Below are 56399 nucleotides of genomic sequence, written 5' to 3' on the forward strand. Positions count from 1 at the left end.
TTACGTGCATGCGCTCATCGCTGCGTAACGATATGGCCCACCGCACGCTTGCGCGCTTCGTGCGCGCCACGGTTGTTACGCTTGCCGCCGCAGGCGCACTTGGCGGCACGCTGGTTCTGGAGGGCTGCGGCCAGCAGCCTCCCTCGTTCACGAACCTCGACATTACCGGCAACACGCAGTTCGGCAAGGACTTCGCGCTGCCCGACACGAACGGCAAGACACGCACGCTCGCCGACTTCAAGGACAAGGTGGTCGTGCTGTTCTTCGGCTACACGCACTGTCCGGACGTTTGCCCGACCACCATGGCCGAGCTCTCGCAGGCGCTCCAGCAACTGGGGCCCGATGCGGCGAAGCGCGTGCAGGTGCTGTTCGTCACCGTCGATCCCAATCGCGACACCGCGCAGATCCTGGGCCAGTACGCGGCTGCGTTCAACCCGACCTTCATCGGGCTGCGCCCGGCGAGCGAGGACCAGCTCAAGCAGGTGGCGAAGGACTTCCGCGTGTACTACGCGAAAGTGCCCGGCAACACGCCTGACAGCTACACGATGGACCATACGGCCGCGAGCTACGTGTTCGACACGACCGGCAAACTGCGCCTCTTCGCGCGCGACGGGCAGGGCGTCACGCCCTGGCTGCACGATCTGAAGATCCTCCTCGGCTCGAATCCCGACTAAGGGATACCTTGCGCGTTCGCCGCGAAAGGGCGAACGCGCGCCTCAGAGTCGCGCTGGCATACCAGTATGCGAATTCATTATTTCCAGCAACCGGCGCCATATGAGACGATTTATATCGTCCGGCAGACGGCGCATAACGCCGCGTGACCGGAGCAACAACAAAACCACGCAGGAACATCACCTCCATGCAGCGCAGAAATCTGATTAAAGCACTCCTCGCCGGCGTCGCCGCCACCACTCTCGCAGTCAGCTTCGGCGCCCACGCCGACGACCAGGTTATCCGGGTCGGCACCGTTTCGGGTCCGGACGCACAGGTCTGGGCCGTCGTCCAGAAGGTTGCCAAGCGCGAAGGTCTGAACGTCAAGGTCATCGAATTCAACGACTATGTGCAGCCAAACGCCGCGCTCGACGCCGGCGACCTCGACGCCAACAGCTTCCAGACCGGCCCGTACCTCGACAGCCAGATCAAGCAGCGCGGCTACAAGCTCGCGAACGCGGGCCTCACGTACATTTCGCCGATCGGCGTGTACTCGAAGAAGCTCAAGTCGCTGAACGATCTGCCGCAAGGCGCGAAGGTCGCCGTGCCGAATGACCCGTCGAACGAAAACCGCGCGCTGCTGCTTCTGCAGAACAAGGGCTTGATCAAGCTGCGCGCTGGCGCGGGCACGAACGGCAACAACGCCACGCCGCTCGACGTCGCAGAGAACCCGAAGAAGATCAAGCTCGTCGAACTGGACGCCGCGCAACTGCCGCGCGCGCTCGGCGACGTGGACGCCGCTGTGATCAACACGAACTATGCGCTGGCCGCCGGCCTGCAGCCGACCAAGGATGCCATCGCCATCGAGGACATCCACAGCCCGTACGCGAACCTGATCGCCGTTCGCACCCAGGACAAGGACAAGCCGTGGGTGAAGAAACTGGTTGCCGCCTACCAGTCGGAAGACGTGCGCCAGTTCATCAAGAACGAGTTCAAGGGCTCGATGGTTCCGTCGTTCTAAGGCACATTCGAGAAGCGGCTGCCTGCGTCGCACCGACGCGGGAGCCCAGCAGGACCCGAACGCCGTGGCGAAAGTCACGGCGTTTTTTATTGCGCGTGCCGTATCGGGATTGTTTGAAATTGAGGATCGCACCGCGCGGGTTTGATGTGACTCAATTGAGACGCTAGGGAATCGCTCGAGTGCGCGCTATCTTTCCTGCCGAAGTCACACGCTGGTCCTACGGCGGTACTACGGTGGGCTATGTCAGATAACGTGTTGATGCCACTTTGGTCCCATTGCGGAGCCCACGGTTGCTTTCCAGGGTAAATCCCGATGCTTGGCTATCACCGGCTGGAGCCTTATGCGTTCGTGCAACACATTGATTTAAAATGATATTTTTCGATGCATTGCGACGGCCTTGCATCTGTTGACTGGTCTTATTGTGGTTATATAATGGGCTCGCTTTCGCACCGGACCAATCGGCATTGCCACGTAACATGCCCGTCCGGCCCCCCACGATCGTCCAACCGCTGGCGCCAAGTCCATGGAAACCCGTTGGTCTGCCCTGATGCCCGATGCGCGCAATGTGACGCCGCTCTATCTGCAGCTGGCGCGCAACCTTGCTACGGCTATTCACTGCGGCGTGTGGTCTGCCGGCGAGGCTTTGCCCTCGGAGCGCACGCTGTCGGACGCCATCGGCGTGTCGCGCATCACCGCGCGCAAGGCGATCGAGCTGCTCGTGGAGCAGGGACTGATCCGGCGCGCACGCGGCGCGGGCAGCTTCATCACGCCGCGCGTGGAAGATCCGCTTTCGCGCCTCACGGGCTTCACGAAGAAAATGGAGCAGCGTGGCTTCACGCCCGACTCGGTGTGGCTCGCGCGCGAGGTACGGCCCGCGCACCGCGAGGAGATCGTGCAGCTCGGCCTTTCGCCGGGCGCCTCGGTCACGAGCCTGCGCCGACTGCGCCGCGCCGACGGCACCGTGATGGCCGTCGAGCATTCGGCGCTGCCCGTCTCGATCGTGCCGGACCCGGAAGCAATCGAGGGCTCGCTGTATTCGTACCTGGAGCAGCGCCGCGTGCCCGTGGTGCGCGCCCTGCAACACTTTCGCGCGGTCAACGCGACGGGCGAGATCGCCACGCTGATGGGCGTCGAGCCGCGCGCGGCGCTGCTCGTCATCACACGCGTGGGCTTTTCCGCCGATCAGCGCGCCATCGAGCTGACCGACACTTATTGCCGCGACGGCTATTACGACTTCGTTGCGGAGTTGCGCCAATGAGCGCCCCGCGGGAACGGAACGCCGCCGCACACTCTCTCATGCACGTCACCGAAACGTCCTACCGCGCTTTGATGCGCCTCATCGGAAAACTCTCATGCTGAGCGGAAACATACTCACCCCTGAAGGCTGGATCCACGGCACGCTGTCGTTCGAGAACGGACGCATCACCGCGATCACGGGCGAGGCCACCGATCCGGCGAAGAACGACGAGCCCTATATCCTGCCAGGCTTCATCGACCTGCACGTGCACGGCGGCGGCGGCGCCGACGTCATGGAAGCCGGCGACGCGATCGAAACCATCGCGCGCACGCACGCCCGCTACGGCACCACGAGCCTGCTCGCCACCACCATGACAGCGCCGCGCGACGAACTGATGAATGTGGTCGCGGGCCTCGGCAACGTCACGCGCAACCGCACGGCGGGCGGCGCGCGCGTGCTGGGCGTACACCTCGAAGGCCCGTACATCAACCCCGGCAAGCTCGGCGCGCAGCCCGACGCCGCCGTTTCGGCCGTGCTCGACGAAGTACTCAAGTACCTCTCGATCGCGCCGATTCGCGTCGTGACGGTGGCGCCCGAGATCGCGGGCCATATCGAGATCATCGGCGAGATGGCGGCGCGCGGCGTGCGCGTGCAGATCGGCCACTCGCTCGCGACCTACGACGACGCCGTGGCCGCGCTCAAGCACGGCGCCTGCGGCTTCACGCACCTCTTCAACGCGATGTCGCCGCTGCATCATCGCAATCCGGGCGTGGTCGGCGCGGCGCTTGCGCACGCCGAGTACGCGGAGATCATTCCCGATTTGCTGCACGTGCATCCCGGTGCGATCCGCGCCGCGCTGCGCGCCATTCCGCGCCTTTATGTGGTGACCGACAGCACCTCGGCCACCGGCATGCCCGACGGCGAATACCGCCTCGGCAGCCAGCACGTGACGAAATGCCTCGGCGGCGTGCGTCTTGCAGACGGCACGCTCGCGGGCAGCACCCTCACCATGGACCAGGCGCTGCGCAACCTCGTCTCGATCGGCCTGCCGATCGCGGACGTGTCCGCGCGCCTGTCGCGCTATGCCGCCGACTACCTCGGCATCGAAGACCGTGGCCGCCTCGTGCGCGGCGCATGGGGCGATGTCAACGTGTTCGATCGCGAGCTGGCGCTCACCGCGACCTACGTCGAAGGAGAATCGATTGTCGAATATGCTTAAAGAAGCGCTGGCCTCGGCCGGCGTCGTCGCCGCGCAGCTCGCGGACACTTCGCGCGTCGAAGCGCTCGCCCGCGCGCTCGAGGCCGAGCCGCGCCACGTTGCGCTCACCGTCGCGCGCGGCAGCTCGGACCACGCGGCGAGCTACTTCGCCGCACTCACCATGAGCCGCATCGGCGTGCCGGTGGCCACGCTGCCGATGTCGATCGCCACGCTCCAGCAGGCGCCCTTACGTGTGCGCGGCCAGTTTGCCCTCGCTTTCTCCCAATCGGGTAGGAGTCCTGACCTCGTCGCGACGATCAAGGCGCTGCGCGAAGCCGGTGCGCTGACGGCGGCAATGGTCAACGTCGCGGGCTCGCCGCTCGCCGAGGCCGCCGGCACGGAACTGCCGCTGCTCGCCGGCCCCGAACTGAGCGTGGCGGCCACCAAGAGTTATATCGCGATGCTCGCGATGTCGGCGCAGCTCGTCGGCTTCTGGCAGCGCGACGCCGCGTTCCTCGACGCCGTTCGCGCGCTCCCCGACGCGCTCGGTCGCGCGGGCACGCTCGACTGGTCGAAGGCCGTGGAAGAGTTGCGCGACGTCAAACAGATGATTGTTATCGGCCGTGGTCCGGGTCTCGCGATTGCGCAGGAAGCGGCGCTCAAGCTCAAGGAAACGTCGGGCATTCAGGCCGAGGCGTTTTCGAGCGCCGAAGTGCGGCACGGCCCGATGGAGTTGATCGACCGCGATTACCCGCTGCTCGTGTTCGCACCGCGCGGGCCGGAGCAGGCGGGCCTGATCGAGTTTGCCCGCGACATGGAAAAGCGCGGTGCGCGCGTGCTGCTCGCGGCGCCCGCCGACGTACACGGCGCAGCGTTGCCGCTCGAAACGGCTGCCGATGCGGCGCTCGATCCCATCGCGGCCATTCTGTCGTTCTACGTAATGGCGGCGGGCCTGGCGGCCGCGCGCGGGCGCAATCCCGACGAGCCGCGTTACCTGAACAAAGTCACCGAAACCCACTAGATTGGAAAGCGAATGGAACGCATCGAGGAGTCTCGCCTGATGGATCCGCATACTCGCGTCGAGGGGCACATCGTCCTGGTTTCGCCGCTCACCGGGCCGGTCGTGCCGCTCGCGTCGGTGCCCGACCCGGTGTTCTCGGAAGGCTTGTTCGGCGACGGCATTGGCGTCGACCCGCTCATCGGCCGTGTGGTCGCGCCGTGCGACGGCATCGTCGCGCATCTCGCGCGAACCGGCCACGCGGTGACGCTGCAAACGGCCGAAGGCGCACAGGTGCTCGTGCACGTCGGCATCGACACCGTCGAGCTGAACGGCAAGGGTTTCACGACAAAAGTCGCGCAGGGCGCGCAGGTGCGCCGCGGCGACACGTTGATCGAGTTCGATCTCGACGTGGTGGCGTGCAATGCCCCGAGCCTCGTCTCGGTGGTCGCGATCGCCAATTCGGATGCATTCGAAGTAGTCGAGCGCGCGGGCGCGGGCCACGTCGAAGCGGGCAAGTCCGCGCTGCTCGTGCTGCGCGTGCGTGACGGCGCAGAGATCAACACGGCCCACGAACTGGTTGCGAACGAAGTGCGCCGCAGCGTGACGCTCACGCATGCGGGCGGCCTTCATGCGCGACCGGCGGCACGGGCGCGCGAAGCGGTGCGCGGCATCGACGCGCGCGTCGAGGTCCGCTTTGGCGAACGCAAGTCCGCCATCGAAAGCGTCGTGGGCTTGCTGGGCCTCGGTGCGGGCGAGGGCGCGACCATTGAACTCGTCGGCATCGGCCGGGAGGCGCAGCGCGCCGTGGACGCCGTGGCAAACGAGCTCCTGCGCGAAGCGCCCGGTGAGGGCGGCGAAGCGCCGGCGCGGCAGCAGTCGCCCGCGCCCGTGATGCAGGAAACCGCCGCCGCGGCATCCACCGCCGAGCCGGGCGTGCTCGCGGGCGTGTGCGCGGCGCCGGGCGTCGCGGTGGGCAAGCTGGTGCGCTGGGACGAAGCCGAACTCACGCCGCCCGAACTCGCGAGCGGCTCATCGGCCGCGGAGAGCCGTCTGCTCGACCAGGCGATCGCCGCTGTGGACGCCGAACTGAACCAGAGCGTGCGCACGGCTTCGCAGCGTGGCGCGATTGGCGAGGCGGGCATTTTCACGATGCACCGCGTGCTGCTCGAAGACCCGACGCTCGTCGACGCCGCGCGCGACGCGATCAGCCTCGGCAAGAGCGCGGGCTACGCGTGGCGCGAAGCGATTCGCGCGCAAATCGTGGTGCTCGGCCAGGTGGACGATCCGCTGCTCGCGGAGCGTGCCGCCGATCTGCGCGACCTCGAAAAGCGCGTGCTGCGCGCGCTCGGTCTCTCGAACACGGCGGCGCGCGCGCTGCCCGAAGAGGCCGTGCTCGCCGCCGACGAATTCACGCCTTCCGATCTCGCAACGCTGGACCGCAAGCGCGTGATGGCGCTCGTGATGGCGCGCGGCGGCGCGACCTCGCACGCGGCGATCATCGCGCGCCAGGCCGGTATTCCTGCGATCGTCGCGCTCGGCGACGCGCTTCACTCGGTGCCCGAAGGCACCGAAGTCGTCATCGATGCGCTCGCAGGCCGCTTTGCGTACACGCCGAGTGCGCTCGACATCGAGCGTGCGCGCAGCGAGAAGCAGCGCCAGGCCGGTGTGCGTGAAGCGAACCGCCGTACGTCGCACGAGGCCGCCGCCACCCGCGACGGCCACGCGGTGGAAGTCGCCGCGAACATCGCGACGCTGGAAGATGCCAACACGGCGGTGGAAAACGGTGCGGACGCCGTAGGCCTGCTGCGCACGGAACTGCTGTTCATCCATCGCCAGGCTGCGCCGACGGTGGAGGAGCATCTTCAGAGCTACCAGGCCATCACGGACGCACTCGCGGGCCGCACGGCGATCATCCGTACGCTCGACGTGGGCGCCGACAAGGAAGTCGACTATCTGACGCTGCCGCCCGAGCCGAACCCGGCGCTGGGTCTGCGCGGCATTCGCCTTGCGCAGGTGCGGCCCGATCTGCTGGACGACCAGCTGCGCGGCCTCCTTGCCGTGAAGCCGGTTGGCAAGGTGCGCATCCTGTTGCCGATGGTGACCGACGTGGGCGAGCTTGTACGCCTGCGCGAACGTATCGATACGTTCGCACGCGAAGCGGGCCGCACCGAGCCAATCGAAGTGGGCGTGATGATCGAGGTGCCCTCGGCTGCACTGCTCGCGGATCAGCTTGCGCGCCATGCGGATTTCCTCTCGATCGGCACCAACGATCTCACGCAGTACACGCTCGCGATGGACCGCTGCCAGCCCGATCTCGCGGCGCAGGCCGACGGGCTGCATCCGGCCGTGCTGCGTCTCGTGGCAGCGGCGGTCGAGGGCGCGAACAAGCACGGCAAGTGGGTGGGCGTATGCGGTGCGCTGGCGGGCGATCCGCTCGCGGTGCCGCTGCTCATCGGCCTCGGTGTGACGGAACTCTCCGTCGATCCGGTTTCCGTGCCCTCGATCAAGGCGCGCGTGCGCAAGCTCGACTACAACGATTGTCGCGAGCGCGCTAAAAATGCGCTCGCGCTCGAATCGGCGCAAGCCGTGCGTGCGGCAAGCCGCGAAATCTGGCCACTCGATTGATGGTTTCTGTTTCACCCACCCTAAGCAATCCTTAAAAACACGCCGGCGTGCGCAGCGATCGCGCGCCGGCCTCTCTCACCCACACACGTCAAGCAAGAGATAGAGACTGGAGGCAGTTCAATGGATGGCAATCCGTTTCTCAAGATACAAAGCCTCGGCCGCGCGCTGATGCTTCCCATCGCAGTGCTGCCGGTCGCCGGCATCCTGCTTCGCTTCGGCCAGGCCGACATGCTCAACATCAAGATCATCGCCGACGCGGGCGGCGCGATCTTCGATAACCTGCCGTTGCTGTTTGCGATCGGCATCGCCGTGGGCTTCGCGAAGGACAACAACGGCGTAGCCGGCCTCGCGGGCGCGCTGGGCTATCTGGTCCAGACCGCCGTGATGAAGGACATCAACGACAAGCTCAACATGGGCGTGCTGTCGGGCGTGGTGGCCGGTGTCGTCGCGGGCATGCTGTACAACCGCTTCAAGGACATCAAGCTGCCCGAGTTCCTCGCGTTCTTCGGCGGCAAACGCTTCGTGCCGATCGTCACAGGGCTCACGTGTCTCGTGCTCGGCATCGTGTTTGGCTTCGTGTGGGGACCGGTGCAGGGCGTGATCGACACCGCCGGCCACTGGCTCACCACGGCGGGGGCGATCGGCACCTTCGTGTACGGCTTGCTCAACCGCCTGTTGCTCGTCACGGGTCTGCACCACATCCTCAACTCGCTCGTGTGGTTCGTGTTCGGCTCGTTCACGCCGGCAGCCGGCGGCGCGGCCGTCACGGGCGACCTGCACCGCTTCTTCGCGGGCGACCCCACGGCGGGCAGCTTCATGGCCGGCTTCTTCCCGGTGATGATGTTCGGCCTGCCGGCAGCGTGCCTCGCCATGCTGCACGAAGCGCCGAAGGACAAGCGCGCGATGGTGGGCGGCCTGCTGTTCTCGATGGCGCTCACCTCGTTCCTCACGGGCGTGACCGAGCCGATCGAGTTCACGTTCATGTTCCTCGCGCCCGTGCTCTACGCGATCCATGCGGTGCTCACGGGGCTGTCGCTGGCGATCTGCTCGCTGCTTGGCATCAAGCTCGGCTTCACGTTCTCGGCGGGCGCGATCGACTACGTGCTGAACTACGGGCTCTCCACGCATGGCTGGTATGCGATTCCGCTCGGTGTGGTCTATGCGGTCGTGTACTACGGGCTGTTCCGCTTCTTCATCCGCCGCTTCAACCTGCCCACGCCGGGCCGCGAAGCCTCGGCGGGCGATACGGCCATCGCCTCGACGATGTCGGGCGTTGCGGTCGCGGCTGGCGGCGCGGCAACGGCGGCGTCGCTCTCGCGTGCTGCGCGTTACATCGATGCGCTCGGCGGCGCGGCCAACCTCAAGGTGGTCGACGCGTGCACGACGCGTCTGCGTCTCTCGGTGGTCGATCCGGCCCATGTTTCGGAGCCGGCGTTGAAGGCAATCGGTGCGCGCGGCGTGCTCAAGCGCGGCGGCGAAAGCGTGCAGGTCATCATCGGGCCGGAGGCGGATATCATCGCCGATGAAATTCGCGGCGAGATCGCGCGTGGCGGTGCCGCGGCCAGCAAGCCGGCTGCTGCAGCGCAAGCGGTTCCGGCTGCTCATGTTGTTCAGGCCGAAGCGAGCGCTGCTGTCGCGCAGGGCCCGCTCGATCCGAATCCGTCGCGCTGGCTCGCGGTATTCGGCGGCGTCGCCAACATCGTTTCGCTCGACGCGGTGGCGGCCACACGCTTGCGCGTGATCGTGCGCGATCCGGCTGCCGTGGATCGCGAGAAGCTCGGCACGCTCGACGTGGCGTGGATTTCGGCGGATACGCTGCACATCGTGGTCGGCGACGCCGCGCCGCGTTATGCACGTGAACTGGCGCTTCAGCCGGCGTAATCGATTCGCGGTATGCCGATGAAAAACGCCGCAGCGTATGCTGCGGCGTTTTTGTTTTCGGTGTCTCTAAACGGCATCGACGCTTAGTACAACGTATGCTGATTGTCGCGTATGACGTCAGCGGTAATCTTGCCGCGCATGACGCGATAGACCCATGCCGTATAACCGAGCACGATCGGCAGGAAGATGATGACGGCAACGAGCATGATCTCGAGCGTCATCTTGCTCGAAGTCGCGTCCCAGACCGTGAGGCTCGAACGCGGGTCGAGCGACGAGGGCATGATGAACGGAAACATCGAGAAGCCCGCGGTGAGAATCACGCCGACGATCTGCAGCCCCGTGCTCAGGAACGCAAGCCGTTCGAAGCGTGAACCCGCGAGTGCGAACGCGAGCAAGCCGCCAAGCACGCCCAGGACAGGGGCGAGCGCCATCCACGGATAGAGCCCGTAGTTCGCGAGCCAGAGCCCCGGCCCGGAATCGACGCTCTTGAGGAGCGGATTGGCCACCGTGTCGAGAGGCGCGGGCGACGTGATCGTATAGCCGCCGATGAGCGTCGCCACGAGCGCGCCCGCCACGAGGAACAACACGATCGTGAGCCCCGCGAACAGGCGCAGCGCCTTCGAGGCGCGCATCGCAACGACACCATCGCTCTTGAGTTTCAGGAACGCCGCGCCGTGCGCGGTGAGCATGCAAAGACTCACCAGCCCGCAGACCAGTGCGAACGGATTGAGGAGGGCAAAGAAGCTGCCGTGATACGTCACGCGCAGGTCCGTGTCATAGGCGAACGGCACGCCCTGGAGCAGATTGCCGAACGCCACGCCGAACACGAGCGCGGGCACGAAGCCGCCGATAAAGAGGCCGTAGTCCCAGCCCTGACGCCATCTCACATCCACGCGCTTGCCGCGATAGTCGAAGCCCACGGGCCGGAAAAACAGCGCGAAGAGCACGAGCAGCATGGCGAAGTAGAAGCCCGAGAACGACGCCGCATAAGCGAGCGGCCAGGCGGCGAACATCGCGCCGCCCGCGGTGATGAACCAGACCTGGTTGCCTTCCCAGGTCGCGCCCACCGTGTTGATGACGATGCGGCGTTCCTCGTCGGTCTTGCCGACGAAGGGCAGTAGCACGGCCGCGCCCATATCGAAGCCGTCGGTAAGCGCGAAGCCGATCAGCAGCACACCGATCAGCACCCACCAGATCAACTTGAGCGTTGCGTAATCCATGGCGTGTTCCCTCGCGGTTTTCGTTGTCTAGCGCCGATCACGTGACCTTGCCGTCGGTCGCAAGCGTCGCCGTCTGCTCGTGGAAGTAACGACCGGTATGCAGCGACGACGGCCCGAGGCGCGCGTACTTGAACATCAACGTGATCTCGATGATGAAGAGCACCGTGTAGAAGATTACGAAGCCCGCGATGCTCAGCATCACGTCGCCGGGCGCGAGGCTCGAAGCCGAAAGGCGCGTGGGCAGCACCTCCGCGATGGTCCATGGCTGGCGCCCCGTTTCCGCGACGACCCAGCCGAACTCGGCGGCGAGCCACGGCAGCGGGATCGCCACCAGCGCCCAGCGGAGGAACCAGCGGCGGTTTTCCTTGAGCAGCGAGCGCTGCGCGCAGAACCAGAAGGCGAGCACGAAGGTTACGAGAAAAAGGATGCCAAGGCCGACCATCACGCGGAACGACCAGAACACGGGGGCAACGGGCGGGATCGCGGTTCTGGACGCGGCCCTGACCTGCTCGGAGGTCGCATCGACGACGTTCGGCGTGAACTGCTTCAGGAGCAGGCCGTAGCCGAGGTCGGCCTTGTGCGCTTCGAACACGTCGCGCGTTTCGGTGTCGGCGGTGCCTTCTTTCATCTTCTGCAGCGCGGCGTACGCGAGCATGCCGTTGCGGATGCGCACTTCGGCGCGGCCCATCAGGTCTTTCAGGCCGATCACGGGTGTGTCGATCGAGCGCGTGGCGATGATGCCCATGAGCCAGGGAATGCGGATCGCGTAGTCGGTGCGCTCTTCCTTCTGGTTGGGCAGGCCGAACAGCGTGAACGGCGCCGGGGCGGGCGCGGTCTCCCATTCGGATTCGATGGCGGCGAGCTTGACTTGCTGCACGACGCCGTCGGTGTAGCCCGATTCGTCGCCGAGGATCAGCACGCACAGCGTGGACGCAAGGCCAAAGCCCGCGGCGATCGCGTACGAGCGCAGTGCGAACTCCACATCGCGCCGGCGCAGCAGGTACCACGACGAAATGCCGAGCACGAACATCGACGCCGTCACGTAGCCGGCGGAAACCGTGTGCACGAACTTCACCTGCGCGACGGGGTTGAAAATCACATGGAACAGGCTGGTGAGTTCCATGCGCATGGTTTCGTAGTTGAACGCCGCGCCCACGGGGTTCTGCATCCAGCCGTTGGCGATCAGAATCCATAGCGCCGAAAGATTCGAGCCGAGCGCGACGAGAAACGTGGTGAACAGATGCGCGCCTTTCGACAGGCGATTCCAGCCGAAAAAGAACAACCCGACAAAGGTCGATTCGAGGAAGAACGCCGCGAGCCCTTCCACGGCGAGCGGCACGCCGAAAATGTCGCCCACGTAGTGCGAGTAGTACGACCAGTTGGTGCCGAACTGGAACTCCATCGTGAGGCCGGTGGTGACGCCCATCGCGAAGTTGATGGCGAAGAGCTTGCCCCAAAACTGCGTCATGTCCTTGTAGATCACCTTGCCGGTCATCACGTACACAGACTCCATGATGACGAGCAGCCACGAGAGGCCGAGCGTGAGCGGCACGAAGAGGAAGTGGTAGAGCGCGGTGATGGCGAACTGAAGACGCGAGAGTTCCACCGATTCAATCGCGGGCATGACGGTCTCCTCGTTGTGGCGGCATGGCCGGAGGTTGGGACACGGACGGCTGGGGCCTTGATGCCGTGGGCACGGCCAGGATGGCCTGCGCGACAGCGGCAGGCGGCATGTTCATGTCTTCTGCCTGCGGGTGACTGAAGAATGCGTATTTGAGCGCCATCAGCAGGACAAGCTTGATGACGAGAACGAGGGCAATATCGCGCGCAAAGGTGGGGCCGCGCATCCACTGGAAGATGCGCGTGCGCAGCAACGACGGTGCGCGCTGGCGTTGACCGGATGCCGGGATCATGACGACGGGTGCCCTCGAACGCGTTACGAGGCCAGACCGCGGCGCGGCCTCTGGCTCACCACCTCGAAATCATCTTAGGGTGGAATCAGCGCGGCCGGTGCGAAGGTGCGCAGCTTTCGGAGCGCGCAAAAGAAAAACCCCGTTCGCGGGAACGGGGTTTTCGGTTTGGCTTTTAGACCTGCTGCGGCTTACGCGTAGTCGGCGAGCGCGGTGCGCATCTTCTTCATGGCGCTTGCTTCGATCTGGCGAATGCGCTCGGCCGAAACGCCGAACTCGTCGGCCAGTTCGTGCAGCGTCGAGCCGCCCGAACCGTCGTCGTCGACGTTGAGCCAGCGCGCCTCGATGATGCGGCGGCTGCGCGCGTCGAGCGCTTCCAGCGCGCTCGCAATGCCGTCGGACTGCAGGCGGTCGCGCGAACGTGCGGCCAGCACGGCGCTCGGCTCGTTATGCGAGTCGGCGAGCCAGGCGATCGGGGCGTACGACTCCTCGCCGTCCTCGGTCTGGCCTTCTAGCGCAATGTCGGCACCCGACAGGCGCGTTTCCATCTCCACGACCTCTTCGCGCTTCACGTTCAGTTCCTGCGCGAGGCCGTCGATTTCCTCCGGCGTGAACGACTGCAGGCCCTGCTTGTGGCTGCGCAGGTTGAAGAACAGCTTGCGCTGCGCCTTGGTCGTGGCGACCTTCACCATGCGCCAGTTGCGCAGGATGTATTCGTGGATCTCAGCCTTGATCCAGTGCATCGCGTACGACACGAGCCGCACGTTCTGCTCGGGGTCGAAGCGCTTCACGGCCTTCATCAGACCGATGTTGCCTTCCTGGATCAGGTCGGCGTGCGGCAGGCCGTAGCCGAGATAATTACGCGCAATCGACACGACGAGGCGCAGGTGCGACAGCACCAGGCGGCGCGCACCTTCAAGATTGTTTTGCTCGCGAAACTCGGTCGCGAACTGACGCTCTTCCTGGGGCGTCAGCATCGGGATCCGGTTCACGGCTTGAATATAGGCGTCGATGTTGCCCAGCTGGCCGGGCAACAGGGAAGCATTCGCGAGCGCCAATGAGCCCCCGGCCTTGGCCGACGACGGGCTCAGCGTACTCGGAAGGGTCATGGTCATTGCGTTGCTCACGTAGCGAACTCCTCAGGAATCTTGCAAAAGTCAGACACCGACTCCACGGTGGATGTTAGCACTCTGAATCACCGAGTGCTAATACTTGGAGTCTGTAGGGGCTTCAAGGTTCCTTGATTCCTATCGAAATGGTTGTATCGATAGATTACACTAAACGCCGGCGATCAAGCGGGGCGGGGCCTCGCGCCCGGCGCAGGCCAGCGCAAAGGGCAGGCCGAAGGAACACTCTAGAACGGGACAGCAGTCCGGCGCGGAGGCGCGGGAGATAAAGGGTTGAATCAAGGGGCTCTCGACGGAGCCGCGCAGCGCTCGGACTTTGCCACAGAATCTGATGAATAGACATCGGACGAAGCTGAAAGTGCTGCGCTGCGACATCAGGGCGCGGCTGCGGGGACGCGGCTGCCGCCATGCGCGGTTTTCACCGGACGCGTGGCTTATGCGCCATACATGGGGGCGTTGTCTTTGATCGCAAGTATCCTTGCGTGAAATCCTGGTATAAATTTCAGCCAGACATATGCGGAAAATCTTCGGCGTGGGGCTGCGCTCAGGCGCGGGCCGGCGCGCAAGGGGCTTGAGCGATGGCGGCAAAACTAATCGATGCGATTCGCGGACTTGAGCGCGAGCGCTTTCGCGCGATGGTTGATGGCGACGGCACGTCGCTGGACCAGTTGCTGTCCGATCACGCGACCTTCGTCCACACCAACGGCAAACGCGAGACCAAGCAGCAGTTCATCGATGCGATCACGGCGGGCCGCCGCCGCTACCGCCAGATCGAGATCCAGTCGCAGGACGTGCTTCAAGCCGGAAACGAGGCCTGCGTGGTCTCCGGCCGCGTGCTGATCGAGATGGAAGCGAACAACGGTGCGCTGCTCTTTCCGATTGCCTACACGGCGATCCAGACACAGGAGGGTGGTCACTGGCGTCTGCTCGCATGGCAGGCGACGCGTTGCGCGATCGAGTGACGACCGGTAAGTCCACTCGCTGGAACGCCGCTTAGGCGCTTCAGGCGCACGCCGGCGGCCCGTTTTGCCGCCGGCGCTCAACATGCCGCCGATTTCCCTGCTTGACTTCAAACTGCTTGTGTTGCCGCGCGCGGTGGGTGTCAGGCCGCCACGCGCTGGTCTACCGGCGTCCAGGCCGCACGATTCACTGCGCTGACCACTGCCGCCACGCTCGCATGAACAGCGTCGTCGCCCACGCCCACGCCGTGGCGCAGCGGCTGGCCACCCACACGCGCACCGACGAATACGGCCGTGCCACCCTGCGCCGTGCGCTCGCTCTCGAACGAGGTGATTTCGATACGCTCGCCCGCCATTGCCGCGATTGCGGCGGCCACGGCTTGCGCATGCGCCTCATCGGCGCTCGCGGCAGCCGGCATGGCCACGTCGCGGCCTTCCCAGCGCACACGGCCTGAACCCACGTTGGCGGCCGGCCCGCGCGTTTCGAAGTACTCACGCGCGAACAGCGCGCAGACGGCATCGCCCGTGATTTCCTCGCCCGACGTATCGGCGACGGTCTGCACGGCGTGGCTGAACTCGATCTGCACGCGGCGCGGCGGCGTGAAGCCCATGCCGCGCTCGAGCAGATACGTCGCGCCGCCCTTGCCCGACTGGCTGTTCACGCGGATCACCGCGTCATAGCTGCGGCCGAGATCGGCGGGATCGATCGGGAGATAGGGCACTTCCCAAACCGCGTCGGGCCGTTGCTGCGCGAAGCCCTTGCGGATCGCGTCCTGGTGCGAGCCCGAGAACGCCGTGAACACGAGATCGCCCGCATACGGATGGCGCGGGTGCACGGGCAACTGGTTGCAGCGCTCGACCACGCGGCGCACGGCGTCGATGTCGGAGAAGTCGAGGCCCGGGTCGATGCCCTGGGTGTAGAGGTTCATTGCGAGCGTGACGAGATCGACGTTGCCGGTGCGTTCGCCATTGCCGAACAGGCAGCCTTCGATGCGATCCGCGCCCGCGAGCAGCGCCATTTCGGCGGCGGCCACCGCCGTGCCGCGGTCGTTATGCGGATGTACCGAGAGGACGATGCTGTCGCGGTACGCGAGGTTGCGGTCCATCCACTCGATCTGGTCGGCATAGACGTTGGGCATCGCCGCTTCGACGGTCGCCGGGAGATTCACGATCATCTTGTGATCGCGCGTGGGGCGCCACGTCTGGGCCACCGCATCGCACACTTCGCGCGCGAAGGTCAGCTCGGTCATGCTGAACGTTTCGGGCGAATATTGGTAAATCCAGTGAGTTTGCGGGTTCTTGTCGGCATGTTCGCGGATAATGCGCGTGCCTTCGACCGCGAGCGCCTTGACTTCTTCCTTCGACTGGCCGAACACGATCTTGCGAAACGACGGGCAGATCGCGTTGTAAAGGTGGACGATCGCGCGCGGCACGCCTTCGAGCGCTTCGAACGTGCGGGCGATCAGTTCTTCGCGCGACTGCACGAGCACTTCGATCGTCACGTCCTCGGGAATGCGCTTTTCCTCGATCAGCTTGCGCACGAAATCGAAGTCGGTCTGCGACGCGGACGGAAAGCCGACTTCGATTTCCTTGAAGCCGATCGCGACGAGCATCTCGAAGAACTCGGTCTTCTGCTCGATGCTCATCGGCTCGATCAGCGACTGGTTGCCGTCGCGCAGGTCGGTACTCATCCAGATCGGCGCGCGTTCGACGGTGCGCGTCGGCCATTTACGGCCGTTCAAGCGGATGGCGGGGAAGGGGCGGTACTTCTCGGCGGGATTACGCAACATGACGAGCCTCGTTCTTCGTGTTGTCGTATGCGATGGCGGTCGGCAGCGGGCGGCTGGCGGGCTGGCGACGGAGCACGATGCGCGAAACTTCATGCGTACGGGCGGCAACCGCGGACGCGAAGAAGACGGCCACGGTGACGGCGGTAGCCGGCGCGGCGACAGCGGACGTAAACGATGCCCATGCAACGTGCATTTTGACCTCGCGACTCGTCCGGACGGTAAGCGGACGAATGCAGACGACAGGTTGTAGAGATACAGCGGATTTGGGGTACTGCGAGAACTGCTTGGGGAGGACCGCGGTGACCGGAGAGGGGGTCGTTGCGGCGCTACACCAGCTTTAGGCTAGGCGTAGCGATAGGGCCGATAGTCGGCCGAGGGTAATTCGGAGGGTGTTCGGGTAGGAACGCATTCGTCCAATGTAAAACAGGGCCGACGAGTGTGTCAACAACGAATTTGCAGATTGAGCGCGCGACGATGCGTGAAGATGGCCGACGAAGCGCGCCGATGCGCTTTTGCTCGTTGCGCGGATCGCCCGCTCCGCACGGCTTTCAGCGGATTGGGCGATGTGCTTTGGGTTCGAACGTTAGCGCTTCGCGATGCGCTTGATCGTCTCGATCTGGCGCGCGATGGCGTCGGGCACCGGTGCTTCGCCACGCAGCACCGCTTCGATCCATGCCGCCGTAGTGGGCGCGTCGCGACCTTCCGGAAGATCGATTTCGGGCGCGCCAGGCGATGAACGCTCCGGCTCGATCAGCGTCTCGCAGATGCCGTCGTGCAACCAGTCGACCTGCACCTGGCGGCGCGTGTCCGCCACGGCTTCGCCCTCGGTGCCGCGCGCGAGCAGCGCACCGCCCACGGCGGCTTCCGGATGCGCCGCAAAGAGGGCGCTCAGGCTTTCGCGGTACGGCGGGTGCGTGTAGTTCACGAGGCGCAGGCCCGGCTCGGCGAACGGTTGCAGCAGCTTCACGAGCGTATGCGTGGAATTGCGCACGCCCATGCGCCGGCGCAGCGAGAGCAGCCGCGCGAGTTTGGGCGCGAGCGTTTCGATCGATGAAAACGCCACGCGGCTCGACGCCAGTTGCGCTTCGATGTCGGCGTGATCGTGGGTCTCGGGCCGGTTCAGCGCCGCGAAGATTTCCGCGCTCGTCACGCGGCCCGGGTCGGTGGTGACGCCGTGCACGAGCGTTGGCACGCCTTCGCGCGCGAGCAGCAGGGCGAGCAGCGGCACGAGGTTCGGTTGTTTGCGCGCGCCGTTGTAGCTTGGGATCGACACGGGCCGATAGTCGCCCGCCGGCACCGCGAGCGGTGCGAACGAGGCGTGTGCGGCGCGCAGCATGGCAGACAGTTCATCGGCGGTTTCGCCCTTGAGACGGTAGGCGAGCAGCACGGCGCCTAGCTCCAACTCGGGCACGCGTCCGTCGAGCATCGCGGCGTAGAGCGCGTGCGTGTCTTCGGACGAGAGCGAGCGAGCGCCGTTCGGTCCGCGGCCGATCTCCTTGATGAAGCGGGCGCACGGGAAGATGTCGGTGGAGTCGGCGGTGGTCATGGGCAAGCGTGGTTCGTTCGACGGCGTGCGGCGCGCCGCCGTCGTATTGAAATGGGGGATGCGAGAAGTATCGCACGAGCACCCCATGCCTCGCCGGCCATGCCAGCGCCCGCTTCTGGTCAGCCCCCTCCGCGAAGGCTGCTTGAAGGCTTCGCCGCGCGTGCTCACCGTCGCGCGTTACACTCGCGATTGCTCTGGCGTGCAAGCCGCGCCTCACGCCTTACACGCCCTAAAGATCTACAGGCCCGCGTGCCTCGCGCACGCTCCATCACAAAGACGGAGAACTTCATGACGTACGTAATCGAACCGGCGGCGCTCGCCTCGGTGCCGGTGGCCGGCAGCGACTCGCGTTTCCCCGTGCGGCGCATCTACTGCGTTGGCCGCAACTACGAAGCGCATGCGCGCGAGATGGGCCACGATCCGAACCGTGAACCGCCGTTCTTCTTCTCCAAACCCGCCGACGCCGTGCTCTACGTCGCGCCCGGTTCGACCGCCGAGTTTCCGTATCCCGCGCAATCGAAGAACGTGCACTTCGAGATGGAACTGGTCGCGGCGATCGGCAAGGGCGGCAAGGATATTCCAGTCGCCAGCGCGCTCGACCATGTCTACGGCTACGCGCTCGGGCTCGACATGACGCGCCGCGACTTGCAGGCTGAAGCGAAGAAGCTCGGTCGTCCGTGGGATACGGCCAAGGGCTTCGATCATTCGGCGCCCATCGGCCCGATTCATCCGGTTTCGAAGATCGGCCAGCTCGAGAAGGGAGAAATCTGGCTCGCGGTCAACGGCGAGGAAAAGCAGCGCTCGGACATCTCGCAGATGATCTGGCCGGTTGCCGACACGATCGCGTTCCTTTCGACGCTGTTCGAGCTGAAGGCCGGTGACCTGATCTATACGGGCACGCCCGAGGGCGTGGGCGCCGTCGTGAAGGGCGACCTGATGACGGGCGGTGTGGCAGGCATCGGCGAATTCGCCGTGCGGGTCATCTGAGCGGCGCCGTCCGCATCAGGATTCAAGAGGAGCAAGAGAGGAGCATGAAGCTTTACAGCTATTTCCGCAGTTCGGCATCGTATCGAGTGCGTATTGCGCTGAATCTGAAGAACCTGTCGTACGAGTACGTGCCGGTCCATCTCGTGCGCGATGGCGGCGAGCAGCTCAAGCCCGCCTATCGCCAGGTCAATCCCGACGCGATCGTGCCGGCGTTCGTCGACGACGAAGGGCACACGCTGCAGCAGTCGCTCGCGATCATCGAGTATCTGGAGGAGACGCATCCCGAGCCGCCGCTGCTGCCGAAGTTGCCCGCCGATCGCGCGCACGTTCGCTCGCTTGCGCTGCAGGTGGCGTGCGAGATTCACCCGGTGGACAACCTGCGCGTGCTGAAGTACCTCAAGCACACCGTTGGCGCGGACGACGCGACGAAAGACGCGTGGTACCGCCACTGGATCGAGGCGGGCTTCGAGACGTTGGAACAGCGGCTCGCCAGCGATCCGCGCACCGGCAAGCTCTCGTTTGGCGACACGCCCACCGTTGCCGATCTTTGCATCGTGCCGCAGGTCTACAACGCGAACCGGTTCAAGATCGACACGACGCGCTACCCGACCATTCAGCGCATCAACGACTACGCGCTCACGCTCGACGCGTTCGCACGCGCCGCGCCGGGCGTGCAGCCGGATTCGGAGTGAGCGTCTGACCGGCGTACGTCGGCTGCGCCAATGAAAAAGGGCGTCGTTCGTGAGAACGACGCCCTTTGTGTATCTAAATCCACTTAAACGCGCGCTTTTAGCTGCCAAGCAGCGCGTCGGCGAATTCCTCGGCCACGAACGGCTGCAGGTCTTCGACCTTCTCGCCCACGCCGATGAAATACACGGGAATCGGGCGTTGCCGCGCGATCGCAGCGAGAATGCCGCCCTTGGCGGTGCCGTCGAGCTTCGTCACGATGAGGCCGGTGAGGCCGAGCGCGTCGTCGAACGCCTTGACCTGCGCGAGCGCGTTCTGGCCCGTGTTCGCGTCGATCACGAGCAGCACCTCGTGCGGCGCACCGTCGAACGCCTTGCCGATCACGCGCTTGACCTTCTTCAGCTCGTCCATCAGATGCAATTGCGTCGGCAGGCGGCCCGCGGTGTCGGCCATCACCACGTCGATGCGGCGCGCGCGCGCGGCGCTCACGGCGTCGAAGATCACCGCGGCCGGATCGCCGCTTTCCTGCTGCACGACCGTCACGTTGTTACGCTGGCCCCAGATGGCGAGCTGTTCGCGTGCGGCGGCGCGGAAGGTGTCGCCCGCGGCGAGCAGCACGCTTTGGTCGAAGCTCTGCAGATGCTTCGCCAGCTTGCCGATGCTGGTGGTCTTGCCCGCGCCATTCACGCCCGCGATCATCATCACGAGCGGCTGGGCGCGACCGAGCATGAGCGACTTTTCGAGCGGCTTGAGCAAGTCGATCAGCAGCTCGCGCAGGGCGTCCTTCACCTGTTGCGCTTCGGTCAGCCGCTCGGCGCGCACTTTCTGGCGCAGCGTTTCGAGCAGATATTCGGTGGCGTCGACGCCCGCATCCGACATCAGCAGCGCGGTTTCGAGCTCCTCGTAGAGGTCGTCGTCGATCTTCGCGTTGACGAAGATGCTCTGGATGTTCGAGCCCGTTTTCGAGAGCCCCGACTTCAGGCGCTTGAGCCAGGATTGCTTGGCGGCAGCCTCGAGCGCGGGCGGCGGGACGATCTCGATGGTTTCCGGTTCGTCATCGCTGGCGGCGCTCGCTTCCTGCGCCGGGGCAGGCTCGACCGGCGCGGCCTCGGCCGCAACTACAGATGGTGCAGGCGACGTTTCGCTCGCCGTGCCGGCGGGCGCTTCAACGGCCTCGTCCGGCGCCTCGAGCGTGGCTTCGCCTTGCGCGTTCTCGGCCGGCGCGTTCTCGGCGTCCTTCGAGCCGCGGAATCGTTTGAAGAAACTGAACATGGTCTGGGGTGGGTCAGGCGCGCTGCGGGTCGGACCGAGGGGCGGTCAGCGACGGCATGGGAAGAGGTAACGCGCGGAAAACATGGCATTTTATCAGGCACATTACCTGGAGTCGCGGCGGCGTCGCCGCAGGGTCCTTGCGGCGTGCGCGCGGCACGTGCGCGCCCCTGTGGTAACGTGCGCGCATTGGAGGGTGCGATGTGGAAGCGTCGTGCCCGAACCCAGCAGCCGAGTTCCGCCGGCAGATTGACTGCCAGCGGTCAAATGAACGCAGCCGTACGACCCAACGCATGACCCGCTCCTCATCCTCACGTGGCCAAGGCGGCCGTTCCCATCAGTCCGATCCGCGCGCGCGTGGCGGCGGCGGAACACACACGGTCCGCATCATCGGCGGCGACTGGAAGCGCACGCCGCTGCCGGTGCTCGATCTCGATGGACTACGCCCGACCCCCGACCGCGTGCGCGAAACGCTCTTCAACTGGCTCGGCCAGCGCCTCGACGGCCTGCGCTGCCTCGACCTGTTCGCGGGCAGCGGCGGCCTTGGCTTCGAGGCGGCTTCGCGCGGTGCCGCGCGAGTCGTGATGGTGGAGCGCAGCGCGCGCGCCGCGGCGCAGTTGCGCGCGAACCAGGCGCGCCTTGGCGCGCGCATGATCGAAGTCGCGGAAGCCGACGCGCTGCGCCTGGCGGCCAATCTCGCGCCAGGCTCGTTCGATGTGGTGTTCCTCGATCCGCCGTTCGGCGAGACCGCGCTGCTCGAGCGTTCGCTCGAACTGGCCGCGCCGCTTGTCGCCTCGGGCGGATGGCTCTACGTGGAGTCCGGCGAGCCGGTCGATCCGGCGGCACGGCCCGCGCTGGCGGGCTGGAGCGTGGTGCGCGAGGGCCGGGCGGGTGCGGTTCACTATCATTTGCTGCAGCGCGAAAATGAGGAATAATGCGCGTTCGATAAGAAGCGGCGGGCGGCCTGGCCGTCACGCGCGCATATGTGCAAGCGTCGCCACGGCAGTGCATTGCACCCCATTTCTGTTGAGAGGAGAAGCCTCATGGTAGTCGCCGTGTACCCCGGCACCTTCGACCCGCTTACGCGCGGCCACGAAGATCTCGTGCGGCGCGCGTCGAGCATTTTCGACACGCTGGTAGTCGGCGTTGCGGACAGCCGCAACAAGAAGCCTTTCTTCTCGCTCGACGAGCGGCTCGAGATTGCCCACGAGGTGCTCGGCCATTATCCGAATGTCCAGGTCATGAGCTTCAAGGGGCTTCTGAAGGACTTCGTGCGCACCAACAACGCACGCGTGATCGTGCGCGGGCTGCGCGCGGTGTCGGACTTCGAGTATGAATTTCAGATGGCGGGCATGAACCGTTATCTGCTGCCCGACGTCGAAACGATGTTCATGACGCCTTCTGACCAGTATCAGTTCATTTCGGGCACGATCGTGCGCGAAATCGCCCAGTTGGGTGGAGATGTCAGCAAGTTCGTGTTTCCTTCAGTGGAAAAGCGCCTGCAGGACAAGGTGGCCTCAATGGGCGGCCCGGTTACGAAGGCGTGAACGCGCGGCGAAAGCAGCGTAAACTATAGGGCTAAGCAACGTGTGAGCCGGCCTTCGTGCTGGCAGGAAGTGAGATAAGCATGGCCCTGATGATTACCGACGAGTGCATCAATTGCGACGTGTGCGAGCCCGAGTGCCCGAACGACGCGATCTCGATGGGCCCGGAAATCTATGTGATCGACCCGGGCAAGTGCACCGAGTGTGTCGGCCATTTCGATGAGCCGCAGTGCATTCAAGTGTGCCCGGTCGAGTGCATCCCCAAGAATCCGGAGCATGTCGAGTCGCCGGAGCAATTGATGCAGAAGTACCACGCGCTGATCGCGGCGAAGAACGCCGCCTGAATCTCGCAGAATCCTTCGGGAATAAAAAACGCGCCAACAGGCGCGTTTTTTATTTCATCTTGCCGTCTTCTTACGCGACGATGGCCTTCAATGCATCGACGAGCGTGTCGCATTCGGCATCGGTGCCGATCGAAATGCGCAGATGCTGGTTCACGCGCGGCGCGTTGAAATGGCGCACGAAGATCTCTTTTTCACGCAGTTTGGCCGCAATTGCAGCCGCGTCGTGCGCAGGGTGCTTCGCAAACACGAAGTTTGCCGCTGAAGGCACCACTTCGAAACCGAGCGCCGAGAGCGCGGCCGTCAGACGCTTGCGGCTTGCGATCACGCGCGCGCTTGTCGTCTTGAGCCATTCGGCGTCTTCGTACGCGGCCGTCGCGGCGGCTTGCGCCAGACGGTCGAGCGGGTACGAGTTGAAGCTGTCCTTCACGCGGTTGAGCGCGTCGATGAGATCGGGCTGGCCGAACGCGAAGCCCACGCGCATGCCCGCGAGCGAGCGCGACTTCGAAGTCGTGTGCACGACCAGCAAGTTGGGATAGCGGTCGATCAACGCAATGGCCGATTCGGCGCCGAAATCCACATAGGCTTCGTCGACGACCACCACCGACTCCAGGTTCGCCGCGACAAGACGCTCGATTTCCGCGAGCGGCAGCGCGTGACCCGTGGGCGCATTCGGATTCGGGAAAATCACGCCGCCATTGGGCTGCAGGTAATCGTCGACGTTGATCGTGAACTGCGCGGTAAGCGGCACCGTACGGTACTCGACCTCGTAGAGCCGCGCGTAGGTCGGGTAGAAGCTGTACGTGATGTCCGGAAAGAGGATCGGCTTGTCGTGCTTGAGCAGTGCCTGGAATGCGTGGGCGAGCACCTCGTCCGAGCCGTTGCCGACGAACACCTGGTCCGCGCGGATACCGTGATGCGCGGCCACAGCGGCGCGCAGGCGCTTCGCGACGGGATCGGGATAGCGGCGCAGCGACTCGCCCGTTTCGCCGAGCTCGTGGCGGATCGCCTCGAGCACGCGCGGGGAGGGCGCGTAGGGGTTCTCGTTGGTGTTCAGCTTGACCGGCTTCGCGAGCGCGGGCTGTTCGCCCGGCACGTAAGGCACGAGCCGGTTGACGATGTCACTCCAGTAACGACTCAAGACGCTCTCCTTGTTTCAACCATTGCGATGCAACTGCATCACCGCGCGTTCGGCCTCGCCCTTCACGAACGTCGGCATCACGGCGAGCGCGCGCTCGATCGAGGCGTCGATTACATCCTGCTCTTCGCGCCGCGGCGGCTTGAGCACGAAGTTCGCGACATCGGGCTTGGCGCCTGCGCGCGCGCCCTCGGGAATCAGATCGCGCGGATGGCCGATGCCGATGCGCAAACGCCAGTACTGCTGCGTCGACAGATGCGCGGAAATATCCTTCAAGCCGTTGTGTCCGCCGCTGCCGCCGCCGAGCTTGAGCTTGACGGTGCCGGGCGACAGATCGAGCTCGTCGTGCGCGACGAGGATCTCGTTGGGCAGGATCTTGAAGAAGTTCGCGAGCGCGACGACCGACTGCCCCGAGCGGTTCATATAGGTTTGCGGCTCGAGCAGATGCACTTCCTCGCCGTAGAGACGCGCCTTCGCATAGTGGCCGTGAAAGCGCCGCTCGTCGCGCAGCGTCGTGCCGGCTTCGCGCGCGAGCTGGTCCACGAGCCAGAAGCCCGCGTTGTGGCGCGTCGCCGTGTATTCGGCGCCCGGATTGCCGAGCCCGACGATCAACCTGATCATTGTGGTGTTCCGCCTGCGGAAATCAGTCAGTCGACCCGCAAGTGTACGAAAAAGTGCGAAAAAAAACCCGCCGGGGCGAACCGCGGCGGGTCACGTCGTCCGTTTCAGGGAAACGGATCGAGAGGATCGGCTCGTTGAAGCCGCTGCGCTTACTCAGCAGCCGGCGCTTCTTCGCCTTCAGCAGCCGCCTGGGCGCCAGCCGGCACGGGTGCCGACGCGACGACCGGGTTTTCGCTCTCAACGTGCGGGACCAGCGTCACGCCTGCGGGCAGGGTGATGTCCTTGGCGTGCAGCGATTGGCCGGCTTCGATCTTGGCGAGGTCGACTTCGAGGAATTCCGGCAGTTGGCCCGGCAGACACTGGATTTCGATTTCAGCCAGAACGTGCGAGATGATCGCGCCACCCAGCTTCACAGCCGGGTTCGTTTCCTGGTTCATGAAGTGCAGCGGCACCTTCGTGTGGATCTTCTTGTTCGGATCCACGCGCTGGAAGTCCACGTGCAGCACGAGCTGACGGAACGGGTGGTATTGCACGTCGCGCAGCAGAACTTGTTGCGACTTGCCGGCCACTTCGAGGTCGAGGATCGACGAGTGGAAGGCTTCCTTCTTCAGGGCGTGCCAAAGCGCGTTGTGGTCGAGTTCGACCAGTTGCGGCTCCGAACCAACACCGTACACGATGCCAGGGGTCTTGCCAGCATTGCGCAGGCGGCGGCTCGCACCCGTACCTTGCAGGTTACGCTCGAAAGCGATGACTTTCATTTGATTCTCCAATGCACTGCCCGCGACCAGGCAGTAAAACGGGGCCTTTCCAGCCATTGCCTTGTGAGGCCCCCAGCGATGCAGCGCGAACCTTCGTCCGTTCGCGCCGATTACGTGCAAAAGCGCGGCGCTCTTGCGAACACCGCGCCTTGCGCGTCAATTCTGATCAGCTTTCCGCGAAGAGCGACATCACCGAGTCGCCGCGACGGATACGCGAGAACGTTTCGGCAAGAAGTCCTGCGCTCGTGAGCGCGCGGATCTTCGCGCACGAACGCGCTTCGGCGCCCAGCGGAATCGTGTCGGTCACAACCAGTTCGTCGAGTGCGGAAGCAGCGATACGCTCGCCTGCGCCACCCGAGAGAACCGGGTGCGTGGCGTAAGCGAACACCTGCTTCGCGCCGCGTTCCTTCAGCACTTGCGCTGCCTTGCAGAGCGTGCCGGCGGTGTCGACCATGTCGTCCATGATCACGCAGGTGCGGCCTTCGACTTCACCGATGATGTTCATCACTTCGGCGACGTTCGCCTTCGGACGACGCTTGTCGATGATCGCGAGATCGCAGCCGAGTTGCTTGGCGAGCGCACGGGCGCGCACCACGCCGCCGACGTCCGGCGAAACGACCAGCAGGTTCTCGTGATTCTGCTTGCGCAGATCGCCGAGCAGCACGGGCGTTGCGTAGATATTGTCGACGGGAATATCGAAGAAGCCCTGAATCTGGTCGGCGTGCAGATCCATCGTGATGATCCGCTCGACGCCGGCGATTTCCAGCATGTTCGCCACGACCTTCGCCGAGATGGCGACGCGCGCCGAACGGGGGCGGCGGTCTTGACGGGCATAGCCGAAGTAGGGGATAGCGGCTGTGATCCGGCCTGCGGATGCGCGCTTGAGCGCATCGACCATGATCATCAGTTCCATCAGGTTGTCGTTGGTCGGTGCGCAAGTCGACTGAAGGACGAAGACGTCCTTGCCACGCACGTTTTCCTGGATTTCGACCTGGATTTCACCGTCGGAAAAACGGCTAACCATAGCCTTACCGAGGGGAATACCGAGGATCTTGACGACTTCCTGGGCAAGCGCGGGATTCGCGTTGCCAGTAAAAACCATCAGGCCGTCATGGCTGCTCATCATGCACCTGCTGCGGACTTGGGGGGCGGAGAGGAACTACTTAGGCGAACTGCCCTGGGTAACCCACAGAGCGAACTGCCTGGAATTTTTGGCAGGGGAGGAAGGACTCGAACCCTCGCATGCCGGAATCAAAATCCGGTGCCTTAACCAACTTGGCGACTCCCCTACACTCAACTTCGAGCCTGGCTGACCGGTAGGTCGATCAACCACGCAAAACTATGCCGCGAAAGCGAAGAGTGGATGTGTATTCAGACTCGAGGCTACCGCGCTTCTCCAGTCCGGTTGTTCCGCAAGCAGTTTGGCTTGTGCCGATTCTGCTTCGGACCGACTGGCGAATGCTGCAAAAACGCTGGCACCCGATCCGGTCATCCGCGCTGGTGCGATGCTATTCGAGACACTCTCAAACCATCGAAGCACCTGCGCTACTTCCGCGTATTTTCCTGCGACAACCGCTTGCATGTCGTTATGGCCGAAGCTTTCTGGCCATCCGTTTTGCGTTGCTTGCTGTGCAAGAAAGACTGCTATTGTGCAGGCCTTTGTGTCCCTTGTCAACGATTTTTCTGAAAAAATCTCGGCAGTAGGAACATGAACCCGCGGCGTCACAACCAAAAAATGACGCGGGGGCAATTGTACAGCCTCCAATGCTTCTCCAACACCCTCCGCGAATGCATTTTTCCCGAACACGAAGAAGGGTACGTCCGCGCCCAGCTTGAGTGCGAGTGCCTGCAGTTCTTCGCGCGGCAAATTGAGTTTCCAGAGGCGGTTGAGCGCGAGCAGCGTCGTGGCCGCGTCCGAGCTGCCGCCGCCAAGACCGGCGCCCATTGGCAGCCGCTTTTCGATATCGATCTCGACGCCTTCGCTCGTGCCCGTGTGTTGCTTGAGCAACGTGGCTGCGCGCACGGTGAGGTCATGCTCGGCCGGCACGCCTTCCACTTCTACGGTGCGCGTGATGCGGCCGTCCTGGCGACGCGTGAAATGCAGCGTGTCGCCCCAGTCGAGCAACTGGAACACGGTCTGCAGATCGTGATAGCCATTGGGGCGGCGACCCGTGATGTGCAGGAAGAGATTGAGTTTCGCGGGCGCTAGGCAGTCGCGCAGCGAGTCCTGGGTTTCGATCATGATGCTTTACGGATGCCTGAATCCTGGCCGGCGCATGCCGGCCAGATATTGCTGAAGAGAGACAGTAACTGACAGTAACCGGCGCGCTTACTGGTCGAGCACGAGCTTGATCTGGAGCGGCGGATCTTCGCGCGTGAGATTGACGCGCTTCACGCCCGTGCCCGGCGTGTCTGCATAGGCGACGTAATCGATGGTCCAGCCGTCCTGCTCGATCTGCGAAAGCCGCTGCGGATTCTGCGGATCGGGCGTGGTGCGCGCGTGCGACGAGGGCGCAACCGATGGCTGCAGCCAGTAGCGCAGCCCTTCCACGGGCAGTGCGAAGCCGAGCGCCTGCTGCATGAGCGTGCTCACGTTGTCGGCCGTTAGCGGCTGACGGTTGGGCAGCTCCAGCGTGGCTTGCGACGGCGCGGACGTGACGAGCGCGAGCGTTTGGCCGAGCGGATTGAGCAGTTGCAGCGTCACCGTGGAGTCGGTCTCGCGCCAGTCGAAGTTGCCGTACGCGTTGCGCTGCTGGCCGTTCTGGTCGACGTACTGCACAGCGAAACGGCCATGATAGGCGCGGCTCGTTTGTGTAGTCAGCGAGGTCGTGGCGTTCGAGGTGGACGGCTGGCGCGGCGGCTGTTGCGTGGCGCAGCCCGCGAGTACAAGGAGCGCTGCCGCTGCTGCGCCAAGCGACGCGCGCCGCACAAAGCGGGCGGCGCGCGCAGCGGATAGTGCCTTTGAGGAAACCGAAGTGAAAAAATCTGCCATCAGAGATCGTTGACCTGGAGGCGCTTGAGCGTCTTCAGGAGCGTGTCGTTGTCGGGTTCGAGCTTGCGGGCCTCGCGCCACGCTGCGCGTGCGCCGTCCTGGTCGCCGTTCTTCCAGAGCACTTCGCCGAGGTGCGCGCCAATTTCCGCGTTCGGCTGGAGACTGTAGGCCTTGCGCAAGAGCTTGATCGCGTCGGCATTGTCGCCCAGGCGGTATTTCACCCAGCCCACGCTGTCCATGATGAACGCGTCGTCCGGGGCGAGCGCCGAGGCTCTTTCAACCAGCTTGTCGGCTTCCTGCAGGCGCTGGTTGCGGTCCGCGAGTGAGTAGCCGAGCGCGTTGTAGGCCTGCGGATTGTCAGGCTGCGTCTTGATCAGTTTGCGCAGTTGCGCTTCCATGATGTCGTAATGGCCGTTCTTTTCCGCGGCCATCGCGTAGTCATAGGTGAGGTCCGGGTCGTCCGGGAAGTCGGCGGTCGCCTTCGCGAGGCGTGCCTCGGCTTCCGGGTAGCGCTTCGCGTCGAACAGGATCGCGGCGTCGGTGCGCGCGATCAGCGCCTGGTCGCGCGGATCTTCGGCTTGAATGCTCGCGAGCTGTCGGCGCGCGTCGTCGGTCTTGCCTTCCTTGTCCAGGATTTGCGCACGCGTGATCTGGGCCGGCACGTACTGCTGGCTGCTCGGCTGGATCTTGTCGAGCCACTTCTGCGCACCGGCATCGTCCTTCTGCTCGACCGAGAGTTGCGCGAGGTAGATATAGGCCTGACCGGGGTCCGCGGCCGGATTCTTCTCGGCCAGTTGTGCGTATTGCGTCAGATACTTCTGCGCAGCGTCGAACTTCTTCTGCTGCACGCTGATGAGCGCAAGCGCCATGAGCGGCATCAGGTCGTTCGCGTTCTCCTTGTGCAGGATCTCGAACTGCTTTTGTGCGTCGTCGAGTCGGTCGGCGGCGAGATACGTTTGCGCGAGTGCAAGACGGCCTTCGCGCGACTTCGGGTTCTGCTGGACGTACTTCTCGATCGACGCAATGCCTTCGGCACGCTCCTCCGGCCCCATCTGCGCGAGCATCAGCGCGGCGGGAAGGTAGTCGGGCTTGAGCGCGAGCGCCTGCTCGAACGACTTGCGCGCGCCGGGCACGTCGTCGGCGAGCAGTTGCTGGCGGCCGATCGCGAGCTGCGCCTCGGGGCGGTTCAAGTCGTCCTTGAGCAGCGTCTTGAGCACATTCAGGCCGCCCACGCGATTCGGGCCGCGCGACAGCAGAAGCTGCAACGAGAGGATGGCCTGGCCGCGGCTGTCAGCCGGGACTTTCGCCAGTTCGCGCGCGAGCAGCGGCTGGGCGTCGTCGGGCTTGCCGGCGAGCACGAGCAGCGAGGCGTCGAGTTGCGCGGCGCGCTCGGAGTCGGGCGCGTACTGCTGCCAAAGCTGGACCGCGGTCAGTGCGTCAGAAGGGCTTTGCGCCGCGAGCGCGATTTCGGTCGCGCGCTGCGCCATGCGCGGGTCGTGCGTGTCGCGCGCGAGCGCGAGATACGTTTGAAAGGCGGGCGCAGGCTGGTCGCGTTGCAATGCGATTTCCGCGGCGAGCACCTGGAAGACGATCTGGCTCGACAGCGGTACGCTCGGCAGATCCTTCTTCTCGTCGGGCGAGGCGGGACCGAAAGCGTCCGGCATGGTGACGGAAGTGTCGTCCGTGTCGGGGGACGGATCCTGCGCATACGCGCTCGACGTGGTCAACGCCCAGGCCGCGAGAACAGCGGCCCCTACGAGGCGACGCGCGAAGGCGGCAGGCATGCTGGGCGTCGTGGGACGCTTCGCGAACAGCTTAACGAAAGACAGTTCCATGGAATTCCGTCGAATGTTTCGGTCGATTGTAACGCGCTGGCTACAATACGCGCACAACGCGCACACACGTTTACGCAAGTTGCAGACCAACCCGGACCAGCATCGGAATCAGGCCGCCAGACATGCCAGAGTTGCCAGAAGTTGAGGTTACCCGAAGGGGGATCGAACCGTGGGTCGCGGGCCGCCGCGTTGAGCGTGTGGAGGTGCGCAACCCCTCATTGCGCTGGCCTGTGCCGGCCACGCTCGCCCGTACGCTGCGCGGCCGCACGATCCGTTCCGTTGGCCGGCGCGGCAAATATTTGCTGTTCGAGGTCGACGAAGGCTGGTTCATCGTGCACCTGGGCATGACCGGCACGCTGCGCGTGCTGCGCAATCTGCCCAAGCCTCCGGCCGCTGAGAAGCACGACCACGTCGACTGGTTCTTCGACGATTTCACGCTGCGCTTTCGCGACCCGCGCCGTTTCGGCGCCGTGCTCTGGCACCCGCGCGAAGCGGGCGACGTGCTCGGGCATCCGCTGCTGGCGGGGCTCGGCATCGAGCCGTTCACGCCGGCCTTCGACGGCGCGCTGCTCTTTCGCGAGACACGCGGGCGCAAGGTCGCCGTCAAGCAGGCACTGCTCGCGGGCGACATCGTGGTGGGCGTCGGGAACATTTATGCGTCGGAAAGTCTGTTCCGCGCCGGTATCCGGCCGACGACCCCGGCCGGGCGCGTTTCGCTCGCGCGCTACGAACTGCTCGCGGACGCCGTGCGCGCCGTGCTCGCCTCGGCCATCGAGAAGGGCGGCAGCACGCTGCGCGATTTCGTCGGCAGCAACGGCCAAAGCGGCTATTTCCAGCTCGAATACTTCGTTTATGACCGCGCGGGCCAACCCTGCCGCGTGTGCGGCACGCCGATCAAGCAGATCGTGCAGGGCCAGCGTTCCACTTATTTCTGTCCGCGCTGCCAGCGGTAAGCACCAAGCTTTGACATGTACCGAACTTCGTCCACCTCCGCGCCGCTGCCGGCTGGCGCCTATCCCGCTGAACTGCTCACCGGCTTTGCGCCGCGCCTGATTGCCTGGCAGCGCGAGCACGGCCGTCACGATCTGCCGTGGCAGAACACGCGCGACCCGTATCGCATCTGGCTTTCGGAAATCATGCTGCAGCAGACCCAGGTCTCGACCGTGATTCCGTACTACGCGCGTTTTCTCGAGCGCTTTCCCACGGTCGAATCGCTCGCCGCCGCGCCCGACGACGACGTGATGGCGCTCTGGGCCGGCCTTGGCTACTACTCGCGCGCGCGCAATCTGCACCGCTGCGCGCAGGTGGTCGCGCAAACCCACGGCGGCAAATTTCCGTCGACGGTCGAGGCACTCGCAGAACTGCCCGGCATTGGCCGCTCGACGGCGGCGGCGATCGCATCGTTCGCGTTCGGCGCGCGCGAGACGATTCTCGACGGCAACGTGAAGCGCGTGCTTGCTCGCGTGTTCGGCGTGGAAGGCTTTCCTGGCGAAAAGCGCGTAGAGAACGCGATGTGGACGCTCGCCGAAACGCTCGTGCCGGGTCCCAAAGCGAGCGACGCCGATGTAAGCGCGTACACGCAAGGCTTGATGGATCTCGGCGCGACGCTGTGTGGGCGTGGCAAGCCCGACTGTGCGCGTTGCCCGTTTGCCGACGACTGCGTGGCGAATACGACGGGACGTCAGCGCGAACTACCCGCCGCGCGCCCGAAGAAGACCGTGCCCACGCGGCGCACGTGGATGCTCGTGCTGCTCGACGGCGACGCGGTGATGCTGGAGAAGCGCCCACCATCGGGTATCTGGGGCGGTTTGTGGAGCCTGCCCGAAGCGGCCGACGAACCCGCGCTCGCCGAACGCGCGCGTGAGTTCGGCGTGACGCCTGAGCGTGCGGCCTCAAGCTCCACGCTCGCGCCGCTTACGCACACGTTCACGCACTTCAAGCTCGACATCGAGCCGCGCGTGATCGAACTGAAGCGCAACGTCGGGCCGCTCGAAGTGAACGATGGACAGAGCGCATGGGTGTCGCTTTCCAATATCGACGCGTATGGGGTGCCTGCGCCTGTGCGCAAGCTGCTCGACGGATTGCGTGGACCGCTGATCTGAGTCAGCGAGAAAGCAGCGTCAACGTCGCATCAAAGCAGCTGATGCTGCTGCATGTAGTGATGCACGATTTCGATACGCGCGCCCGCGTCGTTCAGCTCCATGAGCTTCTGACGCGCGCGCAGTGCGATTGGCAGCACCTCGGCGAGACGGTTCGATACCCACGAGGGATCTCCGAAGCGAAACGGCTCCGCAAACGGCAGGCTCGCGGGATCGCGTTCGCGAATCGTCGCGATGATGCGCTCGAGCACTTCCGCGCACGCGCCGAATTGCGCAAGCTGCTTGCCGCCTTCTAGCGGTATGTCTTCGGGAATCAGTTCGGCCATACCCACGAGCAGGCCGTCGGCTTCCACGCGATGCGAGAGCAGATGAAAGCGCTGCGTGCCATGTGCCTTGATGTGCAGCATGCCGACGGTTTCGACATCGCATTGCTCGATGAGCGCGAGGCAGCCAACGGACTCCGGCACGGCGGTCTCGTCGGGCTGTGCGACTTCGGCGCCGCTTTTGAGCAGACACACGCCGAACGGCGTGCGCTCGCGCAGGCACTCGCTCGCCATGTCCAGGTATCGCGCTTCGAAGATCTTGAGCGGCAGCAGGCCGCCAGGGAAGAGCACCGTATGCAGCGGGAACAGCGGCAAATCGGCAAGCACGGCAGGAGACGAGGACATGGCGCAACGCTTTCGGTTAAGGGCCGCGCGATGCGCAGCCGGTTAGGCGATCAGCCGTGACGACTCTCCGACATCGAGAGGCGCGTCGCGGTGACGCACGATAACGTTCGACTCGCCGGCAAAGCGCGTGGCGAGCGTCTGGGCGATGAACACCGAACGATGCTGTCCGCCCGTGCAGCCAATCGCAACGGTGAGATAGCTGCGGTTGTCGGCGCGAAAATGCGGCAGCCACTTCGCGACGAACGCATAAACATCGTCGATCATTTCGTGGACGGCCGGCTGCGCATTCAGAAAGTCGATCACGGGCTGATCGAGCCCGGTGAGCGGCCGCAGACGAGCGTCGTAATGCGGGTTCGGCAGCGTGCGAACATCGAACACGAGATCCGCGTCGAGCGGCACACCGCGCTTGAAGCCGAACGATTCGAACGTGAGCATGAGCGAGCCGCGCTCGCCTTCGACGAACACCTTCACCCACTGGCGCAGCGCGTTGGAACTCAAGTTGCTCGTGTCGACCTGATGGCCGAATTCGGCAAGGTTCGAGACGAGTTCGCGCTCGTGCTCGATGGCTTCTTCGAGCGACTTGAGCATGCCCACGTTCGCATCGTGTGCGGCGGAGCCTGAAAGCGGATGGCGGCGACGTGTTTCCGAGAAGCGCTGGATGAGCGACTGCGTGCTCGCATTGAGGAACAGCACGCGCACGTCGTGGCGAAGCGCCAGGTCGCGGATCATCTCCGGCATGTCGTCGAACGACGAACTCGAGCGCGCATCGATAGCAACGGCGAGGCGTTCGTAGCCGTCGTCGCTGAGATATTGCGCGAGTTGCGGAAGAAAGCGCGGCGGCAGATTGTCGACGCAGTAATAGCCGACGTCTTCGAGCGCATTGAGCGCCACTGACTTGCCGGAACCCGAAATGCCGGTGATCAGGATGATACGCATGGGAGAGTCGATGAACCCGATTGGGTCATCATAGCATCCGATCCGCGCGCCTGTATTGGCTCTCCGGGCCGCAGAGGCTTGTTTCGAGGGCGCGCGGCGTGAATCGCGCGCCTCGCCGGCCGCACCTCGCCGGCCACGCGTCTTCGTGCGTCAGATCAGCTTGCCGGGAAACTGGCTGTCGGGGTCCTGCATGGCAAGACGCTGGCGGTCCATGAAGTCGCGCAGCGTGTCGATGCCGCGCAATTGCAGGATCGTGTTGCGCACGGCGGCCTCGACCAGCACGGCGAGGTTGCGGCCCGCGGCCACCTGGATCGTGACCTTGCTGATCGGCAGGCCAAGGACGTCCACGGTCTGGCTTTCCAGCGGCAGACGCTGGAACTCGCCGTCCGGGCGGCGCACGAGTTGCACGATGAGCTTGAGCTTCATCTTCCGGCGCACGGCCGTTTCACCGAAGATCGTCTTGATGTCGAGCAGACCCAGGCCGCGCACTTCGAGCAGATTCTGCAAGAGCGGCGGGCAGCGGCCTTCGACGAAATCGGGGCCGAGGCGCACGAAATCCACGGCGTCATCGGCCACGAGGCCATGGCCGCGGCTGATCAGTTCCAGACCCAGTTCGCTCTTGCCGAGACCGGAGTCGCCCGTGAGCAGCACGCCCATGCCCAGAATGTCGAGAAACACGCCGTGCAGCGTCGCGCGCGGCGCGAGGATGCGCGACATGTAAAGGCGCAGGCTGTCGATGACGGTGGCCGCCGACATCGGCGTGGTGAAGAGCGGCGTGGACGAACGCGTACAACGCAGCACCAGCTCGGGCGGCGCGGTCATGCCGTCGGCGACCACGAGGAACGGCGGCTCGAGTGCGATCAGCTCGGCCATGTGACGCGAGCGGTCTTCGTCGGTTTGGCGCTGGTAGTAATGGATTTCGGCGTCGCCGAGCACCTGGATGCGGTTCGGGTGGATGAGGTTCAAGTGGCCGACGAGGTCCGCGCTCGCCGTGGCCGTCGCCACCGTTTCGGTCGAAAAGCCGCGTTCCCAGCCTTCGTGCCCCGTCAGCCAGCTGAGTTTCAGCGTGGTGGCGTTGTCGTCGAAGATGCTTTGGGCGTTGATGCTGGAAGTGTCCATGAGTCGGTGACTCCGCGAGATGACTCGCTTAACGGCTGACTAGATTGTGTGACCCGGTTGGCTCGCGGCTGCTTGCGCCTTGCGCTTCACCCCTGCAACGAGCTTCGCGCGCGCGCTCTTCGGCCGCGCGTACCCGCTCGCGCGCCCCGCGAGACGCCGCCGCGTATTACATCAAGGTTGCCACTGGGTGAGCAGGCGATGCAACGTTTCGCGGTCTTCTTCCGTATGGAGCCGCTCACGTGTTTCGCGATCCGACAACAGTTGTGCGATCTCGGACAGGATTTCAAGGTGCTGCTGCGTGGCCTGTTCCGGCACGAGCAGGAAGATGAGGAGCGAGACGGGCTGACCGTCTGGCGCTTCGAAGGCGATCGGCTCGGCGAGGCGCACGAAGGCGGCCTGCGGCTGCTTCAGGCCCTTGATGCGGCCGTGCGGGATCGCGACGCCTTCGCCGAGGCCCGTGGAGCCAAGGCGCTCGCGTGCGAAAAGATTGTCGGTAACCGTGCTGCGGGCGATGCCGTTCTGGTTTTCGAAGATCAGGCCAGCCTGTTCGAAGACGCGTTTCTTGCTGGTAACGGACAGGCCGACGACGACGTTCTCGATGGGAAGTATTTTGGCTAAACGATTCATGTTGGCAGGCGAAAACGTGGCCTGAATGCTTCACACCCCGACCGCTGCCCGCTTTGGCGGCAGCTTTGGATCTGGCGACGAAGCCCGGTGCCGGGACCGTGGGGACCTGTTGGTGCGAATTGCCCCGTTAGACCCCGTAATACGACTGGATCATTATAGAACAAGCGCTCACGCCGATGGTGCGATGCGCCACGCATGAGCGCAACCCTCGTGCTCCGGTTGCACCCAGCGGTAAAACCCTGCACTGCACCCACTCACGAAAAAGCCGCCCGGTTCGGGCGGCTTGGCTTCGTGGGGCGGAGGATCAACTATCGACTCCAGCCCCGGTTCATGGCGCAGATTGCCACAAGGAACACTGTGGGATCACTGCGGCGGGATTTCGATGATGGGCGCAGGCTGGTGCTTGATCGCCTCATGTTGATGTCCCTGCACGCGGTCTTTGTGACGTACGACCTGGCGATCGAGCTTGTCGACCACGAGATCGATGGCGGCGTACATGTCGCCGTTCGCGCTCTCCACAAAGATGTCCTTGCCTTTCAGATGAAGGTTCACTTCAACCTTCTGTCTCTTATCCTTTTCCTTATGGTTGTCGACCGAGAGGACCACATTGCCATCGATTACCTGATCGAAATGTCTTAGCACCCTGTCCAGTTTGGTGATCACGTATTCTCGCAACGCTGGCGTTACTTCGAGATGGTGTCCACTGATCTTCAGATTCATAGTGCTTCTCCAGGCTAATGGCCGCGTGACGCGTGAAGTGCGGCAATGCCGGTCGACTGTCTGCCAGTGCGCGGCTCCCCGAAAGGCCTGCGACGGCGGGCTAACTCGGCCGGCCATGTCCGCCAACGGGCGTAGCGACCGGAAAACGCTTGCTCCGTGAAAGCCGGAACAAGCTAAAGAGACTTGCGCAGATTGACCGCTGGAATCTTCAACGCCTCACGATACTTCGCGACTGTGCGTCGCGCGACCACGAAGCCCTGTTCCGCCAGCAGTTCGGCGATGCGGCTGTCTGAAAGAGGGGATTTGGTGTTCTCGGCTCCTATGAGTTGCTTGATGAGGGCGCGGATGGCGGTGGACGATGCAGCGCCTCCGGTGTCCGTTGAAACATGCGATCCGAAGAAGTACTTAAATTCAAGTGTCCCGAATGGAGTCAGCATGTATTTACCGGTTGTCACACGCGAGACAGTTGATTCGTGTAGGCCCAGCGTATCAGCAATCTCCCTCAAAACCAAGGGGCGCATGGCGATTTCGCCGTGCACGAAAAAGTTCTTCTGACGCTCGACGATAGCCTGCGCGACACGCAGGATCGTCTCAAAGCGCTGCTGGATATTCTTGATCAGCCAGCGCGCTTCCTGCAGCTGTTGGCGCAGCGAACCGCTGCCCGGGTCGCCGCGGTTATTGCGCAGAATATTCGCGTACAGATGGTTGATGCGCAGCTTCGGCACCACCTCCGGGTTCAGTTCGGCATGCCAGTTCTGGCCGGCCTTCTTCACGATGATGTCCGGCACCACGTAATCGGCTTCGGCCTTGCCATACGACGCGCCCGGGAACGGCTCGAGCGAGCGGATCATCGCATGCGCATCGCGCAGCTCGTCGTCGCCCGTCTTCAGTTGCTTGCGCAACCGCGTGAAATCGCGCGCGGCGAGCAGTTCCAGATGGTTCGACACGATCTCGAGCGCGAGCGTGCGCGTGGGCGACGAATTGACGCGCAGCAACTGCAACTTGAGGCACTCGGAGGCCGAGCGCGCACCCACGCCCGCGGGGTCGAAGCTATGCAGCAGCGCTAGCGCCGCATTGAATTCATCGACGTCGACTTCGAGCTCTTCAGGGATGTCGGCAAGAATTTCCTCACAAGTCGCGCTGAGGTAGCCGTCTTCGTCGAGCGATTCGATGAGGAACGTGATGAGCGCGCGGTCGCGCTGGCTCGCGTTCGTTTCGCGCAGCTGCGCCATTAGATGGTCGCGCAGCGTGGTGGTCGATTCGTGGATTTGCAGCGGCGGCAGGTCGTCGTCGTCGGAGGCGTTGCCGGAGCGGCCGTAGTCGTCCAGGTTCCACTGGCTCGCGTCGCCGTTCGAGTCGCCGCCGAGGCCGTCGTACTCATCCACGCCGCGCGGCTCGCTCTCGCTGTTTTCGCCGCTGCCGTTGGATGCCGTGGTCGACCCGGTCGCGCCCTGCATCGGCTCCGCGCCCGAAGGCGTGGGCGGCTGCGCGATGACCGAGCCGTCTGCGGCCACGCGCAGCGGGCTCGCGATCCAGTCGTCCTCGTTCTCGAGCAGCGGGTTCTGCGCGATCGCCGTTGCGACCTCCTGCTGCAGTTCGAGCGTCGACAGCTGCAGCAGCCGGATGGACTGTTGCAGTTGTGGCGTGAGCGCAAGATGCTGCGAGAGGCGGAGTTGGAGGCTGGCTTTCATGGCGGTGTGCGAACCATTGTAAAGAGTTTGCCACGCGGACGAAACCACGGGACATTCGCAAAAACGAGCGTGTGCCGCGCTGCCGTGTGCCCGGAATTTGGTGCGCAAACAGGGTCGCCGCTCGCCCTGCTGTGCACCGTTTTGGGGGCAAGGTCGATACAGCGGAGTTACACGGGGAAACGCGAAAGATAAGGCCGGAAAAACGCGAATGCGGATCGCGCGCGCGGGCGGGCGCTGCGGTACTGCGGTGAGTGGGCGCGCGAGGCGCGCCCTGGAGCTTACATGCGGAAGTGTTCGCCGAGATAAACGCGGCGCACGCTTTCGTTCTCGATGATCTCGCCGGGCGCGCCGGCCGCGAGCACGGTGCCGTCGCTGATGATGTACGCGTGGTCGCAGATGCCAAGCGTCTCGCGCACGTTGTGGTCGGTGATCAGCACGCCGATGTTGCGCTGCTTGAGGAACTTCACGATCTTCTGGATTTCCAGCACGGCGATCGGGTCCACGCCCGCGAACGGCTCGTCGAGCAGGATGAAGCTCGGATCGGTTGCGAGCGCGCGCGCAATTTCAACGCGCCGGCGTTCGCCGCCCGAGAGCGACAGCGCCGCGTTCTCGCGCAGATGCGCGATCTGCAGTTCGTCGAGCAGCGCTTCGGCACGCTCGGTGATGACGTCTTTCGACAGACGTTTGCCGTTGCCGTCCACCTGCAGTTCGAGCACCGCGCGGATGTTCTCCTCGACGGTGAGCTTGCGGAACACCGAAGCTTCCTGCGGCAGATACGAAAGACCGAGCGCCGCGCGCTTGTGAATGGGCAACAGGCTGATGGACTGGCCGTCGAGGTCGATCTCGCCGGCGTCGAGCGGCACGAGGCCCACGATCATGTAGAACGACGTGGTCTTGCCGGCGCCGTTGGGGCCGAGCAGACCGACCACTTCGCCGCTTTTCACGTCGAGCGAAACGTCCTTGACGACGGTGCGCGAGCCGTAGCGCTTCTTCAGGTTGCGCACGACGAGCGTGCTCGTCTTGCCGGCCAGCTGGCGGCCGTAGCTTTGGGGGGCGGTGACGGTATTCACTGTGGCGGCGCTTCCTGCAGCTTGGTGGACGGCGTGAGCGCTGCCGGGGCGCCGGCGGTCGGCTGTGCGCCGGTGGTGTTGCGCGGCGAGAGCATGGCGCGAACGCGGCCGCCCGGGTTGCCGGGACCTGCGACGTCCTTGCCCGACTTCGCCGTGTAGAAGTCGTTCTGGCCGTCGTACGTGACGACGCTGCCGTGGACCTGATCCATCACGGTGGAGAGGCCCTGCAGGCGGCGCACGGTGGCGCGCGTCGTGAGCGTGGTCAGGTCCTGCCTGCCGTCGTAGTCGATGCGCTCAGCCGTGCCGTCGACGTATTCGTCGAGGCCTTCGCGCTTCTGGCGGAAGTAGGCGAGCTTTTCGGCGGGCGTGCCCGGCGCGACGGTGCCGGTTGCGTACTGGTAGCCCTGCGGGTCCTGCGTCACGACGAGCTTGTCGGCCTTGATGAGGATCGTGCCCTTGGTGGCGACCACGTGGCCGGTGAAGACGGTCTGCTGCTTCAGATCGTCGTACGTCATGTTGTCCGCTTCGATATTGAGCGGCTTGTCCTTGTCGGCGCGCTCGGCGTGGGCCGCGGGCGCGAAGCCGGCGAACAGCAGCGCGCTGGCGAGCGCCATCAGCGCAGCGAAGCGTGCGCGGCGCGCGTCAGGCGAACGGCCGTTCAGTGGACGGGGAAGCGAATCGTTCATGCAATCGTGCCTTGCGTGGACGGCCCGGCGTTCAGGACGAGCCGCCGGAGTCAGCCGGGGCGATGGCTCCACGGACGTTGCCGAAGAGCTGGATGACCCGGGTGACATTGTTGTAGTTCATGCCGCTGGTGGCCGTCATGACCGACTGGCCGCGTCGAAGTTTAACCGGCTTTTCGGTCAGGATCACATCGTCATTCACGAGCACTTTGAAATGCTCGGAATCAGCCTGCATTTCCGGGTCGCCTGCGCCAGCCGCGCGCAGAATGCGCGCGTCGTCGTACAGATTGACGATCGAGGCGTCGGCGTTGACCGTGCCGCGCAGCCCGGTGGCCGTGACGATCGGCTTGCCGGGCTGGAATGCGCGCACGGCCGGGTTCGTGAGGTCGCTGTTCTCGTCGTCCTCGTAATGAACCATGTGCGTGGCGGTGAGCCGGTACTGCGTGGAGCCCGACTGGTCGAGTTCGGACACCGAGAAGTTGTCGGCGAAATAGTCGGGCGTATGCGTGAGCGCACGCGGCGCCGCCTCTTTTTCGCGCGGCTGGACGGCCTGCAGCAGCCACCATGTGAAACCGGCGAGCGCGGCGACGCACACGAGCGGCACGAGCGAGGTGAGGCGGAACTTCTGGTTCATCGCGGCATCCCGGCCAGCGGCGCGCAGGCCTCGGCGAGCAACGAGTCGTAATGGTTCTGCGCGCGCAGGATCAGGTCGGTGACTTCGCGCACGGCGCCGTGGCCGCCTACCTTGTCGGACACCCAGTGGGCGCGCGACAGCACGTCCGGATGGGCGTTGGCGGGGGCGGCGGCGAAGCCGCACTGGAGCATCACGCCGAGGTCGGGCCAGTCGTCGCCCATGTAGCCGCACGCTTCGGGGGCAATGCCCGTTTGCGAGAGCAGTTCGGCGAATGCCACGCGCTTGTCTTCCACGCCCTGCCACAGGTGCGTGATCTTCAGCTCCTTCGCGCGCACGGCGACGATTTCCGAGCGGCGCCCGGTGATGATGGCCGTGTCGATGCCGGCTTCGCGCAGGAGTTTCGCGCCGTGGCCGTCGAGCGAGTTGAACGCCTTCATCGTGTCGCCGGCGCCGGTGAAGAGCAGGCCGCCGTCGGTCAGTACGCCGTCGATGTCGAAAATCATGAGGCGCACACGCGCGGCGCGCGCGGTTGCGTCGAGTGGGGTAGCCATCAGATCACCTTCTTGGAAAACAGGTCGTGCATGTTGAGCGCGCCGATCAGCGTGCCCTCGGCATCGACGACCAGCATCTGATTGATGCGATGGCGCTCCATCAGTTCCACGGCTTCGACAGCAAGTTGATCCGGCCCGATGGTGCGCGGGCCTTTCGTCATGACCTGCGCGATCGGCAGGTCGCGGAAATCGCCCACGCGCTCGAGCACGCGGCGCAGGTCGCCGTCGGTGAAAATGCCGGCGACGTGGCCGTCGGCGTTGACGACCGCCGTCATGCCCATGCGCTTGGCCGTGAGCTGGAAGAGGGCGTCGCGTACGGTCACGTCGTCGCCCACCTTCGGGATTTCGTCGCCGGTGCGCATCACGTCGCGCACGTAGGTCAGGAGGCGCCGGCCGAGCGCGCCGCCCGGATGCGAGCGCGCGAAGTCGTCGGCACCGAAGCCGCGCGCGTCGAGCACCGCCACCGCAAGCGCGTCCGAGAGCGCGAGCGCCGCCGTCGTGCTGGCCGTGGGCGCGAGGTTCAGCGGGCAGGCTTCCTTCTCCACGCCGGCGTCCAGATGGACGTCAGAGAGCTGGCCGAGCGTCGACTGCGGGCGATTGCCCGTCATGCCGATGAGCTTCGCGCCGATGCGCTTGACGAGCGGCAGGATCGCCACGAGTTCTTCGGATTCGCCGGAATTCGACAGGCCGATGAAGACGTCGTCCGCGGTGACCATGCCGAGGTCGCCGTGGCTCGCTTCCGCCGGATGCACGAAGAACGCCGGAGTGCCCGTGGAGGCCAGCGTGGCCGCGAGCTTGCGGGCAATGTGACCCGATTTGCCGATGCCGGAAACGACCACGCGTCCGCGGCAGCTGAGGATGAGGTCGACCGCGCCGACGAAGTTGTCGTCGAGCCGGTCGCGAAGCCCGCGCACGGCGTCCGCTTCGATGTCGAGCACGTCGCGTGCGAGCTTCAGCGCCCGGTCGCCATTGATTTTCGCTATCATCCGCGGAGTATAGCAAAGGCGTCTGCGCGCCGCGCCAGCGCCCCCAGCGCCCAAACCCCGTGCGCGAGCCGCCTGGCTTATCCAGCAAGCAGTTTCTCTGAGCCCTTCCCATGTAGCCGCCTTTGCGTCGATCATTGACCCGGCGCCGGGCAGAATTTGCATTGCCGCTCACGCAAACCGCGGCCGACGAACGAGGACGCTTCACACGATGATCTCCCCGCTGGAAATGACGCTGTTCCTGCTGCTCGCCTCGGTGGTTGGCGTCGTGCTCTTTCGTTATCTGAATCTGCCGCCGATGCTCGGCTATCTCACGGTCGGCATTCTCGTGGGCCCGCGCTCGCTCGGCATCGTGCCGGACACGCACGGCGCGCAGAACCTGGCCGAGTTCGGCGTCGTGTTCCTGATGTTCTCCATCGGCCTCGAGTTCTCGCTCTCGAAGCTGCGCGCCATGCGCCACGCCGTGTTCGGCCTCGGGCTCTCGCAGGTGCTCGGCACGATCGTGGTGGCGCTCGTGCTCGGGCTCGTGCTGGAGCCGTGGGTCCATATCACGTGGCAGGCGTGCGTGGCGCTGGGCGGCGCGCTCGCCATGTCGTCCACGGCCATTGTCAGCAAGATGCTTTCCGAGCGGCTCGAAATCGAATCGGAACACGGCCGCAACATTCTGGGCGTGCTGCTGTTCCAGGATCTGGCCGTGGTGCCGCTGCTCATCGTGATTGCGGCGTTCGGTGGCTCGTCGGCTTCGCTCGTCGAGTCGCTCGGCACGGCGGCCGTGAAGATCGTGCTCGCACTCGGCATTCTGCTCATCGTCGGGCAGAAGTTCATGACGCGCTGGTTCAACGTGGTCGCGCGGCGCCGCTCGCAGGAGCTGTTCGTCCTCAACGTGCTGCTCGTCACGCTGGGCGCGGCGTTCATCACCGACAAGTTCGGCCTCTCGCTCGCGCTCGGCGCCTTCATCGCGGGCATGCTGATCGCCGAAACGCCGTACAAGCACCAGGTGGAAGAGGACATCAAGCCGTTTCGCGACGTGCTGCTCGGCCTCTTCTTCGTGACCACGGGCATGCTGCTCAACCCGCACGTGATCTGGCAGCACCCCATCATGGTGGCGGCATTCTTCCTTGGGCCGCTCGTGCTCAAGGCCGTGCTCATCACCGCGCTCACGCGGATTTTCGGCGCTTCGCCGGGCGTGGCCATGCGCACGGGCCTCGGCCTCGCGCAGGCCGGCGAATTCGGCTTCGTGCTGCTGAACCTCATTCTCGACAAGCATCTCGTCGATGCCACGCTGCTCCAGGCGATCCTCGCGGCCATGCTGCTGTCGATGCTCGCCGCGCCGTTCCTGATCCAGAACGCGGACCGCATCGTGCTGCGCCTCTCCTCGACGGAATGGATGCAGCAGTCGCTGATGATGACGCGCATCGCCACGCAAAGCATCAAGCAAAGCGGCCACGTGATCGTGTGCGGCTATGGCCGCGCGGGGCAGAACCTCGCGCGCATGCTCGAATACGAAGGCCTCTCGTACGTGGCGCTCGACCTCGACCCGGACCGCGTGGCGGCTGCCGCGGCCGCGGGCGAGTCGGTGGTGTTCGGCGACGCGGCGCGCCGCGAGTCGCTCGTCGCGGCGGGCATCCATCGTGCGGCAGCCGTGGCGATCACGTATGCGAACACGCAATCGGCGTTTCGCGTACTCCATCACATTCACGAGCTGGAGCCGACCTTGCCCGTGATCGTGCGCACGGTGGACGACGCCGATCTCGAACGCCTGCTCGCCGCGGGCGCGACCGAGGTGATTCCGGAGATCGTGGAGGGGAGCCTCATGCTCGCCTCGCACATGCTGGTGCTGATGGGCGTGCCGATGCGGCGCGTGGTGCGCCGCGTGGAGGAACTGCGCGACGAGCGCTACAGCCTCCTGCGCGGCTACTTCCACGGTACCGACGATGTGGGCGAGGACGGTCACGAGCAGGTGCGGCTACAATCCGTACCGGTCGACGAGCGCGCCGATGCCGTGGGCCGTACGCTCGCGGAACTGGGCCTGTACGAACTCGGCGTCGAGGTGACGGCGATTCGCCGCCACGGCATTCGCGGTGTGGAGCCGGACCCGTCGACGAGGCTGCGCGAGGCCGACATCGTCGTGCTGCGCGGTTTGCCCGAGCAGCTCGCGCAGGCCGAGGAGCGGCTTTCGCGCCATCGCAAGCCGGGCGCGGCCGGCGCGGGCGCGGCGGCGGCCTGATACGCCGCCGCCGCTACGATCGCCGTCCCGTCTCGACATCGCGCCTTCGGGGTCCTGCCCCGTTTAAACCGTCCAACCGCTGTTCTTTACTAGTCATTACCCGGAGAAATCATGTCCAACGCACCTGCGAACCCGAGCGCCGAAGCCGCCCAGTTCGTGAAGAGCCTGATCCGCACGGTGCCCGACTGGCCTCAGCCGGGAGTGCAGTTCCGCGACATCACGCCGCTCATTGGCCATCCGAAGGGCCTGCGCGTGCTGATCGACCTGTTCGTCGAGCGCTATGTCGACGCGAAGCTCGACTACGTGGCGGGGCTCGATGCGCGCGGCTTCATCATCGGGCCGATCGTCGCTTACGAGCTGAACGTCGGTTTCATTCCGATCCGCAAGATCGGCAAGCTGCCGTACAAGACCGTCTCCGAAACCTACCAGCTCGAATACGGCGAAGCGACGGTCGAAATTCACGAGGACGCCTGCGGCAAGGACGACCGCGTCGTGATCGTCGACGACCTGATCGCCACCGGCGGCACCATGATGGCCGGCAAGCTGCTGCTCGAACGCCTCGGCGCGAGCGTGGTGGAGGGCGCCGCGATCATCGACCTGCCGGATCTGGGCGGCTCGAAGCTGCTCACCGATGCCGGCCTGTCGCTCTTCACCGTGACCGCCTTCGGCGGCCACTGAAACCCGAACGCATCACGCCACGAGTCGATCTCATGCCGAATTTCGCGCTCTTTCTCGCCACGTCCATCGCCATCACGTTCGCGCCGGGCCCCGACAACCTTCAGGTGCTCGCGCGCGGCATTTCGCAGGGCCGCGCCGCCGGTCTCGTGGCCGCGCTCGGCTTCGCCACGGGTGTGACGTTCCACATTACGCTCGCCGCGCTCGGCGTGGCCGCCGTGCTGCGCTCGTCGCCGCTCGCGTTCCAGATCCTCAAGCTCGCGGGCGCCGCCTATCTCGTGTGGATCGGCGTGAAGGCGCTGCGCAGCCAGGGCCTCGCCGCCGCCGGCGACCGGCCGCGCCAGCCGCTTGCCGCGATCTTTCGGCAGAGCGTGATCGGCAACATGATGAATCCGAAAGTGACGCTGTTCTTCGTCGTGTTCCTGCCGCAGTTCGTCGACTCGCATGGCGCGCAAAGCGTCACGCTGCAGATGCTCGAACTCGGCCTCGTGTTCATGGCGCAAACGGTCGTGGTGTTCTCGCTCTTCGGGCTGTGCGCGGGCACGATCGGCGGCTGGCTCAAGCGCCGCCCGCGCGCGGGCGTGTGGCTCGATCGTCTCGCTGGCCTCACCTTCATCGCCATCGGCATTCGCATCGCCCTGCGCGACTGATCTACGGAGTCCTGATCGATGACCTTGCCTTGCATTCTCGACGCGCGTCGTTTCGACGCCGGCACGCATCTGCCGTTTCATATCGGTGACGAGCGCGTGGGCTGGATACGCCAGAACGACGTGGCGCTGCTCGCACGCTGGCCCGACGTGTTCGAGATCGACGGCGATGCGGGCAGCGCGCGCGTGACGCTCGCCCCGCACTTCGATAGCGTCGATGCACGCAGCGCAGCGCTTGCCTCGGTGATCGGCGCACTCGCGGGGCAAGGGCACATTCCGGGCTGGCGCAACGAAACCTACGCGATCCGCAACGCCTTCGACGCGCCGCCGCTCGCCTTTATCGAACGCGCGGCCTCGCGCTTTTTCGGCACGATGACGTACGCGTTGCATCTGAACGGCATCGTAGAATACGCAGATTCCGTGTCGCCCGGCGCGCCGCAATTGTGGATCGCGCGGCGCAGCGACACCAAGGCGACCGACCCCGGCATGCTGGACAACGTCGTGGCGGGCGGCATCGGCTGGGGCTTCGGCATCGAGGCCACGCTCGTGAAGGAGTGCTGGGAAGAAGCGGGCATCGCCGAAGACCTCGCGCGCGAGGCGCGCGCGGGCCGCACCGTGCACGTGCTGCAGTCGCTGCCGGAAGGCACGCAGGCCGAGCAGATCTTCATCTACGATCTCGTGCTCCCGGCCGACTTCGTGCCGCACAACCAGGACGGCGAGGTAGGCGAGCATCGCCTCGCGCGTATCGACGAAGCCGCGCGCTGGATCGAAGAAGGTGCGATGACGGTGGACGCGAGCCTTGCGACGCTCGACTGCCTGCTGCGCCGCCAATGGATAGACGAAGACGCGTGCGAGGGCATTGCCGCGATCTTCGAACCGCCGACGCTGTGAAAGGGCGCCGGTTCTTTTAAGCCCAAAGCCCTTTTAGCAACACCAAAGTATTGACGGGAGTTACCCAGGTCATGTCGACCGATCACAGCTTCATTCTCAAACTGTCGTGCGCCGACCGGCCGGGCATCGTGCATGCCGTGTCGGGCTTTTTGTTCGATCGCGGCAGCAATATTCTCGACTCGGCCCAGTTCGGCGACAGCCACACGGGCGAGTTCTTCATGCGCGTGCACTTCCAGCAGGTGGGCGGCGACCCGGGCCTCGACGGCCTGCGCAGCGCGTTCGAACCGCTCGCGCAAGAGTTCGGCATGCGTTGGGAACTGCATGACGCGAACGTGAAGCCGCGCGTCGTCATCATGGTCTCGAAGATCGGCCATTGCCTGAACGACCTGCTGTTCCGCTATCGCACCGGTCAGCTGCCTATCGAAATTCCGGCGATCATTTCGAATCACAAGGACTTCTACCAGCTCGCCGCGAGCTACAACATTCCGTTCCATCACTTCCCGCTGCTCGGCGGCACGGAAGCCGACAAGGCCGCGCAGGAAGCGCGCGTGCTCGAGGTGGTGAACCGCGAAAGCGTCGATCTCGTGGTGCTCGCGCGTTACATGCAGATCCTCTCGCCGCAGCTTTGCCGGGCGCTCGAAGGCCGTGCGATCAACATCCACCATTCGTTCCTGCCGAGCTTCAAGGGCGCGAAGCCGTACTACCAGGCGTTCGACCGCGGCGTGAAGCTCATCGGCGCGACGGCGCACTATGTGACGTCCGATCTCGACGAAGGCCCGATCATCGAGCAGGAAGTGGAGCGCGTGGACCACAACATGACGCCGGACCAGCTCACCGCGATTGGCCGCGACGTGGAGTGCGTGACGCTCGCGCGCGCGGTGAAGTGGCACGTCGAGCATCGCATCGTGCTCAACGGGCACAAGACGGTCGTGTTCCGCTGATCTTTCGCCGATTAAGCGCGACATCATGCCGTAGCGTGTTTTATGACGCGCTACGGCTTTTCGAATTATTCTTGTTGCTCACCGGCGCATTCGCACGCATGCGATTTTCCTTCCGCGCCAACTTATTCCCCCCGGTACTAGTCCTTAAGATCTAGCGGCGCATCGTCGCGCACTCCCTGCGGAGAATAGGCCGCGCCTTTCGTCTTTCCTACGCTTGTCACGTCAACTAAACGACAAGAGGGAAAAACATGAGAGCCGCCCTATCTCCGCAGGCGGAACCCGTAGCCGATAGCCGCGCCTGGCGCGTGCTCGGTTCGAGCACGTTCGCTTTCACGATCTGTTTTGCCGTCTGGATGATGTTCGCGATCCTCGGCATCCCGCTCAAGAAACAGCTTCATCTCACCGACACCGAATTCGGCCTGATTGCCGCGATGCCCGTGCTCACCGGTTCGCTTGCTCGCGTGCCGCTTGGCATCTGGACCGATCGCGTGGGCGGGCGCATGGTCTTCTTCATCACCATGCTCGCGACGATCGTGCCGATCTGGCTCGTCTCGTACGCGACGCAGTTGTGGCAATTCCTCGTGCTCGGCCTGTTCGTGGGGTTCGCCGGCGCGTCGTTTTCGGTCGGCACGCCTTATGTCGCACGCTGGTTCCCGAAGTCGCGCCAGGGGCTTGCCATGGGCATTTTCGGCGCGGGCAACTCGGGCGCCGCGCTCAACAAGTTCGTGGCGCCGGTGCTGATCGTCGCGGCCGGCACGTGGACCATCGTGCCGAAGGTGTACGCCGTCGCGATGCTCCTGACCGCGCTGCTGTTCTGGATGTTCTCCGCGAGCAACCCGGCGCATCGCGTGTCCGGCACGGCCACCGTGGCGAGCCAGATGCGCGTGCTCGCCGATGCGCGCGTGCTGCGCTACGCGCAGTACTACTCGGTCGTGTTCGGCGGCTATGTCGGCCTGTCGCTGTGGATGCCGCAGTACTACGTGAACCAGTACGGCTTCGGCATCGAGCAGGCCGCGTTTCTTGCCGCCTGTTTCTCGCTGCCCGGCGGCGTTCTGCGCGCGCTCGGCGGCTGGCTCTCCGACCGCTACGGCGCCTATCGCACGACGTGGGCCGTGATGTGGGTCGCGCTCGCGTGCTTCTTTTTGCTCAGCTACCCGCCGACCGATTTCACGATCCATGGCGCGCATGGCCCGATCGGTCTGCATATCAGCACGGGCCCGGTGTTCTACACGGTGCTGATGTTCGTCGTCGGCATTGCGATGGCGGTGGGCAAGGCCTCGGTCTTCAAGTTCATCGGCGACGAGTACTCCGAGAACATCGGCGCCGTGTCCGGCGTCGTGGGGCTGGCGGGCGGTCTCGCGGGCTTCGTGCTGCCGATCCTGTTCGGCCTGCTCGTCGACCTGACGGGCGTGCGCACCACCTGCTTCATGCTGATGTTCGGCGCGACCGTGGTGAGCCTGCTGTTCATGCATTTCTCGTTTCGCCCCGAAGCGCTCGCGCATGGCAGCGCGAAGCTCGCGCGCAAGGTTCGGGCTGCAACGCCTGCGTTCAAGGAAACCACGTACTCCGAATGATTCCACTTGCGCCGCGCGTGCGGCGCCTACTGTACGAGCACAATCATGTCCAAATATCTCCTGACCCAATGGGAACCCGAGAACACCCGGTTCTGGCAGGCTTCCGGCGAGCAGATCGCCACCCGTAACCTCTGGATTTCGATTCCGGCGCTGATGCTGGCGTTCGTGGTGTGGTCGCTGTGGAGCGTCACGGTCGTCAATCTCGACAAGGGCGGCTTCCACTTCACGAAGAACGAACTCTTCTGGCTCACGGCGCTGCCCGCGCTTTCGGGCGCCACGCTGCGCATCTTCTATTCGTTTCTCGTGCCGATTTTCGGCGGCCGCCGCTTCACGGCGATCTCCACGGCGAGCCTCCTGATCCCCGCCGTCGGCATGGGCTTCGCGCTGCGCGATCCGTCCACCTCGTATTCGACGCTGCTCGTGCTCGCCCTGCTGTGCGGTCTTGGCGGTGCGAACTTCAGCTCGTCGATGGCGAACATCAGCTTCTTCTTTCCGAAGGCGCGTAAAGGTTTCGCCACCGGGCTCAATGCCGGTATCGGCAACCTGGGCGTGTCCCTCGTGCAGTTCGTCACGCCGATCGTGATCTCGACGGCCGTGTTCGCGGGCCTGCTCGGCGGCGGCCAGACCTGGATGAAGGATGGCGTCGAGCACAGCATCTGGTTGCAGAACGCGGGCTTCGTGTGGATTCCGCTCATCGTCGTCTCCTCGATTGCAGCATGGTTCGGCATGAACGACATCGCCGATGCGAAGGCCTCGTTCAGCGAGCAGGCCGTGATCTTCCGCCGCGCGCACAACTGGATCATGTGCTTCCTGTATGTCGGCACATTCGGCTCGTTCATCGGCTTCTCGGCCGGCCTCGCGCTGCTCACGAAGGCGGAGTTTCCCGCCATCAACCCAACCGCATGGGCCTTCCTCGGGCCGCTCGCCGGCGCGCTGACGCGCCCCGTCGGCGGCTGGATCTCGGACAAGCTCGGCGGCGCGCGCGTCACGCTCTGGAGCTTCCTCGCGATGATCGTCGCGGTCATCGGCGTGATCGTGTTCCTGCCGGGCGGCGCGCTGGGCGGCGCACAGGGCAGCTTCTGGGGCTTTCTCGCGATGTTCGTCGTGCTGTTCGCGCTCACCGGCATTGGCAACGGCTCGACCTTCCGCATGATTCCCGTGATCTTCCTGACGCAGCATCAACGCGCCGCGAAGGGCAAGGGCGATGCGGCGCAGCACGGCGCGCTCGCCGAAGCGGGCAAGGAGTCGGCGGCGGTGCTCGGCTTCGCGGGTGCGATGGGCGCATACGGCGGCTTCTTCATTCCGAAGAGCTTCGGCACCTCGCTCGACATGACCGGCTCACCGGTTGGCGCGCTCGTGTGCTTCATCGGCTTCTATGTGGTGTGCGCGGCGGTGACGTGGTTGTTCTACGCGCGTCGCAACGCGTCCATGCCTTGCTGACCCGGACGGGTTCGGACTAGTCCTTTGGGAGTAGCGCGGCGCACGGGGACTCATCCCAAAGCGCTGCGCGCACTCTCCCCTTGATGAATGGGCAGGCCAGCGCCTGCTCGCCATACTCGGAAACGATATGAGCGCCGGCCGCCACACATGCCACGCGTGCGACGCACGCGAACGGCGACAGGCGATCGATCGATTCCAGCAGCAGTCCCGGAGAACCTGATGAGTTATTTTCTGGACCGGTTGAAGTTCATGTCGCGCGTGAAGTCGACGTTTTCGAAGGGCCACGGCGCGGTGGTGAACGAGGACCGCAAATGGGAAGACGGCTATCGCAGCCGCTGGCAGCACGACAAGATCGTGCGCTCGACCCACGGCGTGAACTGCACGGGCTCGTGCTCGTGGAAGGTCTACGTGAAGAACGGCCTGATCACGTGGGAAACGCAGCAGACCGACTATCCGCGCACGCGCGCGGACCTGCCCAACCACGAGCCGCGCGGCTGCCCGCGTGGCGCATCGTATAGCTGGTACGTGTACTCGGCGCAGCGCGTGAAGTACCCGATGATTCGCGGCCGCCTGATCGAGATGTGGCGCGAGGCGCGCAAGACGCTCGGGCCGGTTCAGGCGTGGGCCTCGATCGTCGAGGACCCGAAGAAGGCCGCGCACTACAAGCGTGCGCGCGGCCAGGGCGGTTTCGTGCGTGCGGGCTGGGACACGGCCACCGAGATGATCGCGGCGGCCAACGCGTACACCATCGGCAAGTACGGTCCCGATCGCGTGATCGGCTTCTCGCCCATTCCGGCCATGTCGATGGTCTCGTACGCCGCGGGCGCGCGTTATCTGAGCCTGATCGGCGGGGCGTGCCTCTCGTTCTACGACTGGTATTGCGACTTGCCGCCTTCCTCGCCGCAGGTGTGGGGCGAGCAGACCGACGTGCCGGAATCGGCCGACTGGTACAACTCCACGTATCTCATGGTGTGGGGCTCGAACGTGCCGCAAACGCGCACGCCCGACGCGCACTTCTACACCGAGGTCCGCTACAAGGGTACGAAGACGGTGGCCGTGTCGTCCGACTTCGGCGAGATGGTGAAGTTCGGCGACATCTGGCTCGCGCCGAAGCAGGGCACCGACGCGGCGCTTGCGCTCGCGATGGGCCATGTCGTGCTCAAGGAGTTTCACGCCAGCGGCAAATCGGCGTACTTCCGCGATTACGTGAAGCAGTACACCGACATGCCGATGCTCGTTACACTCGCCGACCGCGACGGCTCACTCGTGCCGGACCAGTTTCTGCGGGCGTCGCAACTTGCCGCGAATCTCGACGAAGCGAACAACCCGCAATGGAAGACACTTGCCATCGATGCGGCGACGGGCGACATCGTCGCGCCGAATGGCTCGATCGGATTCCGCTGGGGCGAAGGCGAGCACGACGGCGGCAAGAAGGTGGGCCGCTGGAACCTCGAAATGAAGGACGGTGGCAGCGGCCGCGAGATCGATCCGCGCCTCTCGCTCATCGATCAGCATGACGAAGTGGTCGAGGTGGGCTTCCCGTACTTCGGCGGCGAGGAGAACCAAGGCGCCGCGTTGCTCGCGCGGCGCGTGCCCGTGAAGCGCGTGACGCTCGCCGACGGCACGAACGTGCTCGTGGCCACCGTCTACGACCTGCAGATGGCCAACTACGGCGTCGATCAGGGGCTGGGTGGCCCGAACGTCGCGTCCTCCTATGACGACGACGTGCCTTGCACGCCCGCGTGGCAGGAGAAGCACACCACGGTGCCGCGCAAGCTCGTGATCCAGGTGGCGCGCGAGTTCGCCGACAACGCCGACCGCACGCGCGGCAAGAGCATGGTGATCGTGGGCGCGGCGCTCAATCACTGGTATCACAACGACATGATCTACCGCGGCATCATCAACCTGCTGATGATGTGCGGCTGTATCGGGCAGAGCGGCGGCGGCTGGGCGCATTACGTGGGCCAGGAAAAGCTGCGTCCGCAATTCGGCTGGGCGCCGCTCGCGTTCGCGCTCGACTGGTCGCGCCCGCCGCGCCAGATGAACGGCACCTCGTTCTTCTACAACCACACGAGCCAATGGCGCCACGAGAAGGTGAGCGTGGACGAGATACTCGGGCCCGGCGCCGACCGCGCGCGCTACAAGAATCTCTCGATGCTCGACCTCAACGCGAAGTCCGAGCGCATGGGGTGGCTGCCTTCGGCGCCGCAGCTTGGCGCGAATCCGCTCGACGTGGTGGACGCCGCGCAGCGCGCGGGCGTGCCGCCGGTGCAGTACGCGGTGGACCAGTTAAAGTCCGGCGCGTTGAACTTCGCCTGCGACGACCCCGACAACCCCGCGAACTTCCCGCGCAACATGTTCGTCTGGCGCTCGAACATCATGGGCAGTTCGGGCAAGGGCCACGAGTACTTCCTCAAGTACCTGCTCGGCACGCAGAACGCGCTGTTCGGCGACGAGGCCGACGCGATCAAGCCTGCCGAAGTGAACGTGCGCGAAGCGGCCGAAGGCAAGCTCGACCTGCTCACCGTGCTCGACTTTCGCATGAGCACGACGTGCCTTTACGGCGATATCGTGCTGCCCTCGGCTACGTGGTACGAGAAGGACGATCTCAACACGTCGGACATGCACCCGTTCATCCATCCGCTTTCGGAGGCGGTGCAGCCGCTGTGGGAGAGCAAGACCGACTGGGAAATCTACAAGGCCATCGCGAAGAAGTTTTCGGAGATCGGCGGCGAACATCTGGGCAAGCGCACGGACCTCGTGTGCACGCCGCTCATGCACGACACGCCGGGCGAGCTTGGCCAGGCGTTCGAGCCGAAAGACTGGCGTCTTGGCGAATGCGATCTGATCCCGGGCAAGACCGCGCCTTCGATGACGCTCGTGGAGCGCGACTATCGCGAGATCTACAACAAGTTCACCTCGGTTGGGCCGCTGCTCGAAAAGCTCGGCAACGGCGGCAAGGGCATCAACTGGAATACGGTGCACGAGGTAGGCGAGTTCGCGCAGCTCACGGGCATTCAGCACAACACTGGCGCGGCCGAGGGACGCCCGCGTCTGGAAACGGCCATCGACGCTGCCGAGATGATCCTCACGTTCGCGCCTGAAACCAACGGTCATGTGGCGGTGAAGGCGTGGGACGCGCTCTCGAAGATCACGGGCCGCGATCACGCGCACCTGGCCGAAGGCCGCGAGCACGACAAGATTCGCTTTCGCGACGTGCAGGCACAGCCGCGCAAGATCATTTCCGCGCCGACGTGGTCGGGGCTCGAATCGGAAGAGGTGAGCTACAACGCCGGCTATACGAACGTGCACGAGCTGATTCCGTGGCGCACGCTCACGGGCCGTCAGCAGTTCTATCAGGATCACCGCTGGATGCTCGACTTCGGCGAGGGCCTGTGCAACTACAAGCCCGCCATCGACACGAAGACGACCTCGTCGATGCTCGGCGCGAAACCCAACGGCGAGCACGAACTCGTGCTGAACTGGATCACGCCGCACCAGAAGTGGGGCATCCACTCGACCTACTCGGACAACCTGCGCATGCTCACGCTGTCGCGCGGCGGGCCGCACGTGTGGGTCTCGGAGGCCGAGGCGAAGGAGGCGGGTCTCGTCGACAACGACTGGGTCGAAGTGTTCAACGTGAACGGCACGCTCACGGCGCGCGTCGTGGTGAGCCAGCGTGTGCCGCGCGGCATGTGCCTCATGTATCACGCGCAGGAAAAGATCATCAACGTCCCGGGCGCGGAAACGAGCGGCATGCGCGGCGGCATTCACAACTCGGTCACGCGTACGGTGCTCAAGCCCACGCACATGATCGGCGGCTACGCGCAGCTTGCGTACGGCTTCAACTACTACGGCACCGTTGGCAGCAATCGCGACGAGTACGTGATCGTGCGCAAGATGAAAAAGGTCGAGTGGCTGGAAGGCCCGATGAAGGAAGGAGCAGCATCATGAAAATACGCGCCCAGGTGGCGATGGTCCTGAACCTCGACAAGTGCATTGGCTGCCATACGTGCTCCGTCACGTGCAAGAACGTGTGGACCTCGCGCGACGGCGTCGAGTACGCGTGGTTCAACAACGTCGAGACGAAGCCCGGCATCGGCTATCCGAAGGAGTGGGAGAACCAGGAGAAGTGGAACGGCGGCTGGGTGCGCCACGCGAGCGGCAAGATCGAACCGCGCCAGGGCCCGAAGCTCAAGGTGCTGGCGAACCTGTTCGCGAACCCGAACCTGCCCGGCATCGACGACTATTACGAGCCGTTCACGTACGACTACGAACATCTGCAGAAGGCGCGTCTCTCGCAAACGCCGCCCACCGCACGCCCCGTGTCGGTCATCACCGGCAAGAAGATGGACAAGATCCATTGGGGTCCTAACTGGGAAGACGATCTGGGCGGCGAGTTCTCGTCGCGCAGTCGCGACAAGCTGTTCGAGAACGTGCAGAAGGAGATGTACTCGAGCTTTGAGAACACCTTCATGATGTATCTGCCGCGCTTGTGCGAGCACTGCCTGAACCCTGCGTGCGTGGCGTCGTGCCCCTCGGGATCGGTGTACAAGCGCGAAGACGATGGCATCGTGCTGGTCGATCAGGACAAGTGCCGCGGCTGGCGCATGTGCATCTCGGGTTGCCCATACAAGAAGATGTACTTCAACTGGAAGAGCGGCAAGGCCGAGAAGTGCATCTTCTGCTATCCGCGCATCGAGGCGGGGCAGCCTACGGTGTGCTCGGAAACGTGCGTGGGCCGCATCCGTTATCTGGGCGTAATGCTCTACGACGCGGACCGCATCAGCGATGCAGCATCGGTTCAATCGACACAGGATCTGTATCAGGCGCAGCTCGATGTGTTCCTCGATCCGCACGATCCCGCTATCCAGGCCGAGGCGCTGCGCCAGGGCGTGCCGCAAAGCTGGCTGGATGCGGCCGTGCGCTCGCCCGTGTACCGCATGGCGGTCGAGTGGAAGATCGCGTTTCCGCTGCACCCCGAGTACCGCACGCTGCCGATGGTCTGGTACGTGCCGCCGCTCTCGCCGATCCAGTCGGCTGCGGACGCGGGCCATATCGGCATGGACGGCGTGATTCCGGACGTGGCGAGCCTGCGCATTCCCGTGCGCTATCTCGCCAACCTGCTCACCGCCGGTGACGAAAAGCCCGTGATTTCAGCGCTCAACCGCATGCTGGCGATGCGCGCGTACAAGCGCACCCAGACCGTGGACGGCGTGAACGACAACGCGGTCCTCGAGCGCACGGGCCTCACGCCCGCGCAGGTCGAGGACATGTACCGCACCATGGCGATTGCGAACTACGAGGACCGCTTCGTCGTGCCGTCGTCGCACAAGGAAATGGTCGAGGACTCGTTCAACGAGAAGGGCAGTTGCGGCTTCTCGTTCGGCAATGGGTGCTCGGGCGGCGTTTCGGAGGGCTCGCTGTTCGGCTCGAACGTCGAAGGCAGCGTGGTGTACGTCGATATGCCGAAGTCGCGTCGCAAGACGCCTTCGCAAGCTTGAGCGGGAGGACATTGTCATGTCGATTTATCCGGTTCTCTCCGCGCTGCTCGATTATCCCGAACAGCCCTTGCTCGATGCACTCGACGAGATCGAGGCCGCACTCGAGGCCGTGCCGAAGGGCGGCTGCGCGACGCACGAACTCGCGCCGCTCATTGCGGCGCTGCGTGAGCGCTCGCTGGTCGAGTCGCAGGAAGCGTACGTGGCCACGTTCGATCGCAATCCTCGCCACTCGCTGCATCTGTTCGAGCACGTGCACGGCGAGAGCCGCGCGCGCGGCCAGGCGATGGTCGATCTGCTCGACGAATACCGTAGCCACGGCCTGGACGTCGCGACGAACGAACTGCCCGACTACGTGCCGCTCTTTCTCGAAGTGCTCGGCCTG

General features: G+C 64.8%; 51 protein-coding genes and 1 tRNA gene (2 of these 52 running past the window's edge). 26 read left to right on the forward strand and 26 right to left on the reverse strand.

The window, feature by feature from the left end:
- The 8 genes from cyoE to nagE all read left to right on the forward strand — a co-directional run.
- On the forward strand, positions 1 to 28 hold the end of the coding sequence (cyoE, locus tag U5A65_RS16965; protein ID WP_321946841.1) for a heme o synthase. 878 nt of this gene lie to the left of the window's left edge; the window shows 28 of its 906 coding nt (coding positions 879-906); its start codon lies beyond the left edge, outside the window; the stop codon is at positions 26 to 28.
- Between the two features lie 4 nt (positions 29 to 32).
- Entirely contained in the window at positions 33 to 674 is a 642-nt protein-coding gene (locus U5A65_RS16970) for an SCO family protein (RefSeq protein ID WP_321946842.1), read from the forward strand.
- Positions 675 to 859: 185 nt separating this feature from the next.
- Complete coding sequence (locus U5A65_RS16975) at positions 860 to 1672, forward strand: MetQ/NlpA family ABC transporter substrate-binding protein (protein WP_321907627.1); 813 nt, start codon at positions 860 to 862, stop codon at positions 1670 to 1672.
- Positions 1673 to 2195: 523 nt separating this feature from the next.
- Positions 2196 to 2930, forward strand: a complete 735-nt coding sequence (locus tag U5A65_RS16980; protein WP_321934353.1) for a GntR family transcriptional regulator — start codon at positions 2196 to 2198, stop codon at positions 2928 to 2930.
- 94 nt (positions 2931 to 3024) lie between these two features.
- On the forward strand, positions 3025 to 4128 hold the full coding sequence (gene nagA, locus U5A65_RS16985) for an N-acetylglucosamine-6-phosphate deacetylase (protein WP_321907631.1): 1104 nt from the start codon (positions 3025 to 3027) through the stop codon (positions 4126 to 4128).
- The gene (locus U5A65_RS16990; protein ID WP_321934512.1) at positions 4121 to 5128 is read left to right on the forward strand and encodes an SIS domain-containing protein; all 1008 of its coding nucleotides are present in this window, start codon (positions 4121 to 4123) and stop codon (positions 5126 to 5128) included. Before nagA ends, U5A65_RS16990 begins: the two co-directional genes overlap by 8 nt.
- A gap of 12 nt (positions 5129 to 5140) precedes the next feature.
- Entirely contained in the window at positions 5141 to 7732 is a 2592-nt protein-coding gene (gene ptsP, locus U5A65_RS16995) for a phosphoenolpyruvate--protein phosphotransferase (RefSeq protein WP_321907633.1), read from the forward strand.
- Positions 7733 to 7852: 120 nt separating this feature from the next.
- A complete protein-coding gene (gene nagE / locus U5A65_RS17000; protein WP_321946843.1) occupies positions 7853 to 9613 on the forward strand; it encodes an N-acetylglucosamine-specific PTS transporter subunit IIBC in 1761 nt (586 codons plus the stop codon).
- An 83-nt stretch (positions 9614 to 9696) separates the two neighbouring features.
- Here nagE and cydB read toward each other — a convergent pair whose 3' ends face one another.
- The 4 genes from cydB to rpoH form a co-directional block, all read right to left on the reverse strand.
- Positions 9697 to 10833 carry a cytochrome d ubiquinol oxidase subunit II gene (gene cydB / locus U5A65_RS17005; protein WP_321946844.1) on the reverse strand — a complete coding sequence of 379 codons (1137 nt, stop codon included), beginning with the start codon at positions 10831 to 10833 and terminating at the stop codon, positions 9697 to 9699.
- A 37-nt stretch (positions 10834 to 10870) separates the two neighbouring features.
- A complete protein-coding gene (locus tag U5A65_RS17010) occupies positions 10871 to 12457 on the reverse strand; it encodes a cytochrome ubiquinol oxidase subunit I (protein WP_321934349.1) in 1587 nt (528 codons plus the stop codon).
- A complete protein-coding gene (gene cydP / locus U5A65_RS17015) occupies positions 12444 to 12746 on the reverse strand; it encodes a cytochrome oxidase putative small subunit CydP (protein ID WP_321907643.1) in 303 nt (100 codons plus the stop codon). Before cydP ends, U5A65_RS17010 begins: the two co-directional genes overlap by 14 nt.
- Before the next feature lie 188 nt (positions 12747 to 12934).
- Positions 12935 to 13870 (reverse strand): RNA polymerase sigma factor RpoH, encoded by a 936-nt coding sequence (gene rpoH, locus U5A65_RS17020; protein WP_321907645.1) that lies wholly within the window; start codon positions 13868 to 13870, stop codon positions 12935 to 12937.
- A gap of 578 nt (positions 13871 to 14448) precedes the next feature.
- On the opposite strand from rpoH, the gene U5A65_RS17025 reads away from it, so the two are divergent.
- Entirely contained in the window at positions 14449 to 14832 is a 384-nt protein-coding gene (locus U5A65_RS17025; protein ID WP_233879491.1) for a nuclear transport factor 2 family protein, read from the forward strand.
- 140 nt (positions 14833 to 14972) lie between these two features.
- On the opposite strand, the gene leuA is transcribed toward U5A65_RS17025, so the two are convergent.
- The gene (gene leuA, locus U5A65_RS17030; RefSeq protein ID WP_321946845.1) at positions 14973 to 16619 is read right to left on the reverse strand and encodes a 2-isopropylmalate synthase; all 1647 of its coding nucleotides are present in this window, start codon (positions 16617 to 16619) and stop codon (positions 14973 to 14975) included.
- A gap of 583 nt (positions 16620 to 17202) precedes the next feature.
- Complete coding sequence (gene ybiB, locus U5A65_RS17035) at positions 17203 to 18165, reverse strand: DNA-binding protein YbiB (protein ID WP_321934347.1); 963 nt, start codon at positions 18163 to 18165, stop codon at positions 17203 to 17205.
- A gap of 288 nt (positions 18166 to 18453) precedes the next feature.
- On the opposite strand from ybiB, the gene U5A65_RS17040 reads away from it, so the two are divergent.
- Both U5A65_RS17040 and maiA read left to right on the forward strand, forming a co-directional pair.
- Complete coding sequence (locus U5A65_RS17040; protein WP_321907654.1) at positions 18454 to 19152, forward strand: fumarylacetoacetate hydrolase family protein; 699 nt, start codon at positions 18454 to 18456, stop codon at positions 19150 to 19152.
- 44 nt (positions 19153 to 19196) lie between these two features.
- Entirely contained in the window at positions 19197 to 19844 is a 648-nt protein-coding gene (gene maiA / locus U5A65_RS17045; protein ID WP_321907656.1) for a maleylacetoacetate isomerase, read from the forward strand.
- Positions 19845 to 19941: 97 nt separating this feature from the next.
- Here maiA and ftsY read toward each other — a convergent pair whose 3' ends face one another.
- A complete protein-coding gene (ftsY, locus tag U5A65_RS17050; protein ID WP_321907658.1) occupies positions 19942 to 21111 on the reverse strand; it encodes a signal recognition particle-docking protein FtsY in 1170 nt (389 codons plus the stop codon).
- A gap of 290 nt (positions 21112 to 21401) precedes the next feature.
- On the opposite strand from ftsY, the gene rsmD reads away from it, so the two are divergent.
- The 3 genes from rsmD (at position 21402) to U5A65_RS17065 (ending at position 22996) form a co-directional block, all read left to right on the forward strand.
- Positions 21402 to 22043 carry a 16S rRNA (guanine(966)-N(2))-methyltransferase RsmD gene (gene rsmD / locus U5A65_RS17055; protein WP_321907659.1) on the forward strand — a complete coding sequence of 214 codons (642 nt, stop codon included), beginning with the start codon at positions 21402 to 21404 and terminating at the stop codon, positions 22041 to 22043.
- Between the two features lie 108 nt (positions 22044 to 22151).
- The gene (coaD, locus tag U5A65_RS17060; RefSeq protein ID WP_321907661.1) at positions 22152 to 22655 is read left to right on the forward strand and encodes a pantetheine-phosphate adenylyltransferase; all 504 of its coding nucleotides are present in this window, start codon (positions 22152 to 22154) and stop codon (positions 22653 to 22655) included.
- Positions 22656 to 22735: 80 nt separating this feature from the next.
- The gene (locus U5A65_RS17065; protein ID WP_321907664.1) at positions 22736 to 22996 is read left to right on the forward strand and encodes a YfhL family 4Fe-4S dicluster ferredoxin; all 261 of its coding nucleotides are present in this window, start codon (positions 22736 to 22738) and stop codon (positions 22994 to 22996) included.
- 70 nt (positions 22997 to 23066) lie between these two features.
- Here U5A65_RS17065 and hisC read toward each other — a convergent pair whose 3' ends face one another.
- The 8 genes from hisC to U5A65_RS17105 all read right to left on the reverse strand — a co-directional run bounded on the left by hisC (position 23067) and on the right by U5A65_RS17105 (position 30337).
- Complete coding sequence (gene hisC / locus U5A65_RS17070; RefSeq protein ID WP_321907667.1) at positions 23067 to 24134, reverse strand: histidinol-phosphate transaminase; 1068 nt, start codon at positions 24132 to 24134, stop codon at positions 23067 to 23069.
- Between the two features lie 15 nt (positions 24135 to 24149).
- Complete coding sequence (gene pth / locus U5A65_RS17075; RefSeq protein ID WP_321934342.1) at positions 24150 to 24752, reverse strand: aminoacyl-tRNA hydrolase; 603 nt, start codon at positions 24750 to 24752, stop codon at positions 24150 to 24152.
- Positions 24753 to 24901: 149 nt separating this feature from the next.
- The gene (locus tag U5A65_RS17080; RefSeq protein ID WP_321907671.1) at positions 24902 to 25510 is read right to left on the reverse strand and encodes a 50S ribosomal protein L25/general stress protein Ctc; all 609 of its coding nucleotides are present in this window, start codon (positions 25508 to 25510) and stop codon (positions 24902 to 24904) included.
- A gap of 166 nt (positions 25511 to 25676) precedes the next feature.
- Positions 25677 to 26633 (reverse strand): ribose-phosphate pyrophosphokinase, encoded by a 957-nt coding sequence (locus U5A65_RS17085; RefSeq protein ID WP_321907823.1) that lies wholly within the window; start codon positions 26631 to 26633, stop codon positions 25677 to 25679.
- Positions 26634 to 26722: 89 nt separating this feature from the next.
- Positions 26723 to 26799 (reverse strand) — tRNA-Gln (locus U5A65_RS17090).
- A 50-nt stretch (positions 26800 to 26849) separates the two neighbouring features.
- Complete coding sequence (gene ispE / locus U5A65_RS17095) at positions 26850 to 27752, reverse strand: 4-(cytidine 5'-diphospho)-2-C-methyl-D-erythritol kinase (RefSeq protein ID WP_321946846.1); 903 nt, start codon at positions 27750 to 27752, stop codon at positions 26850 to 26852.
- An 87-nt stretch (positions 27753 to 27839) separates the two neighbouring features.
- Positions 27840 to 28502 carry a lipoprotein insertase outer membrane protein LolB gene (gene lolB, locus U5A65_RS17100; protein WP_321907673.1) on the reverse strand — a complete coding sequence of 221 codons (663 nt, stop codon included), beginning with the start codon at positions 28500 to 28502 and terminating at the stop codon, positions 27840 to 27842.
- Positions 28502 to 30337 carry a tetratricopeptide repeat protein gene (locus U5A65_RS17105; RefSeq protein ID WP_321907675.1) on the reverse strand — a complete coding sequence of 612 codons (1836 nt, stop codon included), beginning with the start codon at positions 30335 to 30337 and terminating at the stop codon, positions 28502 to 28504. The genes lolB and U5A65_RS17105 overlap by 1 nt, the downstream gene beginning before the upstream one ends.
- Positions 30338 to 30459: 122 nt before the next feature.
- Here U5A65_RS17105 and mutM point away from each other — a divergent pair, with 122 nt between their 5' ends.
- A complete protein-coding gene (mutM, locus tag U5A65_RS17110) occupies positions 30460 to 31290 on the forward strand; it encodes a bifunctional DNA-formamidopyrimidine glycosylase/DNA-(apurinic or apyrimidinic site) lyase (protein ID WP_321907677.1) in 831 nt (276 codons plus the stop codon).
- A 15-nt stretch (positions 31291 to 31305) separates the two neighbouring features.
- Positions 31306 to 32439 carry an A/G-specific adenine glycosylase gene (mutY, locus tag U5A65_RS17115; RefSeq protein ID WP_321946847.1) on the forward strand — a complete coding sequence of 378 codons (1134 nt, stop codon included), beginning with the start codon at positions 31306 to 31308 and terminating at the stop codon, positions 32437 to 32439.
- Positions 32440 to 32468: 29 nt separating this feature from the next.
- On the opposite strand, the gene U5A65_RS17120 is transcribed toward mutY, so the two are convergent.
- The 11 genes from U5A65_RS17120 to kdsD form a co-directional block, all read right to left on the reverse strand.
- The gene (locus U5A65_RS17120) at positions 32469 to 33104 is read right to left on the reverse strand and encodes an LON peptidase substrate-binding domain-containing protein (protein WP_321907680.1); all 636 of its coding nucleotides are present in this window, start codon (positions 33102 to 33104) and stop codon (positions 32469 to 32471) included.
- Positions 33105 to 33146: 42 nt separating this feature from the next.
- Positions 33147 to 34040, reverse strand: coding sequence for an RNase adapter RapZ (rapZ, locus tag U5A65_RS17125; RefSeq protein WP_321907682.1), 894 nt, complete (start codon positions 34038 to 34040; stop codon positions 33147 to 33149).
- Between the two features lie 150 nt (positions 34041 to 34190).
- Entirely contained in the window at positions 34191 to 35159 is a 969-nt protein-coding gene (gene hprK, locus U5A65_RS17130; RefSeq protein ID WP_028201859.1) for an HPr(Ser) kinase/phosphatase, read from the reverse strand.
- 171 nt (positions 35160 to 35330) lie between these two features.
- Positions 35331 to 35786 (reverse strand): PTS IIA-like nitrogen regulatory protein PtsN, encoded by a 456-nt coding sequence (ptsN, locus tag U5A65_RS17135; protein WP_028201860.1) that lies wholly within the window; start codon positions 35784 to 35786, stop codon positions 35331 to 35333.
- 363 nt (positions 35787 to 36149) lie between these two features.
- Positions 36150 to 36506 carry a ribosome hibernation-promoting factor, HPF/YfiA family gene (gene hpf, locus U5A65_RS17140; protein ID WP_028201861.1) on the reverse strand — a complete coding sequence of 119 codons (357 nt, stop codon included), beginning with the start codon at positions 36504 to 36506 and terminating at the stop codon, positions 36150 to 36152.
- Between the two features lie 173 nt (positions 36507 to 36679).
- On the reverse strand, positions 36680 to 38197 hold the full coding sequence (locus tag U5A65_RS17145) for an RNA polymerase factor sigma-54 (RefSeq protein ID WP_321907684.1): 1518 nt from the start codon (positions 38195 to 38197) through the stop codon (positions 36680 to 36682).
- 278 nt (positions 38198 to 38475) lie between these two features.
- A complete protein-coding gene (gene lptB / locus U5A65_RS17150) occupies positions 38476 to 39267 on the reverse strand; it encodes an LPS export ABC transporter ATP-binding protein (protein ID WP_321907686.1) in 792 nt (263 codons plus the stop codon).
- Positions 39264 to 39953, reverse strand: a complete 690-nt coding sequence (gene lptA / locus U5A65_RS17155; RefSeq protein WP_321907687.1) for a lipopolysaccharide transport periplasmic protein LptA — start codon at positions 39951 to 39953, stop codon at positions 39264 to 39266. The genes lptB and lptA overlap by 4 nt, the downstream gene beginning before the upstream one ends.
- A 31-nt stretch (positions 39954 to 39984) precedes the next feature.
- Positions 39985 to 40584, reverse strand: a complete 600-nt coding sequence (gene lptC / locus U5A65_RS17160) for an LPS export ABC transporter periplasmic protein LptC (protein ID WP_321907689.1) — start codon at positions 40582 to 40584, stop codon at positions 39985 to 39987.
- Positions 40581 to 41135, reverse strand: a complete 555-nt coding sequence (locus U5A65_RS17165) for an HAD family hydrolase (RefSeq protein WP_321946848.1) — start codon at positions 41133 to 41135, stop codon at positions 40581 to 40583. The genes lptC and U5A65_RS17165 overlap by 4 nt, the downstream gene beginning before the upstream one ends.
- A complete protein-coding gene (gene kdsD, locus U5A65_RS17170; RefSeq protein ID WP_321907693.1) occupies positions 41135 to 42121 on the reverse strand; it encodes an arabinose 5-phosphate isomerase KdsD in 987 nt (328 codons plus the stop codon). The genes U5A65_RS17165 and kdsD overlap by 1 nt, the downstream gene beginning before the upstream one ends.
- A 208-nt stretch (positions 42122 to 42329) precedes the next feature.
- On the opposite strand from kdsD, the gene U5A65_RS17175 reads away from it, so the two are divergent.
- From U5A65_RS17175 to narJ, 10 genes are all read left to right on the forward strand, one after another.
- A complete protein-coding gene (locus U5A65_RS17175; protein ID WP_321934336.1) occupies positions 42330 to 44345 on the forward strand; it encodes a cation:proton antiporter in 2016 nt (671 codons plus the stop codon).
- 111 nt (positions 44346 to 44456) lie between these two features.
- Positions 44457 to 45023 carry an adenine phosphoribosyltransferase gene (locus U5A65_RS17180; protein WP_321907697.1) on the forward strand — a complete coding sequence of 189 codons (567 nt, stop codon included), beginning with the start codon at positions 44457 to 44459 and terminating at the stop codon, positions 45021 to 45023.
- 32 nt (positions 45024 to 45055) lie between these two features.
- Positions 45056 to 45670 carry a LysE family translocator gene (locus U5A65_RS17185; protein ID WP_321934335.1) on the forward strand — a complete coding sequence of 205 codons (615 nt, stop codon included), beginning with the start codon at positions 45056 to 45058 and terminating at the stop codon, positions 45668 to 45670.
- An 18-nt stretch (positions 45671 to 45688) separates the two neighbouring features.
- Positions 45689 to 46558, forward strand: a complete 870-nt coding sequence (locus tag U5A65_RS17190) for an NUDIX hydrolase (RefSeq protein WP_321946849.1) — start codon at positions 45689 to 45691, stop codon at positions 46556 to 46558.
- 71 nt (positions 46559 to 46629) lie between these two features.
- The gene (gene purU, locus U5A65_RS17195; protein WP_321907700.1) at positions 46630 to 47499 is read left to right on the forward strand and encodes a formyltetrahydrofolate deformylase; all 870 of its coding nucleotides are present in this window, start codon (positions 46630 to 46632) and stop codon (positions 47497 to 47499) included.
- Positions 47500 to 47747: 248 nt separating this feature from the next.
- Positions 47748 to 49073 (forward strand): nitrate/nitrite transporter, encoded by a 1326-nt coding sequence (locus U5A65_RS17200; RefSeq protein WP_321946850.1) that lies wholly within the window; start codon positions 47748 to 47750, stop codon positions 49071 to 49073.
- Between the two features lie 45 nt (positions 49074 to 49118).
- Positions 49119 to 50513 (forward strand): NarK family nitrate/nitrite MFS transporter, encoded by a 1395-nt coding sequence (locus tag U5A65_RS17205; RefSeq protein WP_321934332.1) that lies wholly within the window; start codon positions 49119 to 49121, stop codon positions 50511 to 50513.
- Positions 50514 to 50732: 219 nt separating this feature from the next.
- Positions 50733 to 54467, forward strand: a complete 3735-nt coding sequence (locus U5A65_RS17210; protein ID WP_321946851.1) for a nitrate reductase subunit alpha — start codon at positions 50733 to 50735, stop codon at positions 54465 to 54467.
- Positions 54464 to 56017 carry a nitrate reductase subunit beta gene (gene narH / locus U5A65_RS17215; RefSeq protein ID WP_321946852.1) on the forward strand — a complete coding sequence of 518 codons (1554 nt, stop codon included), beginning with the start codon at positions 54464 to 54466 and terminating at the stop codon, positions 56015 to 56017. The genes U5A65_RS17210 and narH overlap by 4 nt, the downstream gene beginning before the upstream one ends.
- A gap of 16 nt (positions 56018 to 56033) precedes the next feature.
- Positions 56034 to 56399: the 5' portion of a nitrate reductase molybdenum cofactor assembly chaperone gene (narJ, locus tag U5A65_RS17220; RefSeq protein WP_321946853.1), read on the forward strand. Its footprint extends 360 nt past the window's final position; the window shows 366 of its 726 coding nt (coding positions 1-366); it begins with the start codon at positions 56034 to 56036; the stop codon falls past the right edge of the window.

The sequence above is a fragment of the Paraburkholderia sp. J10-1 genome (assembly GCF_905220165.1).
GTDB lineage: Bacteria > Pseudomonadota > Gammaproteobacteria > Burkholderiales > Burkholderiaceae > Paraburkholderia.

Excerpts from the sequence above, each read along its gene's own strand:
- U5A65_RS16970 (WP_321946842.1), top strand. The coding sequence starts at position 33 with ATGGCCCACCGCACGCTTGCGCGCTTCGTGCGCGCCACGGTTGTTACG.
- U5A65_RS16975 (WP_321907627.1), top strand. The coding sequence starts at position 860 with ATGCAGCGCAGAAATCTGATTAAAGCACTCCTCGCCGGCGTCGCCGCC.
- U5A65_RS16980 (WP_321934353.1), top strand. The coding sequence starts at position 2,196 with ATGGAAACCCGTTGGTCTGCCCTGATGCCCGATGCGCGCAATGTGACG.
- nagA (WP_321907631.1), top strand. The coding sequence starts at position 3,025 with ATGCTGAGCGGAAACATACTCACCCCTGAAGGCTGGATCCACGGCACG.
- U5A65_RS16990 (WP_321934512.1), top strand. The coding sequence starts at position 4,121 with ATGCTTAAAGAAGCGCTGGCCTCGGCCGGCGTCGTCGCCGCGCAGCTC.
- ptsP (WP_321907633.1), top strand. The coding sequence starts at position 5,141 with ATGGAACGCATCGAGGAGTCTCGCCTGATGGATCCGCATACTCGCGTC.
- nagE (WP_321946843.1), top strand. The coding sequence starts at position 7,853 with ATGGATGGCAATCCGTTTCTCAAGATACAAAGCCTCGGCCGCGCGCTG.
- cydB (WP_321946844.1), bottom strand. The coding sequence starts at position 10,833 with ATGGATTACGCAACGCTCAAGTTGATCTGGTGGGTGCTGATCGGTGTG.
- U5A65_RS17010 (WP_321934349.1), bottom strand. The coding sequence starts at position 12,457 with ATGCCCGCGATTGAATCGGTGGAACTCTCGCGTCTTCAGTTCGCCATC.
- cydP (WP_321907643.1), bottom strand. The coding sequence starts at position 12,746 with ATGATCCCGGCATCCGGTCAACGCCAGCGCGCACCGTCGTTGCTGCGC.
- U5A65_RS17025 (WP_233879491.1), top strand. The coding sequence starts at position 14,449 with ATGGCGGCAAAACTAATCGATGCGATTCGCGGACTTGAGCGCGAGCGC.
- leuA (WP_321946845.1), bottom strand. The coding sequence starts at position 16,619 with ATGTTGCGTAATCCCGCCGAGAAGTACCGCCCCTTCCCCGCCATCCGC.
- ybiB (WP_321934347.1), bottom strand. The coding sequence starts at position 18,165 with ATGACCACCGCCGACTCCACCGACATCTTCCCGTGCGCCCGCTTCATC.
- U5A65_RS17040 (WP_321907654.1), top strand. The coding sequence starts at position 18,454 with ATGACGTACGTAATCGAACCGGCGGCGCTCGCCTCGGTGCCGGTGGCC.
- maiA (WP_321907656.1), top strand. The coding sequence starts at position 19,197 with ATGAAGCTTTACAGCTATTTCCGCAGTTCGGCATCGTATCGAGTGCGT.
- ftsY (WP_321907658.1), bottom strand. The coding sequence starts at position 21,111 with ATGTTCAGTTTCTTCAAACGATTCCGCGGCTCGAAGGACGCCGAGAAC.
- rsmD (WP_321907659.1), top strand. The coding sequence starts at position 21,402 with ATGACCCGCTCCTCATCCTCACGTGGCCAAGGCGGCCGTTCCCATCAG.
- coaD (WP_321907661.1), top strand. The coding sequence starts at position 22,152 with ATGGTAGTCGCCGTGTACCCCGGCACCTTCGACCCGCTTACGCGCGGC.
- U5A65_RS17065 (WP_321907664.1), top strand. The coding sequence starts at position 22,736 with ATGGCCCTGATGATTACCGACGAGTGCATCAATTGCGACGTGTGCGAG.
- pth (WP_321934342.1), bottom strand. The coding sequence starts at position 24,752 with ATGATCAGGTTGATCGTCGGGCTCGGCAATCCGGGCGCCGAATACACG.
- U5A65_RS17080 (WP_321907671.1), bottom strand. The coding sequence starts at position 25,510 with ATGAAAGTCATCGCTTTCGAGCGTAACCTGCAAGGTACGGGTGCGAGC.
- U5A65_RS17085 (WP_321907823.1), bottom strand. The coding sequence starts at position 26,633 with ATGAGCAGCCATGACGGCCTGATGGTTTTTACTGGCAACGCGAATCCC.
- ispE (WP_321946846.1), bottom strand. The coding sequence starts at position 27,752 with ATGATCGAAACCCAGGACTCGCTGCGCGACTGCCTAGCGCCCGCGAAA.
- lolB (WP_321907673.1), bottom strand. The coding sequence starts at position 28,502 with ATGGCAGATTTTTTCACTTCGGTTTCCTCAAAGGCACTATCCGCTGCG.
- U5A65_RS17105 (WP_321907675.1), bottom strand. The coding sequence starts at position 30,337 with ATGGAACTGTCTTTCGTTAAGCTGTTCGCGAAGCGTCCCACGACGCCC.
- mutM (WP_321907677.1), top strand. The coding sequence starts at position 30,460 with ATGCCAGAGTTGCCAGAAGTTGAGGTTACCCGAAGGGGGATCGAACCG.
- mutY (WP_321946847.1), top strand. The coding sequence starts at position 31,306 with ATGTACCGAACTTCGTCCACCTCCGCGCCGCTGCCGGCTGGCGCCTAT.
- U5A65_RS17120 (WP_321907680.1), bottom strand. The coding sequence starts at position 33,104 with ATGTCCTCGTCTCCTGCCGTGCTTGCCGATTTGCCGCTGTTCCCGCTG.
- rapZ (WP_321907682.1), bottom strand. The coding sequence starts at position 34,040 with ATGCGTATCATCCTGATCACCGGCATTTCGGGTTCCGGCAAGTCAGTG.
- hprK (WP_028201859.1), bottom strand. The coding sequence starts at position 35,159 with ATGGACACTTCCAGCATCAACGCCCAAAGCATCTTCGACGACAACGCC.
- ptsN (WP_028201860.1), bottom strand. The coding sequence starts at position 35,786 with ATGAATCGTTTAGCCAAAATACTTCCCATCGAGAACGTCGTCGTCGGC.
- hpf (WP_028201861.1), bottom strand. The coding sequence starts at position 36,506 with ATGAATCTGAAGATCAGTGGACACCATCTCGAAGTAACGCCAGCGTTG.
- U5A65_RS17145 (WP_321907684.1), bottom strand. The coding sequence starts at position 38,197 with ATGAAAGCCAGCCTCCAACTCCGCCTCTCGCAGCATCTTGCGCTCACG.
- lptA (WP_321907687.1), bottom strand. The coding sequence starts at position 39,953 with ATGAACGATTCGCTTCCCCGTCCACTGAACGGCCGTTCGCCTGACGCG.
- lptC (WP_321907689.1), bottom strand. The coding sequence starts at position 40,584 with ATGAACCAGAAGTTCCGCCTCACCTCGCTCGTGCCGCTCGTGTGCGTC.
- U5A65_RS17165 (WP_321946848.1), bottom strand. The coding sequence starts at position 41,135 with ATGGCTACCCCACTCGACGCAACCGCGCGCGCCGCGCGTGTGCGCCTC.
- kdsD (WP_321907693.1), bottom strand. The coding sequence starts at position 42,121 with ATGATAGCGAAAATCAATGGCGACCGGGCGCTGAAGCTCGCACGCGAC.
- U5A65_RS17175 (WP_321934336.1), top strand. The coding sequence starts at position 42,330 with ATGATCTCCCCGCTGGAAATGACGCTGTTCCTGCTGCTCGCCTCGGTG.
- U5A65_RS17180 (WP_321907697.1), top strand. The coding sequence starts at position 44,457 with ATGTCCAACGCACCTGCGAACCCGAGCGCCGAAGCCGCCCAGTTCGTG.
- U5A65_RS17185 (WP_321934335.1), top strand. The coding sequence starts at position 45,056 with ATGCCGAATTTCGCGCTCTTTCTCGCCACGTCCATCGCCATCACGTTC.
- U5A65_RS17190 (WP_321946849.1), top strand. The coding sequence starts at position 45,689 with ATGACCTTGCCTTGCATTCTCGACGCGCGTCGTTTCGACGCCGGCACG.
- purU (WP_321907700.1), top strand. The coding sequence starts at position 46,630 with ATGTCGACCGATCACAGCTTCATTCTCAAACTGTCGTGCGCCGACCGG.
- U5A65_RS17200 (WP_321946850.1), top strand. The coding sequence starts at position 47,748 with ATGAGAGCCGCCCTATCTCCGCAGGCGGAACCCGTAGCCGATAGCCGC.
- U5A65_RS17205 (WP_321934332.1), top strand. The coding sequence starts at position 49,119 with ATGTCCAAATATCTCCTGACCCAATGGGAACCCGAGAACACCCGGTTC.
- U5A65_RS17210 (WP_321946851.1), top strand. The coding sequence starts at position 50,733 with ATGAGTTATTTTCTGGACCGGTTGAAGTTCATGTCGCGCGTGAAGTCG.
- narH (WP_321946852.1), top strand. The coding sequence starts at position 54,464 with ATGAAAATACGCGCCCAGGTGGCGATGGTCCTGAACCTCGACAAGTGC.